A 46131-nucleotide genomic window follows, 5' to 3' on the forward strand; every position below is an offset into this window, starting at 1 on the left:
GCAGGTTATGATTCAATCGGATTTCTGACATACGATGGAGATCACGATGGCCTGGACTGAAACCGCTCGCCGACAGTATGAGCGTCGCAATTCGCGTTATGCAAGCGATTTAACGGATGCGGAATGGTCTGTGCTCGAACCGCTGATGCCTTTGCCACGACATCTCGGTCGCCCTCGAAAGACAAACCTGCGAGAAGTGGTGAACGCGCTTCTTTATATAGCTTCTTCGGGCGGTGCGTGGCGGCTTTTGCCTACTGAATTCCCACCATTCTCCACGGTGCAGAAATATTTCTACCGCTGGAGAGATGATGGCATGCTGCGGACCATCAACAACACACTTGTGATGATTGCGCGTGAACAGGCCGACAAGCAGCCCAGCCCCACGGCTGGTGTGATCGATAGCCAGTCGGTGAAAACCACGGAAAGCGGCGGAATACGAGGTTTTGATGCGGGGAAGAAGATCAACGGTCGCAAACGTCATATTGTGGTTGATACTCTCGGCCTGATGGTTGGTCTCGTGATCCATTCTGCGGGCATTCAGGACAGAGACGGCGCGCCGGATGTCTTGAAAACCATTCTCAAACGTTGGCCGTGGTTGCGGCATATCTTTGCTGACGGCGGATACGCAGGACCAAAGCTCAAAGGCAGGCTGGAAAAGGTCGGGAGGTTTACACTGGAAATCGTCAAGCGGTCTGATCGCGCTGAAGGTTTCCAACTACTCCCGCGTCGATGGGTTGTCGAACGCACATTTGCATGGCTGGGACGGTGTCGCAGACTGACCAAGGACTTCGAGAAAACCATCGCTTCCTCTGAAGCGTGGATCTACATCGCAAATATCCGCTTCCTCACCCGAAGGATCGCAAGAGCCTGATATCGTTACGTTCATTATGATTCAGGCTCTTACAAGTGAATGCATGCCTTGATGCGCTGAGGTTGTATAGCGCAACCGCCAACGCGATGGAAACAGTTTGCCAACAAAACCGCTCACATTACTGTGAGTAAACTCTGAAAAAGCTACAACTTTTCATGATGTTATCCGAAAACATAAATATTAATATTAGTAATACCTATTTTACAATCCTATTTATTTCCCGTTTATTAGAAGCACCGCAGCAACCGAAACAATGACTTGCAGCCTGACCGATCATGCAGAATGTCTGAGTTCCAACGGGCGCTGACCTGGAGCACGATAGCGGATGTGACAGCCGCTGATGCCCTGATATTCGACGTCGACATCGACACCGAAGACCTCGGCGATACGCTCTGCCCGTAACACCTCGCGTGGTGTGCCGAGCGCGACGAGATTGCCCATATCCATCACCGCGATGCGGTCGCAGAACATCGCGGCATGGTTCAGGTCATGCAAGGCGGCCACCACCGTCAGTTTCTGGCGGCTGACAAGATCGAGCAGCCCGATCTGATGTCCGATGTCGAGATGATTGGTCGGCTCGTCCAGAAGCAAAATCTGCGGTTCTTGAGCCAAAGCGCGGGCTATATGCAAACGCTGTCGCTCACCGCCGGAAAGCGTGTGCCAATAGCGGTTGGCCAGATGCGCCATATCGACATTGACCAGCGCCTGGTCAACGATGGCATCGTCCTCCACCGACCATGGCGACAGGGCACCGAGATAGGGCGTTCGCCCGAGTTCGACCGCCTGACGTGCCGTGATACGTTCTGTCGTTCCCGCCTGTTGCTCGACCAGCGCCAGTTGGCGCGCAATCTCGCGACGGCTGAAACTGTCGATGGGTGAACCGCAGAGGTTCACTTCGCCGACGCGGCATCTGCGAACACCGGAAAGCAAAGACAGAAAGCTGGTCTTTCCCGATCCATTCGGCCCTATGATGCCAAGAAACTCACCTTCCGCCACTTCCAGCGAAACATCGCGCAAGATTTCGACATTGCCCGCCGACCAGCCGACATTGCATGCTGAGAGGATCATGACGACGCCCTCCTTTGTCCAAGTAACAGGGCGAATGCAGGTGCACCGAACAAAGCCGTGATGACACCGATCGGCAAAACCTGCCCCGGAATGATGATGCGTGACAGGATATCGGCGACGATCATGAAGATTGCTCCGATAAGGGCCGCCGCGGGCAACAACCTGCCGTGCCTGACCCCGACTACCATTCGCGCCGCATGGGGAATGACGAGACCGATAAAGCCGACAGAGCCAACGATGGAAACCATCACAGCCGTCATCATGGCGCTGACACCGATCAGCACCACGTAGACGCGGCGCACCGGTATGCCGAGAGAAGCTGCGGATTCCGTTCCGAAGGTGAAGGCATCGAGCGCACGCGCATGCCACAGACAGATGGCAAGACCGATCAGACAGGCAGGCAGAGCAAGAGTGACATCGGGCCAGCGCACGCCGGAAAGGTTGCCAAGGAGCCAGAACATGATACCGCGCGCCTGTTCGGCATTTGCTGCTTTGGTGACGATGAATGACGTCAACGCGTTGAAAAGCTGTGAACCGGCAATACCCGCCAGAATGATAGCGCTGCTGCCTCGCCCCGCCCGCAGCGCCAGCAGGGACACCAGACAGAAAGCAACGATGGCACCGATGAAAGCCCCAAGCGAGAGTGTCAGCACGCCAGCGCCGATGCCAAGAATGGCAACGGCAACGGCTCCAGTCGAGGCGCCGGCGGAAATGCCCAGAATATACGGATCGGCGAGCGAATTTCGGAGCAGCGACTGCAGAATAACGCCGGATATTGCGAGAGACGCGCCGCAACATGCAGCGATAACCGCACGGCTGAGGCGATAGCTCCAGACAATCCCTTCATCGATGGGTTCGAGCGGATATCCGGCATTCCACACCCGATTGGCTACGGTTTTCGCAACCACATCGAGTGGTATCGCCGTTTCGCCTATCGCCGCTCCGAGCCAAAGGGCAAGAAGAAGCAGGACAAGCGAAAAGGCCAGGAAGAACACGCCGGAGCGGGCCCTTCCCTTCTGTTTGAAGCCTGTTGTCGCTGCCCGCGCCGTCACTTGTTCTGGTCCGAGGCGGCAATATCGGCTGCAAGTGTTTCGATGCCTTCGATCACGCGAAGCGAAGTGCTCATCGACTGCGCATCCATGTCGAAGACATGTTTGTCCTTGACTGCTGGCATCAGCTTCGTCACCGCATCGTTCTCAAGAAACTGGTGCTTGACGGCGATATCGTCTGCCGGATAGCGGCGGCGATCCAGTTTTGCAGCAACGATCATCGAAGGGTTTGATTTTGCAATCGTTTCCCATCCAACCGTTGGCCATTCTTCCTCGCTGTTGATGACATTCTTGATGCCGAGCGCCGAAAGAACATAGGCGGGCGCGCCGAACTTGCCTGCGACATAGGGATCGGCATCGACCTGCGTGCTGGAGAACCAGACGACAGCCGAAAGCTTTCCGTCCGCAGCCCCAATTTTTTCACGCGCAGCCGCTTCGCGCGCCTTTAGGTCGGCGACGAGTTTCTCGCCGCGATCCTGCACATTGAAGATTTCCGCCAGTTCGGTGATTTCCTGATAGACGATATCCATCTTGAACGCTGCCGTGCGGACGCCGTCACCACCGCCGGAATTGTCCTTACCAACGCAATCCGACGGCGATGTATAGGCCGGAATGCCCAGTTCCTCGAATTGTTCAGGCTTCGCAACAATGCCGGTCGGCCCGACATGCCACTGGAAATCCGCCGTCACGATATCCGGCTTCTGCGCTAGAACGCTTTCGAAGCTTGGATCATTATCGGCGAGCCGCTTGACCTTGGCATTTACCTCTTCAAAGCCTTTGAGAACAGGCCCGAACCACACTGCCGTGCCGACAACCTTGTCGCCGAGACCGAGGCTGTAAAGAATTTCTGCGCTGCTCTGGCCAACCGCAACCGCGCGGCTCGGTGCCTGCTTGAAGGTAACGTCGCGACCGCAATTTTTCAGCGTTAGCGGATATTGCGTTTCCGCTGCCTGTGCAGCCAAACCGCCTGAGAGAAATGCAACCGCACAGAGGGCGGCGCGAAACGGCATCTTGCCGAGAATATTCATGAAAGTCCCCGAAATGATGAGAGAAAGACGCCCTGTCAGCTGACGGGAAAAATCCTATACGGAAGACGGACAGGCATATCCGGGGACATGTCGAAATCATGCGATGACGATAGAAGGATGCGTCCTGCGACGCGGAAATCTGTCATAATCTGCTCCTGCTCCGGGCATCCCCGCCCGTGACAATGGACAACACTAGACGGCAGGTCTCCTGGCTCACGAATATCTGCTGTTCATCTGCCTTCCCGCGCTTCTCCGGCACAGTGGCATGACGCTTTCAACGTCACGAGGATGAACGGCAATCCGCTTACAGTTGCGGGGGCAGCCACGGTCTTGGCCCCTTTTCGGGTCGTCCTCACCGTGTTCCCTATTAATCCCCTTCGCTCTCGGTCGGGGAACCGTCGTTACACTATTACGTTGACCCGATGTCGCCGTCAAGCAGGTCTCGATGGCTATTTCCAACGCACGGTTTTCAAGCGATTCGAAAGCCCGTTATTTAAATTGCGGCCAAACTATCGTCGCATGCGCTGGCCTATTGAATTTGTTTTCGCTAATCTCCATGTAGTTTTCTCCCGCTAGAGGAGCGGGACTTTGGGGAGGTCCGCCGGGAGGCGGCATACATTCTATCTGGGAGGACATATGCGTAGATTTATTCTGGCCCTGACGTCGGTAGCGGCGTTGGCTATGGCAGGCTCTGCTTCCGCAGAAGACTACAAGGTGCTGGCGCCTGCTGCTCCAGGCGGCGGCTGGGATCAGACGGCGCGCACGATGCAGAGCGCGCTTCAGGACGAAAAGATTTCCGGCAGCGTGCAGGTTATCAACGTTCCGGGCGCTGGTGGCACCATCGGCCTTGCCCAGTTCGTGAACCAGAACAAGGGCGACCCAAGCCAGCTCATCGTCGGTGGCTATGTCATGGTCGGCGCTATCCTGACCAACAAATCGCCGGTTACGCTCGACGCCATCACGCCGATTGCACGCCTTACCGGTGAATATGAAGCCATCGTCGTGCCTGCTTCTTCCGACATCCAGAACCTTGGCGACCTTGCAGCAAAGCTGAAGGCTGATCCAGGCTCCGTCTCGTGGGGCGGCGGTTCTGCGGGCGGCACCGATCACATCACCGCTGGCCTCTTTGCCAAGGCAGCAGGTGTCGACCCGACCAAGGTCAATTACATCGCCTTTTCCGGCGGCGGCGAAGCACTGGCAGCCATTCTCGGCAATCAGGTAACCGTCGGCATTTCCGGCTATGGCGAATTCGACGCCCAGATCAAGGCCGGTACGCTGCGCATCATTGGCATTTCGAGCGACGAGCGCGTGGAAGGCATCGACGCACCGACCTTCAAGGAAGGCGGCGTGGACGTTTCTATCCAGAACTGGCGCATGGTGGCCGCTGCTCCCGGCATCGCTGCCGAACAGGAAGCTGCCATCAATGCCGATATCGAGAAAATGGTGAAGTCGGAATCCTGGCAGAAGGCTCTGAAAGACAAGGGCTGGGCGGATACCTATCTCGCCGGCCCGGCATTCAAGGAGCAGCTTGCCAAGGACGTCGCTGCGACTGAAGCCATCCTCAAGGAAATCGGCCTCGTCAAATGACAGGAACAGAACCGCAGGAAAAGCGCCGCCCGGAAGGGGCGGCGCCAGATTTCGCCGCTCTTGTCATCGCCCTTGTTCTTGCCGCTGTCGCCATCGCCATTGCCTGGTCGACAACCTATGGAAACGACGTGACGAGCTACTCGCCGGTCGGTCCGAAAACCGTTCCCTATGTCGTCGCAGCCGGATTGTTCGGCCTTGCCATCTGGACCGTATTCGAGGCGCTTCGCGGTGATTTTCCAGAGCGAGAGCATCAGGAGATCGCCCCGATGGCATGGATCATTGGCGGTCTGGCCATCCAGATGCTGACGATGAAGACTGTCGGCTTTTCCTTGTCTACCGGCCTGCTTTTCGCAGCAACCGCACGTGGCTTCGGCTATCGCAAATTCTGGATCAGCGTTCCCGTCGGCATCGTCTTCGCCTTCGTGATCTGGTTCATCTTTGCACGCGGCCTGCAGCTATCGCTGCCGTCCGGCTGGCTCGAACAATTCGTTTAGAGCATTCCCAGTTTTGACTGAAACATTGGAAATGCTCTAAGTCCTTGTTTTGTCGCATTATCCCATGCAAAACCGCTTCGCATTTTTGCTGGAAATGCTTTAAAGGCTCAGTGCCATCATGGATACTGTCGCACTTCTCGCCAACGGACTTCTGGTGGCGCTTGAACCATCGAACCTTCTTTACGCGCTGATCGGTGTCACACTCGGCACCGCCGTCGGTGTTTTGCCGGGTATCGGCCCTGCACTTACCGTCGCGCTCCTTCTGCCCGTTACCTACAAGCTGGATCCATCCGGCTCACTCATCATGTTCGCGGGCATTTATTATGGCGGCATGTATGGCGGGTCGACCACGTCGATCCTGCTCAATACACCAGGAGAAAGCGCCTCCATCGTCACCGCATTGGAGGGCAACAAGATGGCCCGGGCCGGACGTGGCGGGCCGGCGCTTGCAACGGCGGCCATCGGCTCGTTCATCGCAGGCCTGCTCGCCACTCTGGCGCTTGCCTTCGTCGCACCATGGGTTGTGAAATTCGCCTTGTCCTTTGGGCCTTCCGAATATTTCGCGCTCATGCTTCTGGCTTTCATGACGGTCTCGGCCGCATTCGGCGATTCCACGCTTCGCGGATTGACGTCCCTGTTCATCGGACTGGCGCTCGGCCTGATCGGCATCGATCAGCTGACGGGTCAGGCACGTCTCGTCATGGGAACGCCGAACCTGCTCGACGGGATCAATGTCACGACGTTGGCGGTGGCGCTGTTCGCCATCGGTGAAACCCTTGCGGTCGTGTCGAAGAAGCTTCGACCAGAGGATGAAGTTATCGCCGTCAAGGGTTCCGTCTGGATGACCAAGAATGACTGGAAACGCTCATGGATGCCGTGGTTGCGCGGCACCGCCATCGGCTTTCCAATCGGAGCCATGCCAGCAGGCGGCGCCGACGTGTCCAGCTTCCTTTCCTATTCGGCGGAACGGCAGTTCTCGAAACATCCGGAAGAATTCGGCAAAGGCGCTATCGAAGGCGTTGCGGGACCGGAGGCGGCCAATAACGCTTCGGCTGCGGGCACCCTCGTGCCGCTTCTGACGCTCGGCCTGCCAACCACGGCGACGGCAGCAATCATGCTTGCCGGTTTTCAGCAGTTCGGCCTGCAGCCCGGCCCTCTCCTGTTCGTGACCAATGCCACGCTGGTATGGGGTCTGGTGGCGAGCCTTCTCGTGGCCAATCTGATGCTGCTGGTTCTCAACCTGCCGCTGATCGGCCTGTGGGTGAAGATGCTCACCATCCCGCGCCACTGGCTCTATGCAGGCATTCTGGTTTTCGCAACGCTTGGAACAATCGGTGCGAATGCCTCCACCTCGATGCTGTTCGGCCTGCCGGTTTCATTCGAGCTCGGCCTGCTTCTGGCATTCGGTGTGCTGGGCTACGTGCTGCGGCGCTTCTCATATCCCATCGCGCCGGTTGTCGTTGGCCTGATCCTCGGGCCAATGGCAGAAAAGAGCCTGCGTCAGGCATTGCAGATCAGTCAGGGCAACCCGATGGCTCTGGTGCATTCCTGGGTATCGATTGTGCTGATCGCACTGGCGATTGCCGCAGTCGTTGTGCCGATGATCATGCGCCAGCGCGGCAAGGGTGCCCTGCTGAGCCAGATGGCGACGGACGAAGACTAAAAACAAAAGCCCCGGAAATCCGGGGCTTTTTTACTCAGATACACATACGCTTACTTGGTTGCTCAACCCTGAATACGACGGAACTGGTCAACGTCGATTCCAAGCGTCTCAAGGTCCTGGGCAGTAGGCTTCTGACCAGCGCGCACAGCAGCAGAAGCACGAACGGCGCTGCCGAATTGCGCGAATGCACGACCGAAACGATTATTGAAGCGGGTAAACATTTTTCTCTCCATCACGGACACTTCATTGGTCCGTGCCCATGATATGGGGATCGCACTGACAACTTAGAAGATCGGCATTTGCATGCCAGCCATGCAGTTTCCGCATATTCCTTTCCGCTCAACTTGATCGCGATCAATGCCTTTGGCTCGCTGGCTTGCGAAGCTCTTTTCAACCAAGGAAGGAGCTAAAGAATGTCGAACACCCCCCATACACTTGGAGAAGAGTTTCCCGGCCAGCTCGACGCCATTCACGCATTGAAGGCAAAGGATGCGCATTTTGCCCGCATTCTGGAAGAATACGATTCCGTCAATGACCGCATCCACCGCGCTGAAACAAAGATTGCGCCAGTAAGCCAGGAAGAAGAAACAAACCTGCGCAAACAGCGCCTTGCCCTGAAGGACAGCATCGCCGAAGCGCTCGCCGAAGCTTGATCCGTCACTCCGGCAAACTGTTGGCTCGGTAACAGCTCAAGAGGTTTTGTCCTCGACTTTGCTGTTGTCCGGGCCAACCGAGTTTTCCATCCTGCCCACCACGACCAGAACCGTGACGGCAATCAATGTCGCCATGATTGCGATGTGCCAGAGGCCCAGACCACTGGCGAGTCCCACTGAGGCCGCAAGCCACATGCCGGCGCCGGTCGTGATGCCGGTTATTTTTCCGCGTGCGAAGATGATGAAACCCGCCGCCAGAAAGGCGACCCCGCTGGTGATTGCTTCAACGAGCCGCGAAGGGTCCATCCGGATATTCTGATCGTTGAATACCGGCACATTGACCAGTTCCAGCGAAACAATCGTGAAGGTAGCGGAGGCGAGACAGACGAGCATATGGGTTTTCAACCCGGCCGGTCGCCGACGCCATTCCCGCTCCAGACCGATAATGGAACCGAGCAGTGTTGCCAGCAGCATCCGCGCCAGAACCACCGGCAAACTGATTACATTCTCATGCGTAAATTCAGCCCAGAATTGTTCCATGCTTCACAACGGGCACCATTGGGTTTGGTTCCGCTATAGACGAATGTACCAACGACGATCACTCGCAAGCAAACGATCATTTCGCCGACGCTGGTGGGACCGATTCCGTCGTGGCGGGTGGCAGGGAGTTCTCGCCATTGGGCGTATTCTCATCGGGAGAAATAACGGTGCCGTAGATTTCGACCAGCACCCACACGACCAGTGCCGCCGCGATACTGACCAGCAGCACGATGAGAACGGGCTTGCCTTCGCGCCCCTGCCTTGCCTCAGTCGGGTTGACCTGTTTCATGGATCAAATCCTCCTGTTGGTTTCGGCGGCATAAGATTTGCCGCTACAGACCTAATGGCAGGGTAGGCTATTGGTTCCAATTAAAGCACCGAGCACGCTACCGCATTCCTGCTATTCGCGTCAAACTGTTGTTTTTATGAATTTTTCTCAGATCAACGAACCAGTGTTTTATCGCTGATTTAAACTCGCAACGGATATATGAGAGACAATGGTACGGTCGGTTGGAGTTGAACCAACGACCTCAGGAGCCACAATCCTGCGCTCTAACCAACTGAGCTACGACCGCGTACCTTTGTGTCGGCTGCGTGACGCTCTGGCGTCGCCGACAGGGGGTCACATACGGAGAATCGATCCATATTGCAAGTGATTATAGCTCTCTTTTTTGAGAAATTCCCAATTGCGGGATTCAATATCAAATCCTGCTGTTAACAGTCACCGGCTGGTAACCATTATAGGTGACCGGCTGTGCACAACCCGGATATTGGCCCGAGCCTGTAAAATTGCCTTTCCCGTATTAACTAATGAAACAGAAAATGCAGCCCATACCAAATGGCAATGTGGACCCGCGCCCATAAGAGGCTTATTAACAGGGTGTTAACGAGCACTGCGGGCGGTCGAAAGAACAGGTAAGGACAGGTATGTCAGGATCATACCCCTTCATCGATATTGCCGCGCTGGATTCTATCCGCGAAGGCTTTGCAAAGGGCGATGCGCAGCTCGTGCTGACGCACGACCTGTCGGCAGTGCTTTGGGTCAACGGCCCCGGCGCGAAGCTTTTCGGCTTCGATCGCGTGGAAGACATGATCGGCGGCGGCCTTGATCTGCCCATCGCCACACGCCGGCAGATCGCCTCTTCGAACAGCAATGCGGAGGGTGAAACCCGAACCGTTTCCGTTCGCCTCGGCGGCGGACTGCGTTCCGACCTTACCCGGTTCAGCGTGTCGCATATTACGCTTCCCGACGGCGTGTCCGGGCTGCTGCTGACTGCCGATGGCAAGGACACCAAGGCTGAAGACATCATTTCCGGTCTCAGCGACGACAGCACGCATATTGCGGTGATCGACGCGAACAGCCGGGTGATTGCCGCAAGCCCGCGTTTTGCTGCGCTCGACATTTCCTCCACGACGCTGGAAGACCTTGTCATCGAAGCTGCAGACGCGACTGACCGTATCGTCAAGCGCCGCATCCGCGCCGGAAGGCATTCCGTGCCGGGAGCGATTGCGCGACTGACCGACACGCCGCCCATGCATCTTCTTTGCATCATCGGTGATGCTCCCGTCGCGACATTGGAAGCACCCGCCGCTCTGCAGGGTGAAGCCGAAGAAATTCTGGAAGAGATACTTCCAGAGCCTGTGGAGAGCCCAAATACAGAAGATGCTTTTGCTGATCAGCAGAAGCCCCGCAGCTTTGTATTCGAACAGGATGCTCCGCCCGCCCGCTTCATCTGGAAGGTGGGACCGGACGGCACTTTCAGCGAAATATCGCCGGACCTTGCCGCGACGATTGGGCCGAATGCGGCTGATGTCGTCGGGCGTCGCTTCGCCGATGTGGCCAATGTCTTCGGCTTCGACCCCGATGGCAGTATTACGGCGCTGCTCGACAAGCGTGACACATGGTCAGGAAAACGGTTGATGTGGCCGGTAGAGGGCACGGATTTGCGCGTGCCTGTCGAGCTTGCCGCCCTGCCCGTTTATTCGCGCGATCGGGAATTTACCGGTTTCCGCGGCTTTGGACTGGTGCGTCCAGCTGAGGCCGAAAAGGACCCGGAAGAAATCGGGCTGGTGCTTGCAGGCGGTATTCCGCAAGCGCGCAAGCCCATCAGCGAACCGGTCGAAACGGCAACGCCTGTCGAAGACGACGATGTTCTGGCGCTAGGCGAAGAAGTTGCCAATGACGACAGGCCTGTCGCAACGCTGCCCAAGCCGCCGCTGGATATCGCGCCGACACCGGGACGTCGGGAATCCGATAGGGTGATCAGCTTACTGAACGCTTGCGCAGAAGAGAAAGTGGCTGCGGACCAGGCGCGGATGCTGAAGGAACGGGAGCGCGAAGAGCGTCCCGAAGGCGGGCTGACCAAGACCGAGCGCAACGCATTCCGCGAAATTGCTGATCGTCTGCGCAAGCAGGGTCTTGCCAATTCCCGCGCCGAAACCGAAACGGTCACCATATCGGACGAAACCGTCATTGACAGCTCGCAGCCGGTCGAAAAGACCGAAGTGAAAGCGTCGCTCATCGACGAAGTTGCCGCCGACGAAGCATCACTTCCGTCGTCCGGAATGGCCTATGGAGATGAAACGGCCCTGCTGGCCAATCTGCCTGTGCCGGTCATCATTCATTCGGGCGATAGGATTCATTATGTCAATCAGGCCTTGCTCGATCTCACTGGCTATGAATCGCTTGATGATATTCGCTATGCGGGTGGCGTCGATGTGCTGTTCAACAGCGAAAGCGACGATGGCGAAACGCGACAGGGCATGGTGTTGCGCCGTGCCAATGGCAGCGAAGAGCCTGTCGATGCGCATCTCAACGCCATTTCCTGGCGCGAGGGCCGCGCACTCATGCTGAGCCTGATGCCGGTGGCAGCTGCACCGGTATCCGTTGAAGCCGTTGCCGCCCCGGCTGAAGCGCCGGTTGCGATCGACAAGGACGACGAAAAGCAGGCACTTGCGGATCATGTCGAGGAACTGAAGACCATTCTCGACACGGCAACGGATGGCGTTGTCCTTATTGATCCTGAAGGCCGCATCCGCTCGATGAACCATTCGGCCTCGGCCCTCTTCGGCTATGAACGCGACGAGACGGAAGGCAAGTTCTTTTCGATGCTGTTTGCCATCGAAAGCCAGCGCGCCGCCATGGACTATCTGCACGGCCTTTCCGGCAACGGTGTTCTGAGTGTCCTCAATGATGGGCGCGAAGTGATCGGCCGCGAAGCCAAGGGCGGCTTCATTCCGCTTTTCATGACCATCGGCAAACTGCCGCATACGCGTGGGTTCTGCGCCGTTCTGCGTGACATCACGCAGTGGAAACGCACCGAGGAAGAACTGACCAATGCGCGCAAGGAAGCTGAACGCGCTTCGAGCCAGAAGACCGAGTTTCTGGCACGCATCAGCCACGAAATCCGTACGCCGCTCAATGCAATCATCGGTTTTTCCGAGCTGATGGCCGACGAGAAGTTCGGCTCCATCGGCAATGATCGCTACCGGGATTACCTGCGCGACATCAATCGCTCCGGCAATCACGTGCTGGCATTGGTCAATGATCTGCTCGACATTTCAAAGATCGAAGCTGGCGCTCTCGACATGCAGTTTGAAGCGGTCTCACTCAACGATGCCATTGCCGAAGCCATCGCACTGATGCAACCGCAGGCCAATCGCGAACGCGTCATCATCCGTTCGAGCTTCCAATCCAACCTGCCCGACATCGTTGCCGATACGCGTTCGATCAAGCAGGTAGCCCTGAACCTTCTGTCCAACGCTGTGCGCTTCACGGCTCCGGGCGGTCAGGTGATCGTATCGACCAGCTATGAAATGAACGGCGATGTCGTGATGCGGGTGCGCGATACCGGCATCGGCATGACCAAATCCGAGGTCGAGCAGGCACTGAAACCATTCCGACAGGTCAACGCGCTGGAACGCCGCAAGGCCGAGACCGCGAAGGACTGGCGCAGCGAAGGCACCGGGCTGGGCCTGCCTCTGACAAAAGCCATGGTAGAAGCCAATCGCGCGCAATTTGCCATCGATTCCACTCCGGGACACGGAACGGTGGTCGAGATTGCCTTCCCGCCGACACGCGTACTGGCTGACTGATCGGCACCTGGAAAGACTAAAGAACCTCCCCTTGCGGGAGGTTTTTTCATGTCCTGCTTCAACTCAAAAAAAAGCGCCGGACGAACCGGCGCTATCAGAATCTCAGAGACAAAGGACACAAAAGCAATTCGCAACGGAGCACAGGAAACGGCAGCTCGATCATCACTCAGTGTTGCATTCCTTATCGCGTGAAGCCGGTTAACGACGCCTTAAGTTCTTCGTTCAGAATTTACGCATTAGTAGCGACTGTAAAATCAGGGTTAATTTCCGTGCAGCAATTGATTAACCATAGGAAAGAAGCAGCGCTGTTGATTTGATTCCGTTCTCTGCAACCGTAGACGACTTATCATAAAACTAGCGTCTTTGCTTTGACCCATTGCTGGTTTACAGCTTGAAATATGTCGCGCAAAAGTGCTCAGCAGTTTTGCGATAACGATATGCAAAAAAACGAATACCAGAGGCGCGGCGCGAAGAAAAACGTGGCGTGTTTCTATGAAACTTCACTGATTGGATGGTTGATGCGCTGGCCCCGATTTACGCGCCTCATAATTGCGCTCGTCATTCTCTGCGCCGCAGCTGCAGCAACCTTGCTGGCCGTGGTGCCTTTTATCGTCTCTACCGATGCCATTCGTATCCGCGTTGCACAGGAAATCAGCGCCTGGACCGGCTATAGCGTTGAACTGCGACAAGCCCCTCGCCTGAAGGTATTCCCTGTTCTGCGCGCATCGTTGAACGGCGTGACGCTCAGCAAACTTACCGATCAGGGTCAGAAACCACTCATGAGCGCTGATCGCATTGATGTGGAGCTTTCTCCGCTCGATGCCATCATGGGACATATCTCGTTTTCCGAAACGCAGATCGTCCGTCCGCATGTAAACCTCGACGGACCGATTTCGAATTTCTCACAGCTCCTCGACGCCATCGCCAATTCCAACGGACGCCTCGGCACCGCTATCCGTGCGCAGCGCGCCCTGCAAAAAGACGGTTCCGGAGATAATGCACAGGCAACGCAGCAGGCCTCACAACCGTTTGGCCGTGTCGTGGTTCGTGATGGGACGATTGCCTTCAATCGTCCGGATAGCGAGCCGGAAATCACCAGTGACGAGCAGATAACCGATGTCAACGCAACGCTGGAATGGCCCCGAACATCGAGTGCCGCAACGCTGAAAGGCAGCGCCAAATGGCGCGAAGAGACCTCCCAGTTCAGCCTGACTGCCGCACAAGCGCTGCCGCTTCTGGCGGGCGGCACATCGGATGTGACGGCAAGCCTGACCGCCAATCCGCTAAGCCTCACATTTCAGGGCAAGGCGAATATTTCCAAGGACCGTTTTTTCGAAGGCGATCTGACTGCCAAGACCCCGTCGCTCAGCGGCGCGGTGCGCTGGCTCAGCCTTCCGCCAATTGCGGGTAGCGCCGAAATCGGTGCATTCTCGCTGGAATCCACCATAACCGCGACGCCGAAACGGCTGAAATTCGCCGATGTGGAAATGACCGCCAGCGACAGCCCGGCCAAGGGCGTGATCGAGATCGGCCTGGAACAGGAACAGCCCGCGGTAACCGGAACACTGGCTTTCGACAAGCTTGACCTTGGTCGCCTGTTTTCAGCCTTCATTCCACTGCCCGACAGCGGCGCGCGCTCGCCGAACGAGCGCAACAATCACGACCGCGACGTGGTCGATACGAGCTTCATTGATCGCGCAGAAGTCGACCTTCGCCTTTCCGCGCAGAGTGCCACGGCGGGCCCGGTGAACATGACGGGGGTAGCTGCTGCGGTTCAGATACGAGGCGGACGTGCCATCTTCGACATCGGCGACGCCAAAGCCTTCAATGGCATCATGCAAGCCAATGTGCAGATCGTGCGTGACCTGAAAAGTGCGAGCGGCGAATTGCGTTTCAACGCCTCGGATATCGACAGTTCGCAGTTCTTTACGGCACTTGGCTTCGACAAGCCTTTCGTAAGCGGCAAAGGCAATGTTTCCCTGTTCATGAAAGGCCCGGCCAATCGCTGGTCCGGCCTTTTGACCAACGCGCAGGGCAATGTTTCCATACAGCTCAACAATGGTCAGATGCAGGGCTTTGCCGTGCAGGATTTTCTGACCAAGGCGCAGAGCCAGCGCTTCTTCGCTCTGGAGCGGAAGGAAAACGTCGCGCTTGCCTTCAATCGTCTGGATGTGAAAGCCAATCTTTCCGATGGTGTGGCGACGCTGGAGAATGCGCGTCTTGACACGTCCGATGGCACGCTGACGCTGGCAGGCATTGTGCCGTTCGTGGATCGCAGTCTGGCGCTGAGTGGTGAAGTCGTTTTCCCGAACAGCCAGCCGCAGCAGCCACAGGAAGGCAGCACAGACGGTCAGGATAGCCAGCCGCCAGCCGAAACTCCGCCCGCCAAGCCGCCGCTCAATTTCTTCGTCGGCGGCTCGTGGGATCGGCCATTTATTTCACCGTCATCCATGGGAACGGGGCAGTAAGCCCCGTTTTTCATTATCCCATACGGAATGCCGCCTGCTCGTCGCGGCGGCGCTGCACTTCGCGACGCTTGTTGACGACCGAGGCGATGATGACCCCGATAGTCACCAGCGCGATCAGGATTGTACAGACAGCATTGATTTCCGGCGTCACACCAAGACGCACCTGGCTGTAGATTTTCATCGGCAGCGTCGTTGCACCTGGACCGGAGGTAAAGCTTGCAATCACAAGATCGTCGAGCGACAGGGTGAATGCGAGCATCCAGCCCGAAACCACGGCGGGCAAGATAACCGGCAGCGTTACCTTCATGAAGGTCGTGACCGGCGGCGCGCCCAGATCCATCGCCGCTTCTTCCAGAGAACGGTCAAAGCTCACCAGACGCGACTGCACGACGACCGCCACGAAACACATCGAAAAGGTGATGTGTGCGAGCGTCACCGTCCAGAAGCCACGGTCGAAATTCATCGCCACGAAGAGCAGAAGCAGCGACAGGCCGGTGATGACATCGGGCATGACCAGCGGCGCGTAAACCATGCCCGAAAACAGGATGCGTCCGCGAAAGCGCGTATAGCGTGTCAGCGCAAGTGCTGCGAGCGTACCCAGAACAGTGGCAATCGTTGCGGACAGAAGACCGACGCGGATCGTCACCCATGCCGCATCCATCAGAGCCTGATTGCGAAACAGCTCGACATACCATTTGGTCGAGAACCCCGCCCAGACCGTGACCAATCGGGATTCGTTAAACGAGTAGATAACCAGCAGAACGATGGGCAGATAGAGGAAGGCAAAGCCCAGAGCCACCGATACGATATTGAAGCGGGACCAGTTGTTTTGCATCCTATTTCCCCTTTTCCTGTGCCCGCGCCTGCACCTGCTGGAAGATCACGATCGGAACGATCAGCAGGATCAGGAGCACCACGGCCACGGCCGACGAAACCGGCCAGTCGCGATTGGAGAAGAACTCACTCCAGATCGTCTTGCCGATCATCAGCGTCTGCGAACCGCCGAGAAGGTCGGGAATGACGAACTCACCCACGGCCGGAATGAACACGAGGAAGCAGCCCGCAAGCACACCCGCCAGCGACAACGGGAAGGTGATTTTCCAGAAGGCGGCAAACGGTGTGCAGCCCAGGTCCTGTGCCGCTTCGATGAGCGAATAGTCCATCTTTTCCAGCGAAGAATAGATCGGCAACACCATAAACGGCAGATAGGAATAAACGATCCCGATGAAGATAGCCGTATCCGTGTTGAGAATATTGAGCGGCGTATCGATGACGTTGAGCCACATCAGAAACTGATTGAGCAGGCCTTCCGGCTTCAAAATGCCGATCCATGCATAAACGCGGATCAGAAACGAAGTCCAGAACGGCAGGATCACCAGCATCAGCAATGTCGGACGGATCGTCGTTGGCGCGCGCGCCATGCCATAGGCCATCGGATAGGCGACAAGCAAGGTCAGGAAGGTGGAGATAGCCGCAATGCGGACGCTCGACAGATAGGCCTTGTAATAAAGGGGATCGTCCAACAACCACAGATAGTTATCGAAGGAGAGCTGCTTTATCCTCTCCCAGGTTGCAGCAAATCCCTGCGCCAGATCGAAGGTCGGTGTATAGGCCGGGATCGCCATCGCGACTTCCGACAGGGAAATCTTGAAGACGATGAAAAACGGGACAAGAAAGAATACCAGCAGCCAGAGATAAGGCACCGCGATGACGAGACGGCTGGCAATGGAAGCGACGAGCTTCTGCATGGTGGCCTCCTCAGGCGGTCAACACCAGACCGGCATCGGTATCGAAGGAAACCCAGACACGCTCGTCATAGGTCAGCGGATTTTCCGTCTTGCGCACGGCATTGAGGCTTGCAGCCTTGATCGTGCGTCCATTTTCCAGCCGGACATGGAACACCGTCATGTCGCCGAAATAGGCAATATCCCAAAGCTCGCCTTCCACCGCATTGACCGAAGCATCGTCCGGCTTCTCGCGTGTGATCCGCGTCTTTTCAGGACGCACCGCATACCAGACCTTCTGGCCCGGATTGAGTTCTTCGCGGGTCTCGGTCTGAATGTGAAAACCGAATTTTTCGGTAGCAATCTCGGTCTCGCCATTGGCGGCTTTCACCACTTCGCCTTCGATGATGTTCACATTACCGATGAAGTCAGCCACGAATTTGGAGCGCGGCGCCTCATAGACTTCCGCCGGCGTCGCCACCTGCTTGATGCGGCCCTTGTCCATCACCGCAATGCGGTCGGACATGGTCATGGCTTCCTCCTGATCGTGAGTCACAACCATGAAGGTCATGCCGAGCTTGACCTGCAAATCCATCAGTTCGAACTGGGTTTCCTCGCGCAGCTTCTTGTCCAGCGCGCCGAGCGGCTCATCCAGCAGCAGCACCTTGGGACGTTTGGCAACGGAGCGGGCAAGCGCCACGCGCTGGCGCTGTCCGCCGGACAACTGATGCGGCTTGCGCTTGCCATATTGCTCCAGCTTCACGAGCTTGAGCATCTCGGCGACGCGTGCATCTATTTCCGATTTCGCCATACCGTCCTGCTTGAGGCCGAAAGCGATATTGTTCTCGACCGTCATATGCGGAAACAACGCATAGGACTGGAACATCATGTTGACGGGGCGCTTATAGGGCGGGATGCCGCGCATATCCTGACCGTCGAGCGTGATGCGGCCCGATGTCGGTTCCTCAAAACCGGCCAGCATGCGCATCAGCGTGGTCTTGCCACAGCCCGAAGCGCCAAGCAGCGCGAAGAACTCGCGGTTGAAGACATTGAGCGAGAGGTCATCGACGGCGGTAAAATCGCCGAATATTTTCGTCACATTATCAAAAGAAATGAAGGGCTTGGCCGCCGGATCGTTCCAGGGCGCAAATTTGCGGCGAAAGCTGCCAAAAGATTCCATTCCGTTCCCCTATAAACTAACCGGAACCTGATCCCGCGGGCAAAACCCACGTATTACAAGACGCAGAGCGGCCCTCCGTCTGCACAGTGGGCCGCTCTTCACGATGTCGGGCGGGACAAATCTGTCCCACATACTATTTCAGCTCTTACTGGCCGGTGACGATCTTGGTCCAGGCGCGGGTAACCACGCGCTGGGTCTTGGTGTCATAAGGCGTGGGCACGAACAGCTTCTTCATGACGTCTTCGGTCGGATAGATTTCCGGATCGTCAAGAATTTCCTTGTCGATGAACTCCTGCGAGGCCTTGTTGCCATTGGCATAGAACACGTAGTTCGAAGCCTTTGCAGCCACTTCCGGGCGCATCATGTAGTTCATGAATTCAAGCGCTTCGGGCACATGCTTGGCGTCTGCCGGGATCGCCATCTGGTCGAACCAGATCAGTGCGCCTTCCTTCGGGATCGAATAGCCGATCTCGACGCCCTGCTTTGCTTTTTCAGCGCGATCACGTGCCTGGAAGATATCGCCCGAATAGCCGATGGCCATGCAGATATCGCCATTGGCCAGCGCATTGATATATTCAGACGAGTGGAACTTGCGGATATTCGGGCGGATCTTCAGATAAAGGTCCTGCGCCTTCTGCAGATCGTCCGGCGACGGCGAATTCGGGTCCAGACCCAGATAGTTCAAAGCCGGGCGCAGCATTTCGCTGGCAGAATCAAGAAGATAGATGCCGCAACCTTTAAGCTTCGCAGACTTTTCCGGGTCGAAAAGCACGTCCCAGGAGTCGATTGTGTCGGTGCCGAGCGCTTCCTTGATCTTGGCCTTGTTGTAGCCAATGCCGGTCGTGCCCCACATGTAGTTGACAGAATATTCGTTGCCCGGATCGTAGGTTGCCGCGCGGTTGGAGATTTCATCCCACATGTTCTTGACGTTCGGCAGCTTGTCCTTGTCGAGTTTCAGGAACACGCCTGCCGGAATCTGACGGCCAAGGAATTCGCCCGATGGCACCACGAGATCGTAGCCGCTGCCACCGGCCAGAAGCTTGGTCTCCAGAATTTCGTTGGAGTCGTAAACGTCGTAGACGACCTTGATCCCGGTTTCCTTGGTGAAATCCTTGAGAATGGAGTCGTCGATATAATCCGACCAATTATAGATATTGACCACCCGCTCCTGCGCGCTCGCGGAAAATGTGGCAGCCGCTACAAAGCCCGTCACGACGGTCGTTGCCAGAAGGAAGGATTTGATCCCCATCGTTTGCTCCAATCTGCACGATAAATTCCGGTGCAGGTTCAAGGTGGATATACTGTTTCTTTATTGCACTTTTTTAGATTGCACAGCTTTCGTCAACAGGGTCGTGACAGGACGAACATAAAAATTGCATCTCAAAGGCTCCCCAAGGGGCAATGAGATTTCGGTTATGCCTGACAAACACCAGCTTACTATTGAAAGTCGAAGGCAGATAACCCCGCCACCATCTCATCCAGCCCGAGCGGACGTGTCAGCGGTGGCTCGGCACGAGTGATGCAGCCCTGCCTTTCGCACAGACGACAGGCCGGACCGATCTCGGTATTGCCAGCCTTTGAAAGTGACGCGCCATAGACCGTGTCGCCCCCCGCTTCCAGCGCACAACCAAGTAACAGCGCTGTCCTGCGCGGACGCTCGCGGAATGAGCCCTGCGGCCCTTCCAGCGTGCGGGCAATTGTCAGGAACGCCGAGCCGTCCGGCAGTTCCGCCGGTTCCACCAGCACCTGCCCTGCCTGAGCGAAAGCCGCATAGACCGGCAGCTTCGGGCATTGCCCGCCGAAACGGGTTGGAAAACCTTCCGCTCCTGCAACACGCAGGCGGTTACCCGCATGGTCGATTTCCATCACGAAGAAGGGCAGCGCACTTGCCCCCTGTCGCTGCAAGGTGGTCAGCCGGTTTGCCGCCTGCTGAAATGAAACCCCGAAACGCGTGCGCAGCACATCGACATCATAACGAGCCCGCACGGCTGCATCGCGAAACTGGCGATAAGGCATCATCAAAGCCTGCGCCGCATAACGCGCCAGTTCGAACCGCGCGATGCGTTTGGCTTCACTGGAGGACAGTTTCAGCCCTTCCGTTTCAGCGCCGATCATCACCTGCATACGGATCAACGCCGCTTCCATGGCAATTTCCTGCAACTGATCGAAGGGGGACAGACGCTCCGAAACAAACAGCCGCTGCGAATGCCGGTCATAACGCCTGCGCCAGTTTGGCATGGTAGCAACCGGCAGCGTGCGAACCGTAATGCCATGCTCGCGCCGAAGCCAATCCTTCAACGCGCTCGACAAATCGCCGTCCGGTTTCAGCAGGGTGTAAAAGCTCTCCGCCTCTTCCTCGATGCGTGGATAATGGTTGGCCCGCCGCGCCATCACATCGCGCACTTCATCGAGCGGCAGGCGCGTCGCGGAAAGCTCAGCCCCGCTTCCCTCATGCGACAGCAATTGCGACAGATCAGACAAGCGTTGCTGCTGCTCGCGATAGGCACGGTAAAGTTTCATGATGCCGACGGCAGCATTGGGCGCAGCCTCGCCGATTTCGACCAGCTCCTGATCGCCCGGCAATTCGCCAGTCAGGAGCGGATCGGAGAAGACTTCCTTCAGACCCGTGATCGTGGAGCCGCTTTCTGCCTGAAGACTGTCGAGGTCGAGCTTGTAAACGCTGGCAAGCTTCAGCAAAAGCTGTACCGTCAGCGGGCGCTGATTGCGCTCGATCAGGTTCAGGTAAGACGGCGAAATACCGAGCGCCTCGGCCATCGCCGTCTGGGTCAGTCCCCGCTCGTTGCGGATGCGCCTGATGCGTGGGCCGGCAAATATCTTGCGTTCGCTCACCTGGTTCTCCCAACCCAAAACGGCAATTTTACAATTCATGACAAAATAGACACAAAATTCGATTTTGACAAGATTTACAAATTTACATCGCCACCTAGTCAAAACTCCGACAGCATTACCTTAATTCTATGCCCATTTTTTCGGTTTCTCTGGCAGTTCAATAATCTCGATTGTAAATCTGGTCACAGAAACAGCGGCCATCAAATGCTTTACAAATACCAACTACAACACGAGGAGAAACCGAAATGACAGATTTTTACAGCCTTATTCCTTCGGCACCAAAGGGGCGCTTCGACGGCATCCAGCGTGCGCATACAGCCGAAGATGTAAAAAGGCTGCGTGGTTCGGTGGAGATCAAGTACTCGCTGGCCGAGATGGGCGCCAACCGCCTCTGGAAGCTGATCCATGAGGAAGATTTCGTCAATGCGCTGGGCGCGCTTTCCGGCAATCAGGCCATGCAGATGGTTCGCGCCGGACTGAAGGCAATCTACCTCTCCGGCTGGCAGGTTGCAGCGGATGCGAACACGGCTTCGGCCATGTATCCGGACCAGTCACTCTATCCGGCGAATGCCGCCCCGGAACTGGCAAAGCGCATCAACAAGACGTTGCAGCGTGCCGACCAGATCGAAACCGCTGAAGGCAAGGGACTTTCGGTCGACACCTGGTTTGCCCCCATTGTTGCCGATGCTGAAGCAGGCTTCGGCGGTCCGCTGAACGCTTTCGAGATCATGAAAGCCTTCATCGAGGCGGGTGCAGCAGGCGTTCACTACGAGGACCAGCTTGCCTCAGAAAAGAAGTGCGGCCATCTCGGCGGCAAGGTTCTGATCCCGACGGCAGCGCACATCCGCAACCTTAACGCGGCGCGCCTAGCTGCTGACGTGATGGGAACGGCAACGCTGGTTATCGCCCGCACGGATGCGGAAGCCGCCAAGCTTCTGACCTCGGATATCGATGAGCGCGACCAGCCCTTCGTCGATTACGATGCGGGCCGCACGGCTGAAGGCTTCTATCAGGTGAAGAACGGCATTGAGCCATGTATCGCCCGTGCGATTGCCTATGCGCCTTATTGCGATCTGATCTGGATGGAAACATCCAAGCCCGATCTCGAACAGGCCCGCCGCTTCGCGGAAGCCGTGCACAAGGCGCATCCGGGTAAGAAGCTCGCTTATAACTGCTCACCGTCGTTCAACTGGAAGAAGAACCTCGACGACGCCACGATTGCCAAGTTCCAGCGTGAGCTGGGCGCGATGGGCTACAAGTTCCAGTTCATCACGCTGGCCGGTTTCCACCAGCTCAACTTCGGCATGTTCGAACTGGCACGCGGTTACAAGGACCGGCAGATGGCAGCCTATTCCGAATTGCAACAGGCGGAATTTGCAGCCGAAGCCAACGGCTACACCGCGACCAAGCATCAGCGTGAAGTCGGCACCGGCTATTTCGATGCCGTGTCACTCGCAATCACCGGCGGCCAGTCTTCGACCACCGCCATGAAGGAATCGACTGAAACAGCACAGTTCAGACCGGCTGCTGAATAACAGCCCGGCGACAAACAGGAGGAACAGTTCCATGAATTCGCCAGCACGCGTCAAGGAAAGAGCAGAAGAACAATCTTCAAGCATGACCACGGATCAGCAGACCGTTATCCGTATGCTCGCCAACGATCTGCATCGCCTCAACTACACCGTCATGAAGGCGGTCGAGGCAGGCGTTTCCGTGGAACTGGTCCGCTCGGCCCGGCATCATGGCGGCGACGGTAACTGGGGTGATCTATTGATCCCAGTCATCGTCACCCATGACAAATGATGATGCTCCCGACTATCGCCGTCGCCGCCATGTTCCTTCATTTTGTGTGCCTTCGGCAGCACGGGAACGGCGACGGTAACTGGGGTGATCTATTGATCCCAGTCATCGTCACCCATGACAAATGATGATGCTCCCGACTATCGCCGTCGCCGCCATGTTCCTTCATTTTGTGTGCCTTCGGCAGCACGGGAACGGCGACGGCAACCGGGGTGATCTTCTGATCCCGGTCATCGTCACCCACGACAAATGATGACGGTCCTCGCTCTCATGCTCGCTGCCATGCTCACACACTTCTCTTTTGGCAGCGACACAATGTCCAAACTGGCAGTTGCCCGTAAAATTCGATGAAACGGGGTTGATCTGCAAATCGCTTTATGGTCGGATTTCCTCAACTGACCTCCCCGGCTGGCCCTGCCAGTCGGGGCTTTTTTTACATAAGAAGATAATCGACAGGTTGAGGAAGGTTGGGCAGGTTTTCCTCACCCAATGCTTCCCGCAGATTGATTTCGATTGTATCGGCGATGGCCCCGATGGGCAGATCGTTCGGTAATGTTCCGAACGGCTCCTCCAGCTCGTCGCCCAGCGCATCCAGCCCAAAGAAAGTATAGGCTACCAGCGTCGTCGCAAATGGCGTTCCCCAACCAAGCATATCGGCAAAGCCGAACGGTATGAAGAAACAGAACAGATAGGCCGTGCGATGCAGAAGCAGCGTATAGCCGAAGGGAACCGGCGTGAACCGCAACCGCTCGCAAGCCGCCTGGACCTCTGCCAATGCAGACACTGAACTGTCAAGCGTCTGGAAATCGACCGGATGCAGAGCGTCTTTCCCACGCATATCCGCTAGAGCAGCACCAAGCCGACGCAAGATGAAATCAGGCTTGTTGCGGCTTTCCGCCAACGCTTTCCGCTCTTCCGCAGACAACCATTTGTCGTATTTGTTTGAGCCACCGGTTTCCTCTGGCCGAAGATGGCTGACCATGGCCTGCGAAAACGCAATCGCATAACGAAGCAGCTTTTCCCGTCCGCCTTCCAGTCCCGACACATTCTCCAGCAACAGCGTCTGACGCCCCAGACCGCGCGTCGTATAGACGAGCTTGCCCCAGATTTTGCGAGCCTCCCACCAGCGGTCATAACAGGCGTTGTTGCGGAAGCCGAGGAAGATCGAAAGCGCAATGCCGAGCAGCGCCAAAGCCGTTCCATTGTTGACGGCTGGCACCCAGCCGGGAAACGCGCGATGCGCCCACACAACCAGCACCGACAGAAGGAAAACCGCAAAAATCTGCGGCAGGATACGCAGGATGATGGAACCCTTGAGTATGAAGAAGAGCTTCCACAAAGGGGGGCGCGGGCGAACGATCATTTCAAGTGGGTCCGACGAAGATGAGTAAATGCAGCCTATACGCCTTCTTGCAACACACGACCAGAAGCACCCTGTATTTTCTTACCGTATAAGAGAATGCAACATTATATTATTCTAAATAACAGTATTACTTCTCATAAAATTGTTCTGACAAATATTATTTTATCAATTTTCATGGATGAGAAATGTCAATCCAATCCTTGATAGACAATATTGCCTCAAACGCGAATATAGGCCCTGGAACCGCCGAGCAAACAGTTGGTATATTGCTCTCCATCATCCAGCATGAAGCTCCGATTGTCGCGCCGCAAATATTCAACCTGATTCCCGGAGCGCCCGCATTGGCACGCGCCAATGATGTGCTCAACCCTGAAAATCATCATGCGGCTGGCATCCTCGGAACAGTTTCGAATGTGGCCGGAAATTTTGCGGGCGAGAGAATAGGCACTTTGGTCTGCGGTCTGGCGGCATTGAAATCCACCGGCATGAGCATGGATCAGGCCAATCAGGCGTTCCTGACAGTCATCCGTCATATCAGGCAAAAAGATCGCGAACTTGTGCGAAAGCTCTTTGCTTTCGTCCCGGCACTGAAAAGCCACTTCAATATTCCGCAAACTGAATCTTGACTGAAAATTCACCGAACTCCAACAAAGCCGCGCCTCATGCGTTGACGCCGGTGCACCATTGGTGGTCCCTGCACCCCGATCCGACGCACAAGCCTGCGGATCACTTGTAAATGGTTGGTCGTGGAAGCCATAGGGTTTGCTCGCCGACTGCGGTTTGAACCGCCCCTTGCGGGGGCAAGGAATTTGGAATTTTCATGTCTGTTCAGTCTCTCATTGACAGTATAGCCACCAAGATCAACATCGATCCGCAGCTTGCAGAAAAGCTGGCTGGCTCGGTGTTTTCCGTTCTGCAGCACAGCGCACCGGAAATCGGCAACAAGATCTTCGCGCTCCTGCCGGATGCCCAGCAGCTCGCCAGCGCCCACGACGTGCTTGCCTCAAGCACCGGCGGTATCATGGGCGCGCTGTCGGGACTGATGGATAATGTGGCCGGCGAAAAGATGAGTGCGCTTCTCAAAGCCGCTGCCACGCTTCGTTCCAGCGGCCTCTCCAGCGACCAGATCACCGAAGCAGGCGGGCAGGTGATCAATTATGTGCGCGACCATGACCCGCAGCTGGTCGACCAGCTGGTTGCAAACGTACCCGCTCTCAAGGGCCATTTCGGTCTCTGACACACCGATTTTCTTTTGTGTGCGCTTTCTGTGATGGCGCACACAAAAGCTTGCCGGACCCATTTGTCATTGAGGCCGGTCGCAGCTATCATGCCGTTATCGAAATCATTTTCTGGTGATTGATGTCTGCTGATACGACGGAAAAGAAGGTTACGCGCGCCCCGCGTCGCCGTACGCCTGCCTATGTCAAATCTCTTCGCGGTGTGAAGAACTGGAAGCAGGCAACCGAATGGCTTGCCTGGCGTGATATCGAAGACATCGAATGCATTACCCCCGATCAGGCGGGGGTTGCCCGCGGCAAGATGATGCCGTCGAAGAAGTTCACTTCCAATACCTCGCTGGCATTGCCTTCGGCCGTCTTCATGACGACGATTTCCGGCGACTATCCGGAAGACGGCTATGGCTTTCATTACCCGGAGGATGACGGCGACCTCAAGCTGGTGCCGGACCTCTCGACCCTTTCGGCTGTGCCGTGGGAATCCGATCCAACCGCGCAGGTTATCTGCGATCTCGTCTATCAGGACGGACGTGGAGTGGAATTCACTCCGCGCAACGTGCTGCGCAATGTCGTTGCCGCCTACAGCAAGCGCGGCCTGAAACCGGTCGTTGCCCCGGAAATCGAGTTCTATCTGGTCCGCAAGAACCCCGACCCCGACTATCCGCTGACGCCACCTGTCGGTCGCTCGGGTCGTGCCATTGGCGGCGGTCAGGGCTATTCGATTGCAGGCGTCAACGAATTCGACGAACTGATCGATGACATCTATCATTTCTCCGAAGGCCAGGGGCTGGAGATCGACACGCTGATCCACGAAGAAGGTGCTGGCCAGCTTGAGATCAACCTGCGCCATGGCGACCCGGTAGAGCTCGCCGATCAGGTGTTCATGTTCAAGCGCACCATCCGCGAGGCGGCGCTCAAGCACGACATGTATGCCACCTTCATGGCCAAGCCCATTCAGGGCCAGCCCGGATCGGCAATGCATATCCACCAGTCCATCGTGGACAAGAAGACCGGACGCAACATTTTCACCAATGAGGACGGCAGCGAAAGCGAGGCTTTCCGCCATTTTATCGGCGGCATGCAGCGTCATGTGCCGAATGCGCTTGTCATGTTCGCGCCCTATGTAAATTCCTATCGCCGCCTGACGCCGGATGCTTCCGCACCCGTCAACGTCAAATGGGGCTACGACAACCGTACCACCGCTTTCCGCGTCCCACGCTCCGACCCCAATGGGCGCCGCGTGGAAAACCGCATCCCCTCCTCCGATGCCAACCCCTATCTCGCGCTGGCGGCTTCACTTGCCTGCGGCCTGATCGGCCTCGTGAACAAGATTGAAGCTGAACAGCCTGCGACCACCAGCGTCAACACCAAGGAAATCGAACTACCCCGCGGCTTGATCGACGCGGTGGAGCTGTTTGAGGAAGACACGGAGCTGCGCAATCTGTTCGGCAGTTCCTTCGTCACGACCTATGCCGCCATCAAGCGTGCCGAGTTCGAAACCTTCATGGAAGTCATCAGCCCGTGGGAACGCGAGTTCCTGCTGCTCAACGTCTGACCGGTTCCACATGCCCTACCAAAGCCCAATCTCGCCCGGCATTTCCTGGTACGAAGCGAGTGTCCCTGATCGGCCGCAATATCCTGAAATGGATGGCTCGCGGCAGGCCGATGTCGTTGTCATTGGTGGCGGATATACAGGGCTTTCGGCTGCCTACCATCTGGCGAGACAGGGCGCGGACGTCACGCTCATCGACGGAGCTCGGTTCGGCGATGGGGCGTCGGGGCGCAATGGCGGTCAGTTCGGCACCGGCCAGCGCACATGGGCCGAGGACCTTGAAGCGGAATATGGCTTTGAGCGCGCCAAGGCTCTGTTCGACGTGGCGGAAGAGGCCAAGGCATATCTCCTTGCCTTTGCCGACGAACACAGGATCGACATGGAATATGTGCCCGGCCAGATTTCGGTCGTGCACAAGCCGCGCTATCTCAAACAATATGAGCGTCACGTCGAGTTGATGGCAAGCCGATTCAACTATCAGAATCTGCGTCTGCTCGACCGCGCTGAAACAGCGAGCCTGCTCGGTTCTGAACGTTATTTTGGCGGCGTCTATGACGCGGGCACCGGCCATATTCATCCACTGAAACTGCTAGTCGGGACTGCAAAAGCCGCCCATGCGGCGGGCGCAAAGCTTTTTGAAGACACCAGAGCTACCAAGATCAGCACCGCAAGCGGACGGGTCGAAGTCGAAACCAATCGCGGAACCATTGTCGCGAAAAAGGCCTTCATCGCTGTCAATGCTTATGGCGGTCTGCTGGAACCGGTCAGCGCATCGCATGTCATGCCGATCCGCTCATTCATCGGCGCAACAGTGCCGCTCGGCGACGACAGCCCCATTATTCCGGGCGGTGAATCCATCGACGATTCCCGCTTCGTTGTGCGTTATTTCCGTCGTTCAAAGGACGGAAGGCTGCTGTTCGGCGGGCGCGAAGCCTATACTGCCGATAATCCGCGCGATATCAGCACACATATCCGCCGCCAGATTGCCGAGATTTATCCGGCGCTGGACAAGGTCGAAATCACCCATGCATGGGGTGGCTCGGTCGGCATCACCATGCCGCGCCAGCCCTTCGTGCGCGAAGTGATGCCCGGTGTCATTTCCGCAGGTGGCTATTCCGGTCACGGCGTCATGCTGGCAAACTATATGGGCAAGCTCTATGCCGAAACCGTTGCTGGCAATCGCGACCGGTTGAAACTGTTCGAAGAACTGCGGATTCCCGCCTTCCCCGGCGGCCGTACTTTCCGCTCACCGCTGCTGTTCCTCGCCCTGTCGTGGTATGCACTGATGGATAGGATTTAGAGCGCATCCCGAAAAGTGTGAAACGGTTTTCGGAACAAGATGCGCGTATTGATCTGATTGAATAAGATCGATACGCGCTCTAAGCCATTACTTCGGCTTGTTCGCTGCGCGCTCCAGCTTGGTCAACACACCGATCAGATTGGGGGCAAGCTCGCGTATCTCGGCAAGATGCGCGGCGCTGAGCCGCTCAAGAACCTGCTCGGCCTTGTCGGTCAGCGCCAATGTATGACGCCGGCGGTCCGAAGGATCGACCATCCGCATCACCAGATCGGCATCCGCCAGCCTGCCGACCAACTCCGTTGCCGTATGCGGCGCGATGACAAGCCATTCCGCAAGGTTGCCAACCGTCAACGGTGCATCAGCGGTATGGGCCTTGATCGCAAGCAGCGCCTGATGCTGTTGCGCCGGAAGCCCTTCCGCTTCCGCAGCCGTTGCACTAAAACTCATGAACCGGCGCAAGCGATAGCGAAGTTCCGCAAGCGCCTGATAGTCGGCTTGTGTCAAAGCATCCGGATTTTGTTTCACAACAGGCTTCTTTCCTGACCTCGATATAAACACACCCGTTCGGCTTTTCCGAAGGCGCTTTGCGGCAATCCCTTCCCCAATAGCAAGCCCCTTGCCCAAACACAAAGATGGGAATTGATTTATATCGTATTACGATATATTTAACCCGCCGTTTAGAGTGCATCCCGAAAAGTGTGAAGCGGTTTTCGGACAAGATGCGCGTCAAACAAACATCGAGACGCGCCGGTCTGATTCAATCAGATCGAGACGCGCTCCAAGACGCTCTCCCCCCAAGCTAGCGTATCCGCCGAGAAAGACAGGAGTTTGCTATGGCCCGGCAAAACGAGTTTCGAAGACCACACGATTTCACCGGCGGCGTAGCGCGCCGCGTCGCGGGCGATTTTACCGCCGACAGGCGAATGCTGCTCCTGATCGCGATGGCGATCGTGATCGGTGCCGCCAGCACCGCTGCGGCATGGTTGCTTGTAAGCCTGATCGCCCTGGTCACCAATCTGGTCTGGTTTGGCCGCATCAGCATTGACCCGGCAACACTGGCGCACCTTTCGCCGTCCTTCTGGATAGTGCTCATCCCCGTGGTGGGTGGCCTCGCAATCGGGCTGATGGCACGTTACGGCTCCGAGAAAATTCGCGGGCACGGTATTCCGGAAGCAATCGAAGCCATCCTGATCGGCGGCAGTCGCATGTCGCTCAAAGTGGCGATACTGAAGCCACTTTCATCAGCGATCTCGATCGGTACAGGCGGCCCTTTTGGCGCCGAAGGTCCGATCATCATGACGGGCGGAGCTATCGGATCGCTTTTTGCGCAATTGTTTCAGATGAGTTCAGCCGAGCGGAAGACCTTGCTCGTAGCCGGTGCCGCCGCAGGCATGACCGCCATTTTCGGTACGCCCATTGCCGCTGTGATGCTGGGCGTCGAATTGCTGCTCTTCGAGTGGAAACCCCGCAGCTTCATTCCTGTGGCAGCTGCAGCAGCAGTCGCTCACACAAACCGACCCTTGTTTTTCGAAACAGGTCCGCTGTTCCAGACCCATTTTCATCTGGCATTGCCTTGGTGGGGAATAGTCGCATGTACCCTGATCGGCATTGTCGCCGGCCTGCAATCCGGCTTGCTCACGACCCTTCTCTACAAGCTGGAGGATGCATTCGAGCGACTGCCCATTCACTGGATGTGGTGGCCGGCAATCGGCGGCATCGCCATCGGCATTGGCGGTCTGATCGAACCGCGCGCGCTCGGCGTCGGCTATGATCTCATCGACGGTTTCCTCAATGATAAATTTCTGGCAACCACAGTGCTGGTGGTCCTGCTTGTCAAAAGCGCGATCTGGCTCTGCGCTCTGGCATCGGGCACGTCCGGCGGTGTTTTGGCCCCGCTTCTGATTTTCGGCGGCGCGATGGGCTGGCTGCTCGGCTTGATCCTGCCAGGCGGCGAACCCGGCTTCTGGGCGCTGCTCGGAATGGCCGCCATGATGGGCGGCACGATGCGCGCACCGCTGACCGGCACGTTCTTTGCAGTTGAAGTCACTGGCGATTTCGGCCAGATCGTTCCGGTGTTCGTGGCGACGGTAACCGCCTATGCGGTCACGGTTCTTCTGCTCAAGCGCTCAATCCTGACCGAGAAAATTGCGCGGCGCGGACAGCACATCACGCGCGAATATGGCGTAAGTCCGTTCGAGTCCGCCCGTGTACATGAAGTCATGGTGACGATTGTGGACACGCTACCGGCAAACATGACCGTGCAGGAAGCCTCTGCCTTTTTCGCCTCGGAAGCGGCACGGCATCGGCTTTATCCGGTCATCGATAACGACCGGATACTGATCGGCATGGTGACGCGCGCTGATGCGCTGGAATGGCAACGTAAGAGCGAATTGTCCAGCCAGACCCTTGCAGATGCCGTTTCCGACACTTCCAATCCCGTCGGCCATCGGGACGACAGCGTGGCGTTCATCACCGACATGATGATCGCTACCGATTGTGGACGCATCCCGATTGTGACACGCGACGGAAAACTCTGCGGACTGGTCAGCCGAAAAGACCTCCTGCAACTGAGAGGCCAGATCAACGGCAGTGAAATGGAACGGAAATCCTTCCTGCGCGCTGCAGAAGCTGGCTAAACTCGGTTCACGAGAAAGGCGGGGCACCAATCAGCGCCCCGCCTTTCTTACCACCGCCCGGTACTATTCATTATTCTACGCTAGGCTTTCACTCGTCTTTGCTGCCAGACGCTGATAGGTTTCCTCAACCACGTCGCGCAGCGGAAGAATGCCGCTCATGCACAACAATGCATGCATATGCTGACGAGCGCCTTCATAGCCCATAAGCGGCGCATAGGGCCGCATGATGATATTGGCTTCGTCCGGATATAGTTCCTGATACTCGGCAAAGTTGGTGAAGCCCTTGTAGCTGTCGCCGCGCATCAGGTAGGTTTCGACGGCTGCCCCTTCCGCCAGCACTGCATCATGACTGTCGAGAACGATGTTGTAATAGTCGATTGTCGTATCCATCGACACGCGCGCTATGCTCTGGCCGTTGACCAGATCCTTCGCGCGGATCAGAACGCCGTCGATAAGCAGCGCATGGTTGGGCGAAAGGTAAAGGTCGCGCTGCGGGGTTTTTCTGTCGATGGCATAACGTTTGACACGGATCGGCATCACGCTCTCATTCCATTGCGTGCCGCCTTTTCTGCAGCTCTGCCATCCGACCCACTTGACCGGACGCGTTTCACCGCAAGCCGTGGTCACAAGATCGCCAACGGATAATGTCTCCACCGCCACCGGGCCGGTGGGCGTTTCGATAAGTGTGCCTTTCAAAAGACAGTGCGATCCAGAGCCTCCTCCGCCACCATGACCACCATGCCACCATTTCGTGCCCAGGGCTTGCGACGGGCGTGATGACATTGTTGAAGCCAGAGCACCCAGTGCCACAACCTTGGCGGCAGTGGCTGCTGTGAGACCCAGAAAATGTCGTCGCGCACGACTTCGCGGCGAATGCCCGTTCTTTTCTGAAGACATGAATCCCTCCGCTCTTCTCGTTACGGCACCGGCCTGAAAATCAGCGTGGATTTCTAGCAAAGCACGATGCACAGCTTCAAAATCTGAAGCGTCGTTCCGTGTTGCCCGGATCAGCGGCGCTTCAGTGCTTTGCCCCAAGTTAACAAGTCTGATCTTAACTGATCCCGACCTCGAAAAGATCCGGCAATCAGGTCTAAAGCCTCCTCGAATAGGCGTAAGCCCTACATCGAAAGGTGAGTTTTTCTGCCGTTGAAAGGCGTTGCCAGCGGTTGCTCCTGCTGATCGAAGTTAAGTCGGCTCCTAAAAGTGTGATTTGTAGCCCTTCATAAAATAGTATACCCCCCTATTCTAATAGAGAGGCTGTTTTCATGAGCACGCATCATCACTCCCACCATTACGGGCATCAGCTGAGTTCCAGACACGACCATGTCTTTCTGGGAGAAAACCACCGGCGCAATGAAAAGCGAACCTGGATCGTGATCGCCATCACGACAGCGATGATGATAATCGAGATCACAGCCGGAAACCTTTATGGCTCCATGGCGCTCACTGCCGATGGCTGGCACATGTCCACCCATGCAGCGGCAATGCTGATCGCAGCCCTTGCCTATCTCTATGCGCGCAAGCACGCACATAATTCGCGGTTCACGTTCGGCACAGGCAAGCTCGGCGATCTCGCTGGCTTTGCCAGCGCCATCGTTCTCGCACTGATCGCCCTCCTGATCGGCTGGGAAAGCTTCTGGCGCTTCAGTTCCCCGGTAAACATCAATTTTCACGAGGCTATTCTCGTCGCAATCATCGGACTGATCGTCAACCTCGTCTGCGCCTGGCTTCTCAGGGACGATCATTCGCACCATCATGGCCATCACCATGGTCATGATCACGATCACGCGGGTGGCCATGACCAGAACTTGCGTGCAGCCTATATGCATGTGCTCGCCGATGCGCTGACATCGGTGCTTGCCATAGCAGCGCTTCTGCTGGGCAGCCTTTATGGCTGGCTCTGGCTCGACCCGGCAATGGGCATTGTCGGCGCTGCGGTGATCGCACACTGGTCATGGGGGCTGATCAAAGACACCGGCTCGACTCTGCTGGACTATCTGCCCGAAGACGAAGACCTGCCGGACGAGATTGCGGAGATCATCAGCCGCGAAGGCGGAGAGATCGCCGACCTGCATGTCTGGCAACTCGGGCCGGGCCATCACGGTGCCATTGTGTCGATCGTCGCGGAGCAGCCGAAGGCACCGTCCTACTATCGGAACAAGCTTGCGGCGATCCATGATTTGTCGCATGTGACGGTGGAGGTGGAAGCGCGCGCTGCCTGAAAATCGCAACATTGCCATGAAGGACCGAAGTTCCCATGACCCACACTATCCGTGAAAAGCAGAAGCTCATCAATCGCGTGCGTCGCATTCGTGGCCAGCTTGAGGGCGTGGAACGGATGCTTGAGGAAGAGAAGGGCTGCGCCGAAGTCATGCAGGTGATTGCGGGCGTCCGTGGTGCGGTCAACGGGCTGATGGCGGAAGTGATCGAAGACCACATCCTGATGCATGTTGCCGATGGCGCCCTTCCGCAAAAGGAACGCGACGAAGGTGCCGGCGAACTCGTCGACGTGGTTCGCGCCTATATGAAATAGACGGTGTGTTGACATCGACCAAAAGCAGGAATAGCTAGGCGGCATGAACAAAGCACTCATCAGCACCCGGTCTTATTACGCCCCGCTCATATAGCGGCGGGTTTGCTTTGTCATAATTCAACCGCTGCATTGCCAGCGGTTGAGTTTCAAGGACAGCGCCTCTGGCCATGCGGCCCTAAAGAGGTCAGTCCATGTCTTGCGACAATAATCAGCATATAAAAATTGGCATTATCGGCTTTGGTGCATTCGGGCAGCTTATCGCCCGTCACCTGAACCCGTATTTCCAGTTGTATGCCTACGATCCCGTCGCAGACCTTGAACAGACGGAGCGGATACATGGTGTCACGCTGACTTCCATGGAACAGGTCGCCCAGTGCAATATCGTCATCCTCGCAACGCCGGTCGCGACGCTCGACCGCGTGGTGGCGATGATCGCGCCGCATCTGCGCCCCGGTGCGCTTGTTCTCGACGTCGGTTCGGTCAAGGTCGGGCCTGCCGATATCATGCAGCGGGGCCTGCCCATGCATGTCGATATTGTCGCCACACATCCGCTCTTCGGTCCGCAGAGCGCGCGTGACGGCATTGCCGGTCTGAAAATCGCCGTCTGCCCCGTGCGCGGTACAAAATTTCGCCGCGTTGCAGCCTTCCTGAAAAAGCATCTTGCCCTCGACGTCATCGTCACGACACCAGAAGACCACGACCGCGAAGCCGCAATGGTTCAGGGGCTGACGCATCTGATCGCCAAGGTTCTGGTGCAGATGGAGCCGTTACCAACCCGCATGACGACAAAGAGCTTCGACCTTATGATGCAGGCGGTCGGCATGGTCCGCCACGATGCGCCGGAAGTGTTTCAGGCCATCGAGCGCGCCAATCCTTATGCTCCAAAGGTACGCAAACATTTCTTCGCACTTGCCGACCGCATCAACGAAGAACTGGATCATCAATCCCGTCGACCCAGCTCGCTTGACGACATGCAACCAATACTCAACGAGAATACAGCTAAACTGCTGAATATGGCCGACGCCTATCCAAAATAATAGGAGTTTGTTACTCATCTTTTTTCGTACTGTGCTAACAGCTTGATAATTCCTTCGGCAGATTCGGGTTTTCAACATGGCATCCACTCAGAAAACCGCATCCATACCGTCAACGGTTTGGATTCTTGGTTTCGTCAGCCTGCTGATGGATATCTCTTCGGAAATGGTACAGACGCTGCTGCCACTCTATCTGGTGGCCGGTCTTGGCGCTTCGGCCATGATGGTCGGATTCATCGAAGGACTGTCAGTCGCCATAGCAACGGTGACCAAACTTTTCTCGGGCGTCATCTCCGACTGGGCAGGCCGAAGGAAACCGCTTGCCGTCGCAGGCTATGGGCTGGCAGCCATTTCCAAGCTTATCTTCCCGCTGGCAACGACAGCTGGCGGTATCGTAATGGCCAAGGCGATAGACCGTGTTGGCAAGGGCATACGCGGCACGCCGCGCGATGCCTTGATTGCCGATGTGACACCGCCGGAAATACGCGGCGCAGCCTTCGGGCTGCGCAAGTCTCTCGACACGGTCGGCGGCTTCGTCGGTCCGCTCATTGCCATAGGGCTGATGCTCGCAACCGGCGGCAACATCATCACCATTTTCTGGATTGCGGCCATTCCGGCTTTCATTGCGGTCGCGCTTTTGATTGTCGGCATTCGTGAACCGGAAATGCCCCCTCAACGCCCCCTTGCTCGCTCCAAGGGAATTCCACGATTTGCCGATGCGGGCAAGCTGAACGCGACCGTATGGATCGTGGTTGCAGTTGCATCGATCCTTACCATGGCTCGTTTCAGCGAAGCATTCCTACTCCTCAAGGCGCAGGAAGCCGGGTTTGCAGCCGCATGGGTACCGATCACCATGGTTGTCATGCATGCCGTCTATGGGCTGACAGCCTATCCGGTTGGCGCGCTCTCGGACAGGTTGGGGCGCAAGGGCCTGCTTGCTGCCAGTCTCGGCTTCCTGATCGTCGCCGATCTTGTGATTGCCCAATCGACCACGATCTATCCGTTCCTTGCGGGCATCGTTCTTTGGGGCCTGCATATGGGTTTTTCGCAGGGCATTCTCGCAACTCTCATCGCCGACACGGCACCGGGCCACCTCAAGGGTACGGCCTTTGGCATGTTCAACGTGATAACGGGTCTTGTCATGCTTGTCGGCAACATCGGCGCCGGTTGGCTGTGGGAAAGCTATGGCTCCTCGTCCACCTTCCTTGCCGGTGCAATTCTATCCGCCGTCGCGCTATTTAGTCTGGTGTTGCTGCCCGGCGCCGCCGCCCGCAAGACGGGTTAGAGCGGCATTTCGGAAGTCTGCTTGACCGTCTGGCTTGGCACGTCGGTCTTCAGATTCTGAACGCCCTTTATACGGCTCAGATATTCCGACTGGAAGCGGCGGTAATCCTCGATATCCGCCGCCACCACGCGGATCATCGCATCATAATCGCCAAGCATGAAATAGCATTCGAGCACCTGCGGCAGCTTCAGGATTTCCTTGGCGAAAGTCTGAAGCGTTTCCTCATCCTGCTGGTCCAGCCGGATGCGCGTGAAGAAAGTGAGCCCTTTGCCAACCTTGGCCGGGTTCAGCACGGCGACATAACGGTCGATCACACCCGCCTCTTCCAGAAGCTTCACCCGCCGCAGGCATGGTGACGGCGAAAGGCCGACCTCGCGTGCGAGATCGTTATTGGCGATGCGGCCATCGCGCTGCAACACGCGCAGAATCCGTTTATCGATATCATCCAGCTTCATTGGCGTTCGATTCCATTTATGCTGATATTATTGGCATTATCTGCCAAATATTGATGCATAAGGGCATAATTCGCAACCAAATTGCTCAAGAGATTGGTTATAGTCACGAAACTTCTCAAGCAAACACGCAAGAGACTGAGCAAGGGGCAACCAGTTACCGGTTGGTCAACGGGAATTTTATGGATATTTCACAGGCCTATGTGCCTCAAAAAAGCAGATCCGGGCGCGGCTCGGAGTTCCGTCGCGGGGCCGCAGCCGGTCTGCCGGTTTTGCTTGGCATTATTCCCTATGCGCTGGTTCTGGGCGCGCAGGCCGCACAAAAAGGCCTCAGCGTCATCGAAGTCCCCCTGATGACCGGACTGAACTTTGCAGGCGGATCGGAATTCGCAGCCATCCAGCTCTGGACCTCGCCGCCGCATGTCCTGCTGATTGTTGCGATCACCTTTCTGGTCAACAGCCGCCATCTGCTGATGGGCGCGGCTCTGGCCCCCTTCATTCGCCATCTGCCCAAGCGCAAGGCTTTTGCGAGCCTGTTTCTGATGTGCGATGAAAGCTGGGCGCTCGGCCTTGCCGATGCGAAACGTCGCCAGTCGAAAGGCGTCAATCCGGCGCTGAGCGTCACCTTCTATGCCGGCGTGGCCATTCCTTTCTATCTCGCATGGGGTCTATTCACCACGCTGGGTGCCGCCTTCGGGCCGATGATGGGAGACCTGCGCCCCTATGGTTTCGACATGGCATTTCCGGCAGTGTTTCTGGTTCTGCTGGCGGGCATGTGGAAAGGTTTTGCGGCAGCGCGCCCGTGGCTGGTCAGCCTTGTGGTGGCCGCGCTGACCTATCTCACCGTTCCCGGTGCCTGGTATGTCGCCGCCGGTGCCTTGTCCGGTCTCGTTGCAGCCTATCTGCTGGCAGGTGAAGAATGATCGATCCATTGGCCGTTCTGACCATCGTTCTGATGGCAAGTGTCACCTATCTCACGCGGATCGGCGGCTATGTGCTGCTGCGCAACCGCACGCTCAGCAAACGTGCGACGGCGGTGATGGAAGCAGCTCCCGGTTGTGTTCTGATTTCGGTCATCGCGCCCGATTTCGTGTCCGACAAGCCTGCCGACCTGATCGCGCTTGCAGTCACGATCTTCGCCGCAACGCGCTTTTCCATGCTGCCAACCGTGCTGATCGGCATTGGCGCGGCAGGCGCCTGCCGCTACCTGATCGGGTAAAGCATGTCTCCAAAAAGTGGACACCGGTTTTTGGATAGAGACATGCTTGAAAACAAATAAACATGTCTCCCGAAAGTGGAGACCGGTTTCGGGACAAAGACATGTTTGAAAACAAATATGTTGGGGTGGACGGCCCCCGAACGGCATCAAAAAGTGCATGTCGCCCGAAAGCGGGGCCCAGTATTGCTCAGTGCAGATGCTTAAGCTTGTCGGGGTTGCGCACCACATAGATACCGACAATCTTGCCGTCTTCTATATCAAGAGCTGTCGTCTGGATTTCGCCATCGGCTTCACGCGTGATGATACCGGGCAAACCATTGATGAAGACCGTACGCAAAAGCGTGGACTGGTTGCCACGGAAATAGCCCGCCAGTTTCTCGTGGGTTTTCATCACCTCATCAAAGCCGAAAACAGGCTTCGGGAAAGCCGGGCGTTTGCCGCCACCATCGGCCTGAAGGTTGACGTCGGCTGCCAGCATCGCACCAAGCGCATTCATGTCGCCGCTGCGCGACGCATTGAAGAAGGCCTGCGCCAGTTCGAGCCCGCGCTGCTTGTCGACCTGAAAACGCGGACGCTCCTCGCGCACATGCTTGCGCGCCCGTGCAGCAAGCTGGCGGCAGGCAGCGGCATCGCGCCGGATAGTCCTGGCTATCTCGTCAAAATCCAGTCCGAAGACATCATGCAGCAGGAACGCGGCGCGCTCCAATGGCGAAAGACGCTCCAGCGCCAGCATGAGCGGAAGGGTGACATCGTCATCCGCTTCCTCTTCGACAACCGGATCGGGAATCCACGGCCCGAAATAGGTTTCGCGCTGGTTGCGACCGGATTTCAGAAAATCAAGGCACAGGCGGGTAACAGTGCGGCGCAGAAAGGCCTCCGGCTCGCGCACTTCGCTGCGATCAGCGTTCATCCATCGGATGAACGCCTCCTGCACCATATCCTCGGCATCGGCGACCGAACCCAACATGCGATAGGCAACGCGGATCAGTTTCGGGCGCAGCGGATCGAAGCTGTCAGCTGCATCGCCTTGCAAGGATGTGTCAGCCATCAGACGGCTGCCTTTACTGCCGGCTTCTTGGCTTCCGGCTCGAACCAGAGGCCGAAGCCAACCGCCATGCGGTTCCATCCATTGATGATGTTGATCATCAGCGTAAGGTTCACTTGCTCCTCCTCAGTGAACTGTGCCTGCATGGCAGTGCGGGCGTCTTCCAGATCGTGACCTTGTGACAAACGGGTCAGCGCATCGACCCATCCCAGAGCCGCACGTTCGCGCTCAGAGTAGCACGGTGCTTCGCGCCATGCGGACAACAAATAGATGCGTTGTTCGGTCTCGCCAAGAGAACGTGCTTCAAGCGTATGCATATTGATGCAATTGGCGCAGGCATTGATCTGCGAGGAGCGGATTTTGACAAGCTCGATCAGGCTCGCTTCCAGACTGGATGCGATGGTCATCGAAGCGTTCAACCAGGATTTCATCGTGGCAGGGGCAACATCGAACGGGTTGAGCAGAGGGGTCATGGTATTGTTCCTTTCGGTTCAAGGGGTTCGATAGACATGACGAGACAGCAACGCCGAATGTGACATCCGGTGGAAAAAAATTTAAATGCCCGACATTTTGGTTCTTATGCGATGGAACAAACTACCTCCCACGAAACCAATCGACGGAACTAATCGCCACGTTATGGAGAAACTGATGCATGAGAACGCCACAAGATAGGCTGCTTTTCCGTGATCTGTTTAAATCCAAACAGCACCAATCCGCTCCTCCTTTCCCCGTTTCCTTTCACCTGCTCCCACCTTTCCAACGCCCATCTCCCGGCTTCCTCCTTCTACCCTCGCTCCGCCCCCTTGCCCCTTCTTCCTGCCTCTCCACATTGACAACATACCAACCGGTCGGTATTATTTAACGGAGGAGATTTTCCCGATCATATCGGGAACCGCTCAGATCAAGCGACAGCAGGCTGCCACTGAACCGACGCACGGTTTGCAACACACCTTGCGAACAGTCTGTGCTGTAGTGAGGAGGAACCATCATGAAAAACGCGTCCACCAACAGCAACAATCCGGCACGTCCCGTCATCACCGCATTTGAAAATTCGCCTGATCGCGGCCGAGGGATGGCGCGTGACATGCCCGTTCGATGGGCGCTTGAAGAGACCGGGCAGGACTATGATGTCCGCCTCGTCTCGTTTGAGGCGCTGAAAGCCCACCCCCATCTCGACCTTCAACCTTTCGGGCAGATACCAACCTATGAAGAGGGCGATCTGGCGCTGTTCGAATCCGGGTCAATTGTGCTTCATATTGCAGAACAGAACCCAGGCCTTCTGCCGGATGACGCCAACGGCCGGGCACGCGCCATCACATGGATGTTCGCCGCGCATAACACCATCGAGCCAGCGATCCTCGAAAGGGAAGTTGCCGGTTTCGTAGAACGCAAGGAAAGCTGGTACGAGCAGCGCATCCCCATCGTGGAAGCGCGTATCCGCAAAAGACTGGATGCCCTTTCCGCCTGTCTTGTCAACAATGACTGGCTGGAGGGTGCGTTCAGTGCCGGTGATCTTCTGATGGTGACCGTGCTGCGGAGGCTGAAGAGTTCGGGCATATTGAACGACTATCCGAACCTTGCGACCTATGTGGCGCGCGGCGAGGCCCGACCGGCCTTCAAACGTGCATATGACGCCCAGCACGCGGTTTTCCTCGCCGTGTCGAAAGATTGAGCCTGTCTTGGCAGCTATCTATCCGCAGTCGAGCTCGCTCAATATCCATTCCCTGAATGCGCGCACCTTTGGCGTATTGCGACGGGATTTGGGATAGACGAGCCAATAAGATCGCCCATCATCGCCAAGAATATCGAACGGCTGGATAAGCTGGCCGGTAGCGATTTCGATCTGGTGGAAAGCAGGTGTGAGGATGCCCACCCCCTGCCCTGCGACTGTCGCCCGACCTTCGATATGCTGCGCTCCAAGCCGGCTCTGCGTATTGCCTTGCATTTGCGGGTTTTCGATCCCCGCCGCCTTGAACCAGATATTCCACCACGGATCGCTCACATCGATGATCTTGAGCCGCAGGAGGTCCGCAGGTTCTTTCACCCCGCCTATAGTGGCCGCTAAGGTCGGGCTCAGCATGGGCGTGAAACTCGCCTTGATGAGCTGATGCGCCTCCAGCCCCGGCCATTTGCCGAAGCCGCTTCTGATCGCGATGTCCACATTGGTCGTCGCAAAATCGATCATGCTGTCGGACGTATCGAGCCGGACCGCGAGTGACGGATGCCGCATCTGGAACGAACCAAGCCGATGCGCCAGCCAGTTGGCGGCAAAAGTGGCAAGAACGCTGATCGACAGCGTACCCTCCGCATCTTCCCGCAGGCTGGCAAAGGCATTGCGCATCGTCTCGAACGCTTCCGTGATCGCGGGAGCAAGCTGCCTGCCAAGTTCGGTCAGTTCCACCTGTCGCGGCATACGTAAGAAAAGCGGCGCGCCGACACGCTCCTCCAATATCTTGATCTGATAGCTGACCGCGGCCTGTGTCATGCCCAGTTCCTCCGCAGCGCGGGTAAAACTTGCATGGCGGGCGGCGGATTCAAAAACGCGAATGGCCGATAAAGGGGGAAGCGCTGTCGTCATGATGCATAAGTCCTCCTTATGCATACTAATCGAGGTTCGATTGGAAAACAAAGGCTTTCAGGCGCATACCTATAGGCAGAATTTAACAAGCAGCTGCCTCCCACAGCCGCTTCATTCGATAGGTGAGATCATGAAAAACGTCGATTCTGCCTGCACAATCGCCACAGCGCCCACGATCAACCACAGGCCGGAAAGCGGCTGGAGCGCGCTGTTCTCCCGCCTGTTTTCGCGCAAACGTACTCATATCGTCGTTACCGAACATTCGCCGGAATATCTCTTGCGGGATATCGGCATCGGTGATGGGCGCGCACAATATTATTCGCGAGACGGCCATAAGCTGCCCGAATGGTAATGATTGCGTCACGCGCTGATGACGGCAAAGCCCCGCGCCTTGAGGCCGCGCCGGTCGTCGTGCAGACTATTGACGAGGCGGCTGCGGCTTCCGTCCAGATGCGCACTCATCAACGCCGTCGCCTTGTCGGCATTTCCTTCGCACACCGCATCGAGAATGGAGCGGTGTTCGGCCCATGCGCAAGCGAGCGCCGCCTCGTCGCGCACTTCCAGCCAGCGCGCCCGTGAGAGACGCTGCATAGCATCGCGCACGCCACGGCTGAGAAACTCGTTGCCGGACAGGCGCGCCAGTTCGATATGAAAATCCATGCCGATCCGGTGCCATTCCTCGCGCGATGTGTCCGCATCACAGCTATCCAGCATCGCCAGAATCAGTTCCACACCGCTGCGATCTTCAAGCGCGCAGGTGAGCTTTAACGCGGCAATTTCCAGCGCTTCACGATAGACACCGATTTGTTCAATTTCGCTGAGATTGATTGGCGAGACCGTCCAGCCGCGCCCTTCACGACAGATCAGGCCTTCCGCCTCCAGCCGCAGAAGCGCTGCCCGGATCGGCGTGCGTGAGGCTTCAAACTGTGCCTCGATCCAGCGCTCGGTCAACCGTTCGCCCGGCCCCAGTTCCAGACCGAGAATCATGTCGCGAAGCTGCGTTTCAACCTGCCTCATCTGTGACATTGGCGACCATTCTCCATTTTCGATCAGCGCTGCAATTGACAAGCCTCATCAACAGGCGCATTCATGCATACCGTTTTGGTATCCCAAAATGGAATACATTGCAATCGCGAGAAATGACATGAGCACCGCCCAAGCCGCTGCAAGCGACGAAACCGTCACTGCAGCCCGCCAGGAAAATATGGCCATCGAAGATAATCACGAGCGCTACTGGAAGCAGAATCTGCTGATCTGCCTCATCGGTTCGTTCACGACGCTCATTGCCATGTCGCTCCTCCTCCCCTTCCTGCCGCTCTATGTGGAACAATTGGGCGTCACCGATCACGCGGCAATCGTGCAGTGGTCAGGTATCGCTTACGGCGCCACCTTTCTGGCAGCAGCCTTCGTCGCGCCACTGTGGGGCAGGCTCGGCGACCGTTATGGACGTAAGCTGATGCTGATCCGCGCCAGCCTCGGCATGGCCATCGCCATGTCGCTGATCGGCATGGTGACGAGCGTCTGGCAGCTGGTGGCGCTGCGTCTGTTCGTGGGCATCGCAGGCGGCTATTCGTCCGGCTCGATGATCCTCGTCGCTACCCAGACGCCAAAAGAAAAGACCGGCTGGGCGCTGGGCGCGCTTTCGGCTGGCATCATGGCGGGCAATCTGGCCGGCCCGCTGCTCGGCGGCGCTTTGCCGCCGCTGATCGGCATTCGCGCAACCTTCTGGCTGGCTGGCGGCGTGATCTTTCTCACCTTTCTGGCCACCACCTTTCTGATACGCGAAGAGCGCAAGCCACCGAAGCCGACCAAGGAGCAGAAGGCGGAATCCATCTGGGCTGCCATTCCTGACAGGAAACCGGTTATCGCCATGCTGGTGACGGGTATGCTGCTGCTTTTTGCCAATATGTCGATTGAGCCGATCATCACCGTCTATGTGATCCAGCTGGTGGACGATCAGACGAAAGTGACACTGATTTCCGGCGTGGTAATGGCTGCTGCAGCCCTCGGCAGCATCATGTCATCCTCGCGACTGGGGCGCCTTGCCGACCGCATTGGCCACACCCGCGTCATCATCGGTGCACTGTCAATTTCCGCGCTGCTTCTGATCCCGCAGGCTTTCGTGACGGAAGCCTGGCAGCTGATCGGCCTGCGTTTTCTGATGGGGCTGGCGCTGGGCGGATTGCTGCCCTGCATCACCAGCGTCATCCGGCACAATGTGCCCGACCGCGTAGCGGGCGGCATTCTGGGCTATTCCGTCTCGGCCCAATATGTCGGGCAGGTTGCTGGCCCCGTCGCTGGCGGTTTCGTCGGCGGTCACTTCGGCATGCGTTCCGTTTTTCTCGGCACTTGCCTGATTATGGCTCTCGGCGCATTTTATAACTGGACCGTCCTGCGCAAGAACCGATAATTTCGGCCATCTCCCGAATCCGCAAAACCCACGGCAGAACCAGAATGACAGCACATATCTTCGCGCCTTTCGCAACGCTTGCCGAAAGGCTGCTGCCTCATGCGCTCGAACACGGCGAGGACGGGTCACATGACCTGTCCCACCTTGCCCGTGTCTGGAAAAATGCCGCTGCGATCCAGCGTCGGGAAGGCGGCGATGCCGAAGTGCTTTGCGCCGCAGCCCTGCTGCATGACTGCGTAAGCGTGGAGAAGAATTCGCCCGACAGAAATCGCGCCTCGCGTCTGGCAGCAGAAAAGGCGACAACGCTGCTGCGCAGTCTCAGCTGGAATGAAACACATATCGACCTCGCTGCCCATGCCATCGAGGCGCACAGCTTTTCAGCCAATATCGAGCCTGTCACGATGGAAGCGAAAATCCTGCAGGATGCGGACCGGCTTGATGCCATTGGCGTGATTGGAGCTGCCCGGTGTTTCTACATTGCGGGCCGCATGGGCAGTGCGCTTTACGACTGGCGCGACCCACACGCCGAAAACCGCCCGCTGAACGACAAGCTTTTCGCGCTCGACCATTTCCGCACCAAACTGTTCGGCCTCGCCTCCGGTTTCAAGACGGAAACCGGAAAGCTCATGGCCGCTGAACGGCACAGTCGGCTGGAAGCCATTTTTGATGACTTCCTTGCCGAAGCCGATGGCTAGATTGAGTAACCACCGTCGATATTCAGTGCCGTCCCCGTCACCATGGAAGCGGCGTCCGAGGCCAGCCAGAGTGCGGCTTCGGCCACATCCTCCGGCGTCGAAAACCGATTGAGGGGAATGGTGGCCTTAAGTGCTGCACGAGCCTCCAGCGTGTCCTCCTCCAGAAACAGTTTCAGTGCCTCACCGTCGCTTTCGGCCGGGCAGATGCAGTTCACGCGGATATTCTTGTCCGCGAGTTCCAGCGCCATCGCCTTGGTCGCGCTGATGATCCAGCCCTTGGACGCGCTGTACCAGACGAGGCCCTTGCGCGGGCGCAGTGCGGTAGCCGAAGCCGTGTTGATGATGACGCCTCCGCCCTGATGCTCCATGATCGGTACAACGATCTGCGTCGAATAATAAAGCGCCTTCATATTCACGGACGCGATCAGGTCGAAACTGTCCTCCGTCACTTCGGTCAGCGGCATGTTGCGATGCGTAAAACCGGCATTGTTGATCATGATGTCGATGCGGCCGAACGTTTCGAAGGCTGTGCGCGCCACGCGCTCCATGTCGTCCTTGCGCGAAACATCAGCCTGCACGGAAAGAGCGTTCTTGCCGATATCGGCAAGCTCATCCTCGACACGCTTCACGTTCACATCGGCGAGAACGACTTTTGCACCTTCGGCTGCAAATCGGCGCGCCATGCCTGAACCGAAGCCCGAGCCGGCACCGGTGATGATTGCGACCTTATCCTGCAGCCTCTTCATGTCATTCTCCAATGAAAGAACACAAGGGATAAAACACCAGCGTTGGCGGCGTTTCCTTGGGTTCTGGTTGTGTTTTGACCGGCGTTGGCGCCGATCGGCATAGTCTTTTTTCCCGCAGGACAAAGGTGCCCTTCGGTTCTCGAACCGTTCTCCAATTCGTGACCCTGATGCCTTCTTGGCTTCGGTCACAGAGTGGCGTTCGGCTCCCGGTTTCCCATTCTCCTTTAAGAGCGCAGTCCGGCGTTGCCGGGCTCGCTAGCAAATCATCAGGACAACCGGGATATCGTCGACGCGCCTTCCGTGGTGGTGATGCCGCGCGGCTCGTAAGCGCGCTGGTCACGCAGAATCTGGAAGGCGATCGTCAAAAGCTTGCGCGCGATGGCAGGCGCGACCGCCTCGACGAAGGCCCAGCGCAGCCACTTGTTGCCCTGCTTGGTGATGTTGCCGTGATAAGTCTTGCCACCAGAGGAATAGGTCGATGGCACAAGCCCGGCGTAGGCAGCAAACTTCTTGGCATTGCGGAAGCGGCTGACGTCGTCGATCTCGGCATCGATCAGCCGGGCGAAGAACTCGCCAATGCCGGGGATCGTCTTCAACAGCTTCACATTGGCATTGGCCTTGGTCATCGCCCGGATCGTCGTTTCCGACTGCTTGATCCGCTCGTTGATGTCGCCGATGAACGCGAGGCCGCGGTCGATTTGGACACGGTCAATGTCCGAGACGTTCACTTCGGCAAGCTGGATGCGGTCGGCCTTGCCAAACAGGTCGCCGAGTTTCTTCAGCTGGGCTGTTTGCTCCGGATACCGGTCAAACACCGTGACGATCCGGTTCTTGGTCATCGTGCGCAGTCGTACGTAAAACATCCGTTCGCGCAGCGCGACGCGAAGCTCCCGAGATTTTTCGCTGGGTGCCCAAGCCTCCGGCACCAGGTCGGCCCGCAGCAGATGCGCCAGTACCGTCGCATCGATCTTGTCGGTC

45 protein-coding genes, 1 tRNA gene and 1 riboswitch are annotated in these 46131 nt (G+C 57.1%); of the genes, 24 read left to right on the plus strand and 22 right to left on the minus strand.

Going from position 1 to position 46131, the window contains the following annotated elements:
• Window positions 1-46 precede the first annotated feature (46 nt).
• Window positions 47-871, plus strand: a complete 825-nt coding sequence (locus tag AAE521_RS24585; protein WP_342060385.1) for an IS5 family transposase — start codon at window positions 47-49, stop codon at window positions 869-871.
• 273 nt (window positions 872-1144) lie between these two features.
• Here the strand turns inward: AAE521_RS24585 and AAE521_RS24590 are convergent, their stop codons facing one another.
• From AAE521_RS24590 to AAE521_RS24600, 3 genes are read right to left on the minus strand one after another with little or no spacing between them, the layout of a single operon-like run.
• Window positions 1145-1939, minus strand: a complete 795-nt coding sequence (locus AAE521_RS24590) for an ABC transporter ATP-binding protein (protein WP_071631306.1) — start codon at window positions 1937-1939, stop codon at window positions 1145-1147.
• Window positions 1936-2991 (minus strand): FecCD family ABC transporter permease, encoded by a 1056-nt coding sequence (locus AAE521_RS24595; RefSeq protein WP_374864893.1) that lies wholly within the window; start codon window positions 2989-2991, stop codon window positions 1936-1938. Before AAE521_RS24595 ends, AAE521_RS24590 begins: the two co-directional genes overlap by 4 nt.
• The gene (locus AAE521_RS24600; protein ID WP_342062806.1) at window positions 2988-4016 is read right to left on the minus strand and encodes an ABC transporter substrate-binding protein; all 1029 of its coding nucleotides are present in this window, start codon (window positions 4014-4016) and stop codon (window positions 2988-2990) included. The genes AAE521_RS24595 and AAE521_RS24600 overlap by 4 nt, the downstream gene beginning before the upstream one ends.
• A 181-nt stretch (window positions 4017-4197) precedes the next feature.
• Window positions 4198-4431: riboswitch (cobalamin riboswitch) on the minus strand.
• A 221-nt stretch (window positions 4432-4652) separates the two neighbouring features.
• Here AAE521_RS24600 and AAE521_RS24605 point away from each other — a divergent pair.
• From AAE521_RS24605 to AAE521_RS24615, 3 genes are all read left to right on the plus strand, one after another.
• On the plus strand, window positions 4653-5603 hold the full coding sequence (locus tag AAE521_RS24605) for a Bug family tripartite tricarboxylate transporter substrate binding protein (protein ID WP_342062807.1): 951 nt from the start codon (window positions 4653-4655) through the stop codon (window positions 5601-5603).
• Window positions 5600-6097, plus strand: coding sequence for a tripartite tricarboxylate transporter TctB family protein (locus tag AAE521_RS24610; protein WP_010659103.1), 498 nt, complete (start codon window positions 5600-5602; stop codon window positions 6095-6097). The genes AAE521_RS24605 and AAE521_RS24610 overlap by 4 nt, the downstream gene beginning before the upstream one ends.
• Window positions 6098-6215: 118 nt before the next feature.
• Window positions 6216-7760 (plus strand): tripartite tricarboxylate transporter permease, encoded by a 1545-nt coding sequence (locus AAE521_RS24615; RefSeq protein ID WP_010659104.1) that lies wholly within the window; start codon window positions 6216-6218, stop codon window positions 7758-7760.
• Window positions 7761-7822: 62 nt separating this feature from the next.
• On the opposite strand, the gene AAE521_RS24620 is transcribed toward AAE521_RS24615, so the two are convergent.
• Window positions 7823-7981, minus strand: coding sequence for a hypothetical protein (locus AAE521_RS24620; protein WP_100229493.1), 159 nt, complete (start codon window positions 7979-7981; stop codon window positions 7823-7825).
• A gap of 192 nt (window positions 7982-8173) precedes the next feature.
• Between AAE521_RS24620 and AAE521_RS24625 the strand changes: the two genes are divergently transcribed.
• Window positions 8174-8413, plus strand: a complete 240-nt coding sequence (locus AAE521_RS24625; RefSeq protein ID WP_071631301.1) for an HP1242/YdcH family protein — start codon at window positions 8174-8176, stop codon at window positions 8411-8413.
• 36 nt (window positions 8414-8449) lie between these two features.
• On the opposite strand, the gene AAE521_RS24630 is transcribed toward AAE521_RS24625, so the two are convergent.
• The 3 genes from AAE521_RS24630 to AAE521_RS24640 form a co-directional block, all read right to left on the minus strand.
• Entirely contained in the window at window positions 8450-8953 is a 504-nt protein-coding gene (locus AAE521_RS24630) for an MgtC/SapB family protein (protein WP_010659107.1), read from the minus strand.
• Between the two features lie 76 nt (window positions 8954-9029).
• Window positions 9030-9242, minus strand: a complete 213-nt coding sequence (locus AAE521_RS24635; protein ID WP_010659108.1) for a hypothetical protein — start codon at window positions 9240-9242, stop codon at window positions 9030-9032.
• Window positions 9243-9451: 209 nt separating this feature from the next.
• A tRNA-His gene (locus AAE521_RS24640) sits at window positions 9452-9528 on the minus strand.
• A gap of 352 nt (window positions 9529-9880) precedes the next feature.
• Between AAE521_RS24640 and pdhS the strand changes: the two genes are divergently transcribed.
• Window positions 9881-13048: a cell-division control histidine kinase PdhS gene (gene pdhS, locus AAE521_RS24645; RefSeq protein WP_342062808.1), complete on the plus strand. Its 3168-nt coding sequence runs from the start codon at window positions 9881-9883 to the stop codon at window positions 13046-13048.
• Between the two features lie 518 nt (window positions 13049-13566).
• Window positions 13567-15516 (plus strand): AsmA family protein, encoded by a 1950-nt coding sequence (locus tag AAE521_RS24650; RefSeq protein ID WP_010659110.1) that lies wholly within the window; start codon window positions 13567-13569, stop codon window positions 15514-15516.
• A gap of 13 nt (window positions 15517-15529) precedes the next feature.
• Here AAE521_RS24650 and AAE521_RS24655 read toward each other — a convergent pair whose 3' ends face one another.
• The 5 genes from AAE521_RS24655 to AAE521_RS24675 all read right to left on the minus strand — a co-directional run bounded on the left by AAE521_RS24655 (window position 15530) and on the right by AAE521_RS24675 (window position 21270).
• A complete protein-coding gene (locus AAE521_RS24655) occupies window positions 15530-16351 on the minus strand; it encodes an ABC transporter permease (RefSeq protein WP_071631296.1) in 822 nt (273 codons plus the stop codon).
• Between the two features lies 1 nt (window position 16352).
• Complete coding sequence (locus tag AAE521_RS24660; RefSeq protein ID WP_071631295.1) at window positions 16353-17264, minus strand: ABC transporter permease subunit; 912 nt, start codon at window positions 17262-17264, stop codon at window positions 16353-16355.
• Between the two features lie 10 nt (window positions 17265-17274).
• Window positions 17275-18420 carry an ABC transporter ATP-binding protein gene (locus tag AAE521_RS24665; RefSeq protein WP_342062809.1) on the minus strand — a complete coding sequence of 382 codons (1146 nt, stop codon included), beginning with the start codon at window positions 18418-18420 and terminating at the stop codon, window positions 17275-17277.
• A 145-nt stretch (window positions 18421-18565) separates the two neighbouring features.
• Entirely contained in the window at window positions 18566-19669 is a 1104-nt protein-coding gene (locus AAE521_RS24670) for a polyamine ABC transporter substrate-binding protein (RefSeq protein WP_071631293.1), read from the minus strand.
• 188 nt (window positions 19670-19857) lie between these two features.
• Window positions 19858-21270 carry a helix-turn-helix domain-containing protein gene (locus AAE521_RS24675; protein WP_342062810.1) on the minus strand — a complete coding sequence of 471 codons (1413 nt, stop codon included), beginning with the start codon at window positions 21268-21270 and terminating at the stop codon, window positions 19858-19860.
• Between the two features lie 245 nt (window positions 21271-21515).
• Here AAE521_RS24675 and aceA point away from each other — a divergent pair, with 245 nt between their 5' ends.
• Together aceA and AAE521_RS24685 are read left to right on the plus strand one after the other, a co-directional pair.
• Window positions 21516-22805 carry an isocitrate lyase gene (aceA, locus tag AAE521_RS24680; RefSeq protein ID WP_010659116.1) on the plus strand — a complete coding sequence of 430 codons (1290 nt, stop codon included), beginning with the start codon at window positions 21516-21518 and terminating at the stop codon, window positions 22803-22805.
• 31 nt (window positions 22806-22836) lie between these two features.
• On the plus strand, window positions 22837-23073 hold the full coding sequence (locus tag AAE521_RS24685) for an SMc00767 family acetate metabolism repressor (RefSeq protein WP_010659117.1): 237 nt from the start codon (window positions 22837-22839) through the stop codon (window positions 23071-23073).
• Window positions 23074-23503: 430 nt separating this feature from the next.
• On the opposite strand, the gene AAE521_RS24690 is transcribed toward AAE521_RS24685, so the two are convergent.
• Window positions 23504-24433, minus strand: a complete 930-nt coding sequence (locus AAE521_RS24690) for a bestrophin family protein (RefSeq protein WP_342062811.1) — start codon at window positions 24431-24433, stop codon at window positions 23504-23506.
• A gap of 185 nt (window positions 24434-24618) precedes the next feature.
• Here AAE521_RS24690 and AAE521_RS24695 point away from each other — a divergent pair, with 185 nt between their 5' ends.
• The 4 genes from AAE521_RS24695 to AAE521_RS24710 all read left to right on the plus strand — a co-directional run bounded on the left by AAE521_RS24695 (window position 24619) and on the right by AAE521_RS24710 (window position 28520).
• Window positions 24619-25059 (plus strand): hypothetical protein, encoded by a 441-nt coding sequence (locus AAE521_RS24695; RefSeq protein ID WP_071631289.1) that lies wholly within the window; start codon window positions 24619-24621, stop codon window positions 25057-25059.
• Window positions 25060-25253: 194 nt separating this feature from the next.
• Window positions 25254-25670 (plus strand): 3-hydroxyacyl-CoA dehydrogenase family protein, encoded by a 417-nt coding sequence (locus tag AAE521_RS24700; protein ID WP_125335889.1) that lies wholly within the window; start codon window positions 25254-25256, stop codon window positions 25668-25670.
• Between the two features lie 122 nt (window positions 25671-25792).
• Window positions 25793-27223, plus strand: a complete 1431-nt coding sequence (locus AAE521_RS24705) for a glutamine synthetase family protein (protein WP_010659122.1) — start codon at window positions 25793-25795, stop codon at window positions 27221-27223.
• A gap of 10 nt (window positions 27224-27233) precedes the next feature.
• Window positions 27234-28520 carry an NAD(P)/FAD-dependent oxidoreductase gene (locus AAE521_RS24710; RefSeq protein ID WP_342062812.1) on the plus strand — a complete coding sequence of 429 codons (1287 nt, stop codon included), beginning with the start codon at window positions 27234-27236 and terminating at the stop codon, window positions 28518-28520.
• An 87-nt stretch (window positions 28521-28607) separates the two neighbouring features.
• On the opposite strand, the gene AAE521_RS24715 is transcribed toward AAE521_RS24710, so the two are convergent.
• Window positions 28608-28967: a MarR family winged helix-turn-helix transcriptional regulator gene (locus AAE521_RS24715; protein WP_235817608.1), complete on the minus strand. Its 360-nt coding sequence runs from the start codon at window positions 28965-28967 to the stop codon at window positions 28608-28610.
• 386 nt (window positions 28968-29353) lie between these two features.
• Here AAE521_RS24715 and AAE521_RS24720 point away from each other — a divergent pair, with 386 nt between their 5' ends.
• Window positions 29354-31156 (plus strand): chloride channel protein, encoded by a 1803-nt coding sequence (locus AAE521_RS24720; RefSeq protein WP_342062813.1) that lies wholly within the window; start codon window positions 29354-29356, stop codon window positions 31154-31156.
• 75 nt (window positions 31157-31231) lie between these two features.
• Here AAE521_RS24720 and AAE521_RS24725 read toward each other — a convergent pair whose 3' ends face one another.
• A complete protein-coding gene (locus AAE521_RS24725; RefSeq protein WP_071631284.1) occupies window positions 31232-32053 on the minus strand; it encodes a Hint domain-containing protein in 822 nt (273 codons plus the stop codon).
• Window positions 32054-32421: 368 nt separating this feature from the next.
• Here AAE521_RS24725 and dmeF point away from each other — a divergent pair, with 368 nt between their 5' ends.
• The 4 genes from dmeF (at window position 32422) to AAE521_RS24745 (ending at window position 36008) form a co-directional block, all read left to right on the plus strand.
• Entirely contained in the window at window positions 32422-33378 is a 957-nt protein-coding gene (gene dmeF, locus AAE521_RS24730; RefSeq protein ID WP_071631283.1) for a CDF family Co(II)/Ni(II) efflux transporter DmeF, read from the plus strand.
• A gap of 35 nt (window positions 33379-33413) precedes the next feature.
• Window positions 33414-33689, plus strand: coding sequence for a metal/formaldehyde-sensitive transcriptional repressor (locus AAE521_RS24735; protein ID WP_012093288.1), 276 nt, complete (start codon window positions 33414-33416; stop codon window positions 33687-33689).
• 191 nt (window positions 33690-33880) lie between these two features.
• Window positions 33881-34726, plus strand: a complete 846-nt coding sequence (locus AAE521_RS24740; protein WP_342062814.1) for a prephenate dehydrogenase/arogenate dehydrogenase family protein — start codon at window positions 33881-33883, stop codon at window positions 34724-34726.
• 76 nt (window positions 34727-34802) lie between these two features.
• A complete protein-coding gene (locus tag AAE521_RS24745) occupies window positions 34803-36008 on the plus strand; it encodes an MFS transporter (RefSeq protein WP_342062815.1) in 1206 nt (401 codons plus the stop codon).
• Here the strand turns inward: AAE521_RS24745 and AAE521_RS24750 are convergent.
• On the minus strand, window positions 36005-36463 hold the full coding sequence (locus AAE521_RS24750) for an Lrp/AsnC family transcriptional regulator (protein ID WP_010659131.1): 459 nt from the start codon (window positions 36461-36463) through the stop codon (window positions 36005-36007). The genes AAE521_RS24745 and AAE521_RS24750 overlap by 4 nt on opposite strands.
• A 179-nt stretch (window positions 36464-36642) precedes the next feature.
• Between AAE521_RS24750 and AAE521_RS24755 the strand changes: the two genes are divergently transcribed.
• Entirely contained in the window at window positions 36643-37383 is a 741-nt protein-coding gene (locus tag AAE521_RS24755; RefSeq protein WP_342062816.1) for an AzlC family ABC transporter permease, read from the plus strand.
• Window positions 37380-37679 carry an AzlD family protein gene (locus AAE521_RS24760; protein WP_071631279.1) on the plus strand — a complete coding sequence of 100 codons (300 nt, stop codon included), beginning with the start codon at window positions 37380-37382 and terminating at the stop codon, window positions 37677-37679. Before AAE521_RS24755 ends, AAE521_RS24760 begins: the two co-directional genes overlap by 4 nt.
• 187 nt (window positions 37680-37866) lie before the next feature.
• Here the strand turns inward: AAE521_RS24760 and AAE521_RS24765 are convergent, their stop codons facing one another.
• Window positions 37867-38727: a sigma-70 family RNA polymerase sigma factor gene (locus tag AAE521_RS24765; protein WP_071631278.1), complete on the minus strand. Its 861-nt coding sequence runs from the start codon at window positions 38725-38727 to the stop codon at window positions 37867-37869.
• Window positions 38727-39197 (minus strand): carboxymuconolactone decarboxylase family protein, encoded by a 471-nt coding sequence (locus AAE521_RS24770; RefSeq protein WP_010659135.1) that lies wholly within the window; start codon window positions 39195-39197, stop codon window positions 38727-38729. The genes AAE521_RS24765 and AAE521_RS24770 overlap by 1 nt, the downstream gene beginning before the upstream one ends.
• Window positions 39198-39712: 515 nt before the next feature.
• Here AAE521_RS24770 and AAE521_RS24775 point away from each other — a divergent pair.
• Window positions 39713-40396, plus strand: coding sequence for a glutathione S-transferase family protein (locus tag AAE521_RS24775; RefSeq protein WP_071631277.1), 684 nt, complete (start codon window positions 39713-39715; stop codon window positions 40394-40396).
• A gap of 18 nt (window positions 40397-40414) precedes the next feature.
• On the opposite strand, the gene gcvA is transcribed toward AAE521_RS24775, so the two are convergent.
• Entirely contained in the window at window positions 40415-41302 is an 888-nt protein-coding gene (gcvA, locus tag AAE521_RS24780) for a transcriptional regulator GcvA (protein ID WP_071631276.1), read from the minus strand.
• A 130-nt stretch (window positions 41303-41432) separates the two neighbouring features.
• Here gcvA and AAE521_RS24785 point away from each other — a divergent pair, with 130 nt between their 5' ends.
• Complete coding sequence (locus AAE521_RS24785; RefSeq protein WP_071631275.1) at window positions 41433-41654, plus strand: hypothetical protein; 222 nt, start codon at window positions 41433-41435, stop codon at window positions 41652-41654.
• Between the two features lie 8 nt (window positions 41655-41662).
• Here the strand turns inward: AAE521_RS24785 and AAE521_RS24790 are convergent, their stop codons facing one another.
• Entirely contained in the window at window positions 41663-42328 is a 666-nt protein-coding gene (locus tag AAE521_RS24790; protein ID WP_071631274.1) for a GntR family transcriptional regulator, read from the minus strand.
• Between the two features lie 118 nt (window positions 42329-42446).
• Between AAE521_RS24790 and AAE521_RS24795 the strand changes: the two genes are divergently transcribed.
• Window positions 42447-43712 carry a multidrug efflux MFS transporter gene (locus tag AAE521_RS24795; protein ID WP_342062817.1) on the plus strand — a complete coding sequence of 422 codons (1266 nt, stop codon included), beginning with the start codon at window positions 42447-42449 and terminating at the stop codon, window positions 43710-43712.
• A gap of 44 nt (window positions 43713-43756) precedes the next feature.
• Window positions 43757-44407: an HD domain-containing protein gene (locus AAE521_RS24800; protein WP_071631273.1), complete on the plus strand. Its 651-nt coding sequence runs from the start codon at window positions 43757-43759 to the stop codon at window positions 44405-44407.
• On the opposite strand, the gene AAE521_RS24805 is transcribed toward AAE521_RS24800, so the two are convergent.
• Both AAE521_RS24805 and AAE521_RS24810 read right to left on the minus strand, forming a co-directional pair.
• Window positions 44404-45153, minus strand: coding sequence for an SDR family oxidoreductase (locus AAE521_RS24805; RefSeq protein WP_071631272.1), 750 nt, complete (start codon window positions 45151-45153; stop codon window positions 44404-44406). The genes AAE521_RS24800 and AAE521_RS24805 overlap by 4 nt on opposite strands.
• 266 nt (window positions 45154-45419) lie before the next feature.
• Window positions 45420-46131 (minus strand): IS110 family RNA-guided transposase (locus tag AAE521_RS24810; protein WP_342062818.1); only part of this gene is annotated, 712 nt, incomplete at its 5' end.

The organism is Brucella cytisi (genome assembly GCF_038433355.1).
In the GTDB taxonomy this organism is placed as follows: Bacteria; Pseudomonadota; Alphaproteobacteria; order Rhizobiales; family Rhizobiaceae; genus Brucella; species Brucella cytisi.

Bases quoted from the DNA above. Each gene is read 5' to 3' on its own strand.
- AAE521_RS24590 (WP_071631306.1), bottom strand. From the start codon at position 1,939: ATGATCCTCTCAGCATGCAATGTCGGCTGGTCGGCGGGCAATGTCGAA.
- AAE521_RS24735 (WP_012093288.1), top strand. From the start codon at position 33,414: ATGACCCACACTATCCGTGAAAAGCAGAAGCTCATCAATCGCGTGCGT.
- AAE521_RS24625 (WP_071631301.1), top strand. From the start codon at position 8,174: ATGTCGAACACCCCCCATACACTTGGAGAAGAGTTTCCCGGCCAGCTC.
- AAE521_RS24650 (WP_010659110.1), top strand. From the start codon at position 13,567: ATGCGCTGGCCCCGATTTACGCGCCTCATAATTGCGCTCGTCATTCTC.
- AAE521_RS24755 (WP_342062816.1), top strand. From the start codon at position 36,643: ATGGATATTTCACAGGCCTATGTGCCTCAAAAAAGCAGATCCGGGCGC.
- AAE521_RS24790 (WP_071631274.1), bottom strand. From the start codon at position 42,328: ATGTCACAGATGAGGCAGGTTGAAACGCAGCTTCGCGACATGATTCTC.
- AAE521_RS24585 (WP_342060385.1), top strand. From the start codon at position 47: ATGGCCTGGACTGAAACCGCTCGCCGACAGTATGAGCGTCGCAATTCG.
- AAE521_RS24655 (WP_071631296.1), bottom strand. From the start codon at position 16,351: ATGCAAAACAACTGGTCCCGCTTCAATATCGTATCGGTGGCTCTGGGC.
- AAE521_RS24775 (WP_071631277.1), top strand. From the start codon at position 39,713: ATGAAAAACGCGTCCACCAACAGCAACAATCCGGCACGTCCCGTCATC.
- AAE521_RS24765 (WP_071631278.1), bottom strand. From the start codon at position 38,727: ATGGCTGACACATCCTTGCAAGGCGATGCAGCTGACAGCTTCGATCCG.
- AAE521_RS24670 (WP_071631293.1), bottom strand. From the start codon at position 19,669: ATGGGGATCAAATCCTTCCTTCTGGCAACGACCGTCGTGACGGGCTTT.
- AAE521_RS24750 (WP_010659131.1), bottom strand. From the start codon at position 36,463: ATGAAGCTGGATGATATCGATAAACGGATTCTGCGCGTGTTGCAGCGC.
- AAE521_RS24690 (WP_342062811.1), bottom strand. From the start codon at position 24,433: ATGATCGTTCGCCCGCGCCCCCCTTTGTGGAAGCTCTTCTTCATACTC.
- AAE521_RS24615 (WP_010659104.1), top strand. From the start codon at position 6,216: ATGGATACTGTCGCACTTCTCGCCAACGGACTTCTGGTGGCGCTTGAA.
- AAE521_RS24785 (WP_071631275.1), top strand. From the start codon at position 41,433: ATGAAAAACGTCGATTCTGCCTGCACAATCGCCACAGCGCCCACGATC.
- AAE521_RS24760 (WP_071631279.1), top strand. From the start codon at position 37,380: ATGATCGATCCATTGGCCGTTCTGACCATCGTTCTGATGGCAAGTGTC.
- AAE521_RS24800 (WP_071631273.1), top strand. From the start codon at position 43,757: ATGACAGCACATATCTTCGCGCCTTTCGCAACGCTTGCCGAAAGGCTG.
- AAE521_RS24610 (WP_010659103.1), top strand. From the start codon at position 5,600: ATGACAGGAACAGAACCGCAGGAAAAGCGCCGCCCGGAAGGGGCGGCG.
- AAE521_RS24740 (WP_342062814.1), top strand. From the start codon at position 33,881: ATGTCTTGCGACAATAATCAGCATATAAAAATTGGCATTATCGGCTTT.
- AAE521_RS24710 (WP_342062812.1), top strand. From the start codon at position 27,234: ATGCCCTACCAAAGCCCAATCTCGCCCGGCATTTCCTGGTACGAAGCG.
- AAE521_RS24695 (WP_071631289.1), top strand. From the start codon at position 24,619: ATGTCAATCCAATCCTTGATAGACAATATTGCCTCAAACGCGAATATA.
- AAE521_RS24620 (WP_100229493.1), bottom strand. From the start codon at position 7,981: ATGTTTACCCGCTTCAATAATCGTTTCGGTCGTGCATTCGCGCAATTC.
- aceA (WP_010659116.1), top strand. From the start codon at position 21,516: ATGACAGATTTTTACAGCCTTATTCCTTCGGCACCAAAGGGGCGCTTC.
- AAE521_RS24600 (WP_342062806.1), bottom strand. From the start codon at position 4,016: ATGAATATTCTCGGCAAGATGCCGTTTCGCGCCGCCCTCTGTGCGGTT.
- pdhS (WP_342062808.1), top strand. From the start codon at position 9,881: ATGTCAGGATCATACCCCTTCATCGATATTGCCGCGCTGGATTCTATC.
- AAE521_RS24745 (WP_342062815.1), top strand. From the start codon at position 34,803: ATGGCATCCACTCAGAAAACCGCATCCATACCGTCAACGGTTTGGATT.
- AAE521_RS24770 (WP_010659135.1), bottom strand. From the start codon at position 39,197: ATGACCCCTCTGCTCAACCCGTTCGATGTTGCCCCTGCCACGATGAAA.
- gcvA (WP_071631276.1), bottom strand. From the start codon at position 41,302: ATGACGACAGCGCTTCCCCCTTTATCGGCCATTCGCGTTTTTGAATCC.
- AAE521_RS24660 (WP_071631295.1), bottom strand. From the start codon at position 17,264: ATGCAGAAGCTCGTCGCTTCCATTGCCAGCCGTCTCGTCATCGCGGTG.
- AAE521_RS24605 (WP_342062807.1), top strand. From the start codon at position 4,653: ATGCGTAGATTTATTCTGGCCCTGACGTCGGTAGCGGCGTTGGCTATG.
- dmeF (WP_071631283.1), top strand. From the start codon at position 32,422: ATGAGCACGCATCATCACTCCCACCATTACGGGCATCAGCTGAGTTCC.
- AAE521_RS24720 (WP_342062813.1), top strand. From the start codon at position 29,354: ATGGCCCGGCAAAACGAGTTTCGAAGACCACACGATTTCACCGGCGGC.
- AAE521_RS24795 (WP_342062817.1), top strand. From the start codon at position 42,447: ATGAGCACCGCCCAAGCCGCTGCAAGCGACGAAACCGTCACTGCAGCC.
- AAE521_RS24715 (WP_235817608.1), bottom strand. From the start codon at position 28,967: ATGAGTTTTAGTGCAACGGCTGCGGAAGCGGAAGGGCTTCCGGCGCAA.
- AAE521_RS24805 (WP_071631272.1), bottom strand. From the start codon at position 45,153: ATGAAGAGGCTGCAGGATAAGGTCGCAATCATCACCGGTGCCGGCTCG.
- AAE521_RS24700 (WP_125335889.1), top strand. From the start codon at position 25,254: ATGTCTGTTCAGTCTCTCATTGACAGTATAGCCACCAAGATCAACATC.
- AAE521_RS24665 (WP_342062809.1), bottom strand. From the start codon at position 18,420: ATGGAATCTTTTGGCAGCTTTCGCCGCAAATTTGCGCCCTGGAACGAT.
- AAE521_RS24725 (WP_071631284.1), bottom strand. From the start codon at position 32,053: ATGTCTTCAGAAAAGAACGGGCATTCGCCGCGAAGTCGTGCGCGACGA.
- AAE521_RS24635 (WP_010659108.1), bottom strand. From the start codon at position 9,242: ATGAAACAGGTCAACCCGACTGAGGCAAGGCAGGGGCGCGAAGGCAAG.
- AAE521_RS24630 (WP_010659107.1), bottom strand. From the start codon at position 8,953: ATGGAACAATTCTGGGCTGAATTTACGCATGAGAATGTAATCAGTTTG.
- AAE521_RS24705 (WP_010659122.1), top strand. From the start codon at position 25,793: ATGTCTGCTGATACGACGGAAAAGAAGGTTACGCGCGCCCCGCGTCGC.
- AAE521_RS24685 (WP_010659117.1), top strand. From the start codon at position 22,837: ATGAATTCGCCAGCACGCGTCAAGGAAAGAGCAGAAGAACAATCTTCA.